Source organism: Paenibacillus sp. FSL M7-0420 (assembly GCF_038002345.1).
In the GTDB taxonomy this organism is placed as follows: domain Bacteria; phylum Bacillota; class Bacilli; order Paenibacillales; family Paenibacillaceae; genus Paenibacillus_AQ.
Window position 1 is genome coordinate 1,672,088 of record NZ_JBBOCJ010000001.1, and the last position, 57,671, is coordinate 1,729,758.

At 54.8% G+C, this 57,671-nt stretch carries 40 protein-coding genes and 1 other annotated feature (1 of these 41 cut by a window edge); of the genes, 31 read left to right on the top strand and 9 right to left on the bottom strand.

Annotated elements, in window-relative coordinates; all coding sequences use genetic code 11:
* Positions 1-36 precede the first annotated feature (36 nt).
* The 7 genes from MKX51_RS07135 (at position 37) to MKX51_RS07165 (ending at position 9,649) form a co-directional block, all read left to right on the top strand.
* Complete coding sequence (locus MKX51_RS07135) at positions 37-801, top strand: response regulator (RefSeq protein WP_340991791.1); 765 nt, start codon at positions 37-39, stop codon at positions 799-801.
* A gap of 308 nt (positions 802-1,109) precedes the next feature.
* Positions 1,110-2,486 carry an ABC transporter substrate-binding protein gene (locus MKX51_RS07140; RefSeq protein WP_340995544.1) on the top strand — a complete coding sequence of 459 codons (1,377 nt, stop codon included), beginning with the start codon at positions 1,110-1,112 and terminating at the stop codon, positions 2,484-2,486.
* A gap of 107 nt (positions 2,487-2,593) precedes the next feature.
* Positions 2,594-3,475, top strand: coding sequence for a carbohydrate ABC transporter permease (locus MKX51_RS07145; protein ID WP_340942723.1), 882 nt, complete (start codon positions 2,594-2,596; stop codon positions 3,473-3,475).
* A gap of 4 nt (positions 3,476-3,479) precedes the next feature.
* Positions 3,480-4,313 carry a carbohydrate ABC transporter permease gene (locus MKX51_RS07150; RefSeq protein ID WP_340991793.1) on the top strand — a complete coding sequence of 278 codons (834 nt, stop codon included), beginning with the start codon at positions 3,480-3,482 and terminating at the stop codon, positions 4,311-4,313.
* Between the two features lie 67 nt (positions 4,314-4,380).
* Positions 4,381-5,406: a glycoside hydrolase family 130 protein gene (locus tag MKX51_RS07155; RefSeq protein ID WP_340991795.1), complete on the top strand. Its 1,026-nt coding sequence runs from the start codon at positions 4,381-4,383 to the stop codon at positions 5,404-5,406.
* Positions 5,407-5,527: 121 nt separating this feature from the next.
* Entirely contained in the window at positions 5,528-7,597 is a 2,070-nt protein-coding gene (locus MKX51_RS07160; protein ID WP_340991797.1) for a methyl-accepting chemotaxis protein, read from the top strand.
* Positions 7,598-7,831: 234 nt separating this feature from the next.
* On the top strand, positions 7,832-9,649 hold the full coding sequence (locus MKX51_RS07165; protein ID WP_340991799.1) for a peptidoglycan D,D-transpeptidase FtsI family protein: 1,818 nt from the start codon (positions 7,832-7,834) through the stop codon (positions 9,647-9,649).
* Here MKX51_RS07165 and MKX51_RS07170 read toward each other — a convergent pair.
* Complete coding sequence (locus MKX51_RS07170; RefSeq protein ID WP_340991801.1) at positions 9,598-10,839, bottom strand: AI-2E family transporter; 1,242 nt, start codon at positions 10,837-10,839, stop codon at positions 9,598-9,600. The genes MKX51_RS07165 and MKX51_RS07170 overlap by 52 nt on opposite strands.
* 223 nt (positions 10,840-11,062) lie before the next feature.
* Here MKX51_RS07170 and MKX51_RS07175 point away from each other — a divergent pair, with 223 nt between their 5' ends.
* Positions 11,063-12,433, top strand: coding sequence for a polysaccharide deacetylase family protein (locus MKX51_RS07175; RefSeq protein WP_340991803.1), 1,371 nt, complete (start codon positions 11,063-11,065; stop codon positions 12,431-12,433).
* Positions 12,434-12,618: 185 nt separating this feature from the next.
* Here the strand turns inward: MKX51_RS07175 and ilvD are convergent, their stop codons facing one another.
* Positions 12,619-14,304, bottom strand: a complete 1,686-nt coding sequence (gene ilvD, locus MKX51_RS07180) for a dihydroxy-acid dehydratase (RefSeq protein WP_340991805.1) — start codon at positions 14,302-14,304, stop codon at positions 12,619-12,621.
* 259 nt (positions 14,305-14,563) lie between these two features.
* On the bottom strand, positions 14,564-15,604 hold the full coding sequence (locus tag MKX51_RS07185; RefSeq protein ID WP_340991807.1) for an acyltransferase family protein: 1,041 nt from the start codon (positions 15,602-15,604) through the stop codon (positions 14,564-14,566).
* A gap of 213 nt (positions 15,605-15,817) precedes the next feature.
* Here MKX51_RS07185 and MKX51_RS07190 point away from each other — a divergent pair, with 213 nt between their 5' ends.
* The 4 genes from MKX51_RS07190 (at position 15,818) to mgrA (ending at position 19,262) form a co-directional block, all read left to right on the top strand.
* Positions 15,818-16,567 carry an alpha/beta hydrolase gene (locus MKX51_RS07190; RefSeq protein WP_340991809.1) on the top strand — a complete coding sequence of 250 codons (750 nt, stop codon included), beginning with the start codon at positions 15,818-15,820 and terminating at the stop codon, positions 16,565-16,567.
* 46 nt (positions 16,568-16,613) lie between these two features.
* Positions 16,614-17,384 carry an HAD family hydrolase gene (locus tag MKX51_RS07195; protein ID WP_340991811.1) on the top strand — a complete coding sequence of 257 codons (771 nt, stop codon included), beginning with the start codon at positions 16,614-16,616 and terminating at the stop codon, positions 17,382-17,384.
* 40 nt (positions 17,385-17,424) lie between these two features.
* Positions 17,425-18,165, top strand: coding sequence for an NAD-dependent protein deacylase (locus tag MKX51_RS07200; RefSeq protein WP_340991813.1), 741 nt, complete (start codon positions 17,425-17,427; stop codon positions 18,163-18,165).
* 98 nt (positions 18,166-18,263) lie between these two features.
* Entirely contained in the window at positions 18,264-19,262 is a 999-nt protein-coding gene (gene mgrA, locus MKX51_RS07205) for an L-glyceraldehyde 3-phosphate reductase (protein ID WP_340995546.1), read from the top strand.
* A gap of 96 nt (positions 19,263-19,358) precedes the next feature.
* Here the strand turns inward: mgrA and MKX51_RS07210 are convergent, their stop codons facing one another.
* Positions 19,359-20,216, bottom strand: coding sequence for an AraC family transcriptional regulator (locus MKX51_RS07210; protein ID WP_340991815.1), 858 nt, complete (start codon positions 20,214-20,216; stop codon positions 19,359-19,361).
* Between the two features lie 235 nt (positions 20,217-20,451).
* On the opposite strand from MKX51_RS07210, the gene MKX51_RS07215 reads away from it, so the two are divergent.
* The 14 genes from MKX51_RS07215 (at position 20,452) to pulA (ending at position 40,070) form a co-directional block, all read left to right on the top strand.
* Positions 20,452-21,630 (top strand): galactokinase, encoded by a 1,179-nt coding sequence (locus MKX51_RS07215; protein ID WP_340991817.1) that lies wholly within the window; start codon positions 20,452-20,454, stop codon positions 21,628-21,630.
* Between the two features lies 1 nt (position 21,631).
* Positions 21,632-22,618 carry a UDP-glucose 4-epimerase GalE gene (gene galE, locus MKX51_RS07220; protein ID WP_340942699.1) on the top strand — a complete coding sequence of 329 codons (987 nt, stop codon included), beginning with the start codon at positions 21,632-21,634 and terminating at the stop codon, positions 22,616-22,618.
* An 81-nt stretch (positions 22,619-22,699) separates the two neighbouring features.
* Entirely contained in the window at positions 22,700-24,283 is a 1,584-nt protein-coding gene (locus MKX51_RS07225; RefSeq protein ID WP_340991818.1) for a UDP-glucose--hexose-1-phosphate uridylyltransferase, read from the top strand.
* Positions 24,284-24,710: 427 nt separating this feature from the next.
* On the top strand, positions 24,711-25,874 hold the full coding sequence (locus MKX51_RS07230; protein WP_340991819.1) for an iron-containing alcohol dehydrogenase: 1,164 nt from the start codon (positions 24,711-24,713) through the stop codon (positions 25,872-25,874).
* Positions 25,875-26,052: 178 nt separating this feature from the next.
* Positions 26,053-26,589 carry a protease gene (locus MKX51_RS07235; RefSeq protein ID WP_340991820.1) on the top strand — a complete coding sequence of 179 codons (537 nt, stop codon included), beginning with the start codon at positions 26,053-26,055 and terminating at the stop codon, positions 26,587-26,589.
* Positions 26,589-28,175: a flotillin family protein gene (locus tag MKX51_RS07240; RefSeq protein WP_340995548.1), complete on the top strand. Its 1,587-nt coding sequence runs from the start codon at positions 26,589-26,591 to the stop codon at positions 28,173-28,175. Before MKX51_RS07235 ends, MKX51_RS07240 begins: the two co-directional genes overlap by 1 nt.
* Before the next feature lie 117 nt (positions 28,176-28,292).
* On the top strand, positions 28,293-29,000 hold the full coding sequence (locus MKX51_RS07245) for an ABC transporter ATP-binding protein (protein WP_340991821.1): 708 nt from the start codon (positions 28,293-28,295) through the stop codon (positions 28,998-29,000).
* On the top strand, positions 28,993-30,612 hold the full coding sequence (locus tag MKX51_RS07250; RefSeq protein WP_340991823.1) for a hypothetical protein: 1,620 nt from the start codon (positions 28,993-28,995) through the stop codon (positions 30,610-30,612). The genes MKX51_RS07245 and MKX51_RS07250 overlap by 8 nt, the downstream gene beginning before the upstream one ends.
* 147 nt (positions 30,613-30,759) lie before the next feature.
* Positions 30,760-31,623 carry a glucose PTS transporter transcription antiterminator GlcT gene (glcT, locus tag MKX51_RS07255; RefSeq protein ID WP_340991825.1) on the top strand — a complete coding sequence of 288 codons (864 nt, stop codon included), beginning with the start codon at positions 30,760-30,762 and terminating at the stop codon, positions 31,621-31,623.
* Positions 31,624-31,862: 239 nt separating this feature from the next.
* The gene (ptsG, locus tag MKX51_RS07260; RefSeq protein WP_340942689.1) at positions 31,863-33,920 is read left to right on the top strand and encodes a glucose-specific PTS transporter subunit IIBC; all 2,058 of its coding nucleotides are present in this window, start codon (positions 31,863-31,865) and stop codon (positions 33,918-33,920) included.
* Between the two features lie 100 nt (positions 33,921-34,020).
* Positions 34,021-34,296, top strand: a complete 276-nt coding sequence (locus MKX51_RS07265) for an HPr family phosphocarrier protein (protein ID WP_036696683.1) — start codon at positions 34,021-34,023, stop codon at positions 34,294-34,296.
* Positions 34,289-36,001, top strand: coding sequence for a phosphoenolpyruvate--protein phosphotransferase (gene ptsP / locus MKX51_RS07270; protein ID WP_340991827.1), 1,713 nt, complete (start codon positions 34,289-34,291; stop codon positions 35,999-36,001). The genes MKX51_RS07265 and ptsP overlap by 8 nt, the downstream gene beginning before the upstream one ends.
* A gap of 157 nt (positions 36,002-36,158) precedes the next feature.
* Positions 36,159-37,403 carry an MFS transporter gene (locus MKX51_RS07275; protein ID WP_340991828.1) on the top strand — a complete coding sequence of 415 codons (1,245 nt, stop codon included), beginning with the start codon at positions 36,159-36,161 and terminating at the stop codon, positions 37,401-37,403.
* Between the two features lie 267 nt (positions 37,404-37,670).
* Positions 37,671-40,070, top strand: coding sequence for a type I pullulanase (gene pulA / locus MKX51_RS07280; protein ID WP_340991829.1), 2,400 nt, complete (start codon positions 37,671-37,673; stop codon positions 40,068-40,070).
* 100 nt (positions 40,071-40,170) lie between these two features.
* Here pulA and MKX51_RS07285 read toward each other — a convergent pair whose 3' ends face one another.
* From MKX51_RS07285 to MKX51_RS07305, 5 genes are all read right to left on the bottom strand, one after another.
* Positions 40,171-41,775 (bottom strand): sensor domain-containing diguanylate cyclase, encoded by a 1,605-nt coding sequence (locus MKX51_RS07285; RefSeq protein WP_340991831.1) that lies wholly within the window; start codon positions 41,773-41,775, stop codon positions 40,171-40,173.
* A gap of 531 nt (positions 41,776-42,306) precedes the next feature.
* On the bottom strand, positions 42,307-43,479 hold the full coding sequence (locus MKX51_RS07290; protein WP_340991833.1) for an ABC transporter permease: 1,173 nt from the start codon (positions 43,477-43,479) through the stop codon (positions 42,307-42,309).
* A complete protein-coding gene (locus MKX51_RS07295; RefSeq protein ID WP_340942677.1) occupies positions 43,476-44,177 on the bottom strand; it encodes an ABC transporter ATP-binding protein in 702 nt (233 codons plus the stop codon). The genes MKX51_RS07290 and MKX51_RS07295 overlap by 4 nt, the downstream gene beginning before the upstream one ends.
* On the bottom strand, positions 44,174-45,490 hold the full coding sequence (locus tag MKX51_RS07300) for an efflux RND transporter periplasmic adaptor subunit (RefSeq protein ID WP_340991835.1): 1,317 nt from the start codon (positions 45,488-45,490) through the stop codon (positions 44,174-44,176). Before MKX51_RS07300 ends, MKX51_RS07295 begins: the two co-directional genes overlap by 4 nt.
* On the bottom strand, positions 45,487-48,033 hold the full coding sequence (locus MKX51_RS07305) for a hypothetical protein (RefSeq protein ID WP_340991837.1): 2,547 nt from the start codon (positions 48,031-48,033) through the stop codon (positions 45,487-45,489). The genes MKX51_RS07300 and MKX51_RS07305 overlap by 4 nt, the downstream gene beginning before the upstream one ends.
* 220 nt (positions 48,034-48,253) lie before the next feature.
* Positions 48,254-48,530, top strand: a binding site (T-box leader).
* Positions 48,531-48,589: 59 nt separating this feature from the next.
* Between MKX51_RS07305 and pheS the strand changes: the two genes are divergently transcribed.
* The 5 genes from pheS to MKX51_RS07330 all read left to right on the top strand — a co-directional run.
* On the top strand, positions 48,590-49,624 hold the full coding sequence (gene pheS, locus MKX51_RS07310) for a phenylalanine--tRNA ligase subunit alpha (protein WP_340991839.1): 1,035 nt from the start codon (positions 48,590-48,592) through the stop codon (positions 49,622-49,624).
* A 341-nt stretch (positions 49,625-49,965) separates the two neighbouring features.
* Positions 49,966-52,410, top strand: coding sequence for a phenylalanine--tRNA ligase subunit beta (gene pheT / locus MKX51_RS07315; RefSeq protein ID WP_340991841.1), 2,445 nt, complete (start codon positions 49,966-49,968; stop codon positions 52,408-52,410).
* Between the two features lie 204 nt (positions 52,411-52,614).
* Positions 52,615-54,933, top strand: coding sequence for a hypothetical protein (locus MKX51_RS07320; protein ID WP_340991843.1), 2,319 nt, complete (start codon positions 52,615-52,617; stop codon positions 54,931-54,933).
* Positions 54,934-55,361: 428 nt separating this feature from the next.
* The gene (locus MKX51_RS07325) at positions 55,362-56,351 is read left to right on the top strand and encodes a sugar-binding protein (RefSeq protein ID WP_340991845.1); all 990 of its coding nucleotides are present in this window, start codon (positions 55,362-55,364) and stop codon (positions 56,349-56,351) included.
* Positions 56,348-57,671 carry the 5' portion of a sensor histidine kinase gene (locus MKX51_RS07330; RefSeq protein ID WP_340991847.1) on the top strand. Its footprint extends 110 nt past the window's final position, so only the first 1,324 of its 1,434 coding nucleotides appear in the window; it begins with the start codon at positions 56,348-56,350; its stop codon lies off the right edge, out of view. Before MKX51_RS07325 ends, MKX51_RS07330 begins: the two co-directional genes overlap by 4 nt.

Consider the following 57,671-nt stretch of genomic DNA (forward strand, 5'->3'; position numbering starts at 1 on the left):
CGCTATCATTGCGGATAAAATGACGGGGGCGATAGGGTGGTAATCCGGATCATGATTGCGGATGATGAGGAAGTGATCCGCCGCGGGCTTGAGAAGATTGCTTCCAGAATGGATGTGGAAGTCAGGGTAATCGGCTCATACGGCAACGGGCTTGAGGCCTGGAACCATCTGCAGGAGCTAAGCCTGGAAGAGATCGATCTTCTTATTACAGATATCAAGATGCCAAGAATGGATGGATTCAAGCTGATTGAAGAGGCGAGAGCGCATCTCAAGCAGCTGCCAATAGCTGTACTGAGCGGCTTCAGTGAATTCGACTACGCCCGTAAGGCGATGCGCTTCGGGGTACTTGATTATCTGCTGAAGCCCATTGATAAGATACAATTATATGATCTGCTCAAAAGTGTAGAGGCCACCCGGCAGACGCCTGCGGCTGCTCTCCCGGATGAAGTGCTGCATCAGCCTTCTGAAGGCGGGGAGCATTATGTGGTAGAGCAGATGAAGAGTATTCTTCAGCTGGAATACGGTCTTAATTTCGAGCTTGAGCGGCTGGCTGAGGCTGTGGGAATGAATGCGAGTTATATCAGCAGGCTGTTCAGGCATAAGACAGGACAGACCATTACCGACTACTTGATCGGCATCCGTATTGCGGAGGCCAAGAAGATGCTGCTCCATCATCCGGACCTGAAGAATTATGAGATTGCTGACAAAGTCGGCTACAACGATCCGGTCTACTTCAATAAGCTGTTCAAGAAGATGTGCGGCATGACGCCCAAGGAGTATAAAGGCCGGTACAGATCATGATATGCGTCTCTTAGAATGATACGAACACACTTGCACTGCCCTTCACCTCCTCAGAGGTGATTGAGCAGTGTTTTTCTTTACTGTATTTTTTATATAACAAAAATAACAAATTGAAGACCAGAAAAAGCAATTTAAACCATCGTTTTAAGCATTATAACGGTCTATAATGGAAATGTAAGCGATAACAACATGCAATTTAAGTGTATTTTGGAATGGTTAGGGTTCTATTTGTTGGGTGGATCATTATGTTGTTATTTTTTTGTTATTGTTCTATGACGTTCCAAATGAAGAGAGGGGTCAGAAATATGATGAAAAAAACCAAAGCAGTTACCGGGTTGGCAGCGCTGACACTGATGGCCGGGCTGTTCTCCGGCTGTGCATCTGACAACAATAATGCCACTAATGCGGCAGCAACCAATGCAGGCGGCAACACGGGTACCACTGCGGAGGCAACAGCCGCTCCAGAGGGAGATGCCGCGAAGGAGCTCAAGGGTGATATTACAGTGATTACGCAGCGGACGGATATCGTGGATACCGTGTTCAAAGACTACGCCGCCAAGTTCAATGAGAAATATCCAAATATTAAAGTGAATTTCGAAGCCTTATCCAACTATGAGGATCAGATCAAAATCCGCATGAGCACCAGTGATTACGGGGATGTTCTGCTGCTGCCTACCAGCGTAGCGATCAAGGATCTGCCGGACTTCTTCGAGCCGCTGGGTAAAAAGTCTGATCTGGAGCAGCAATATACAGGCCTGGAAGAGCGGACAGTAGACGGGATTTCCTACGGCATTCCGATTACGGTTAATTTCTCCGGCGTGATCTACAACAAGCAGGTCTTCAAGGATGCCGGAGTGACCGAGGTTCCAAGAACCTTTGACCAGTTCTCTGCCGCACTGAAGAGCATCAAGGAGAAGACGGATGCGGTCCCTCTCTACACGAACTATGCTGCGGGCTGGACGCTGACCCAGTGGGAAGCTGATCTGGCTAGCGTTGCCGGAGACCGTGAATATGTCAACATCGGCCAGGTGGCCTCCGACGATAACTTCGTTCCAGGCCAGCCGCACTACGAGCTGTACAAGGTAATGTACGATGCAGCCAAAGACGGTCTGATCGAAGAGGACCCGACGACTACAGACTGGGAATCCTCCAAGGCAGATCTGGCGAACGGTAAAATCGGTACGATGATGCTTGGCTCCTGGGCCATCGGTCAGATTAAAGGGCTGGCTGCCAGCCCGGATGATATAGGCTTCATGCCATTCCCTACCAACGCCGACAAGATCCTGGTGCCTCTATCTGACGACTATAATCTGGGGGTTAGCCTTCACAGTAAAAACAAAGAGGCCGCCAGAGCCTGGGTAGACTGGTTCATCAATGAATCCGGTTACCCGACTACTGAAGGCGGGGGCATGAGCCCTGTAAAAGGAGCGGAATTGCCGGAAATTCTCAAGCAATTTGCAGGCACAGACATTACCTTTGACACGCTTGCTCCAGCCAAAGCCGGTGAAGAGGGCTGGGTGGATGCCATTGATAAAGAAGCTGAAATCGGTCTCTGGCAGCCTGACTTCAAGAAAGTAATCATCGAGGCGGCGATTGGCAACCGGAAAGAATCCTATGATGACATTATGAAAGAACTGAATGATAAATGGAAAGCAGCCAGAGCCAAAATTGTGACTGCCAAGTAAATTAAAGAACAAAGGAAAGGGGAGATGCCGGTAACGGCATAATCCCCTTCACTTTTGCAGGGATGGAAGCCGACTTAAGAGCAGTAAGTTTTCTGGAGGTGTGGAGAGTGCCCAAATTGTCTAACATGAGCTATAAAAATCAACGGATTTTGATCATCTTTTTATTTTCGCTAGTACCTGTAGTACTGCTGCTGACGTTCTCCTATTTACCTGTGCTCAAAATGTTTCAGTACAGCTTCACCAGCTGGAACGGGCTAAGCAAAAATATGGAGTATATCGGCTTCGACAACTACAAGACGATCTTTACCAAGCCGGAGTACTTCGCCGTATTCAAGGTCAGCTTGTATTACTTTTTTGCCACCTTTGTCCAGATGGGGCTGGCGCTTTATTTTGCCACGATTCTGAGCTTCAATGTCCGGATGAAGAACTGGTTCAAGGGGATTCTGTTCTTTCCGACCTTGCTGAACGGTGTGGCGATCGGGTTCATCTTCCTGTTCTTCTTCAAGCCGGAAGGCACTCTTAATACCATTCTTGATCTGCTTGGCCTCGGGGCGCTGCAACAGAAATGGCTGCTGAATCCGCAGCTCATTAACATCTCTCTCGCTTTTGCCTCGGTATGGAGGTATATGGGGATGAACTTTATTATCTTCCTGGGCGCAATCTCCTCGATCGGCAGCGATATCTATGAAGCCTCGGAGATAGACGGCGCTAACCGCTGGCATCAGTTCCGGCATATTATCATCCCAAGCATCAAGCGTATCCTCCAGCTCAATCTGATCCTCGCGGTCAGCGGGGCGATCGGGGTGTTTGAAATTCCGTACGTTATGACCGGCGGCTCCAACGGCAGCGGCACTTTTGTCATCCAGACCGTCGATGTGGCCTTCAAATACAGTAAGCTGGGGCTGGCTTCGGCAATGGCTGTGGTCCTGCTGGGCATCGTTGTTCTGGTTACCATTCTGCAGCGCATTCTGATCAAGGAGGAGAAATAGAGCGATGCATACCTTGAAATACAACGTGGCGGCCTTCTTCAAATATCTCTCCCTGGTGCTGGGTGCGCTGATGGCGCTGATCCCGATTGTCGTTGTCTTCTTCGCCTCCTTGAAGACCAATGCTGAGTACGCTTCAACCGGTCCGCTGACCCTGCCGGAGAACTGGCTGAATTTCGCCAACTACACCAAAGCCTTCGTAGACGGGAACATGCTGCTCGGCTTCATGAACACGATTATTATTGTGTTGATCTCCATCGCCGGCGCCACACTTACCGGTTCGATGATGGCTTATATTCTGGCCCGGTTCAAATTCAGAGGCAGCAAGGCGCTGATGGGGGCTTTTCTGCTGGCTACGCTGATTCCCGGAGTAACTACCCAAGTAGCAACTTTTCAGATTATCAATGCTCTGGATTTGTTCAATACCCGCTGGGCGCCGATTCTGATGTATCTGGGGACCGATATTATCGCTGTCTATATCTTCATGCAGTTCCTGGACTCGATCTCTGAATCGCTGGATGAATCCGCAATGCTGGATGGTGCCTCCTACTGGACGATCTACTGGAGAATCATTCTTCCGCTGCTGAGTCCGGCCATTGTGACGGTGATCATCGTGAAGGGTGTTAATATCTACAATGACTTCTACACCCCGTTTCTGTATATGCCCAAAAGCAGCCTGCAGGTCGTATCTACCGCACTGTTCAAATTCAAAGGACCCTACGGCTCCCAGTGGGAGGTTATCTGCGCCGCGATTATGATCGCCATCATTCCGACGCTGATTGCGTTCGTCGCGCTACAAAAATACATTTATAACGGCTTCGCCCAAGGGTCGGTCAAATAAAACGGCAAGCCGGGGAGCAACACACCACCGCAGCGGCTGCTGCAACTATCATTGGAGGGATTCTATTATGAGAGAAGTAAAGCTGACTGGCAGCCACAGCCTGCCGAATATACCATGGCAGGACAGACCTGCCGGGAATGATAATCCGGTCTGGAGACATAGCGATAACCCGGTGATCAAGCGCAATCCGGCGAAGGGGGTCGCCCGTATCTTCAACAGCGCCGTGATTGCTTATGAAGGCAGCTTCCTGGGAGTCTTCCGCGTGGAAGATCACACGACCCGCCCCCATCTGCGGATGGGCCGCAGCGTGAACGGCCTGGATTGGGTCATTGATGAGCAGCCGATCCAATTCACAGACGAGATAGGTAACCCTTACATGCCTCGTTACGCGTACGATCCCCGTCTGGTGAAGGTGGAGGATACGTATTACATCATCTGGTGCACAGACTTCTATGGAGCAGCCATCGGTGTAGCGAAGACACAGGATTTCAAGCATTTCATCAGCCTGGAGAATCCGTTCCTGCCGTTCAACCGCAACGGCGTGCTGTTCCCGAAGAAAATAGGCGGCAATTTCGTCATGCTCTCCCGTCCAAGCGATAGCGGACATACGCCGTTCGGTGATGTCTTCCTGAGCGAGAGCCCTGACTTCGTATACTGGGGCAAACACCGTCATGTCATGACCAAGGGCGGACAAGGCTGGTGGCAGAGCACCAAGATCGGCGGCGGACCTGCGCCCATTGAGACCTCGGAAGGCTGGCTGATGTTCTATCACGGGGTTACAGGGACCTGCAATGGTCTCGTCTACAGCATGGGCGCTGTGATTCTGGATGCGGATGAGCCTTCGAGAGTGAAATACCGCTCCCGGAACTTCGTGCTGACCCCTGAAGAGTGGTATGAAGAAAGAGGGTTTGTCAACAACGTGCTCTTCCCTTGTGCTGCGCTGAACGATGCGGATACCGGCCGGATTGCCATCTATTACGGGGCTGCGGATACCTATGTTGGTGTTGCCTACACTACTGTCCAAGAGATTGTTAACTACGTAATCGATACTCATGAAGAGGTTGGCGATGATGCCGGTCCTGGTAAGATCTAGACCTGTCCGCCATCCGACGCAATTTGCTGCATCCAACAAAATCACAGCCACCAAGGAGCTGATGGTATATCATGAATAGGATCATGAATATCAAGAATACATAGAATCTGGCGGTGGTTTTTTGAGCAGTTCAACAGTTCGCAGTAGCTCTATTCTTTCTCGGCTGCATCCCTCCAAGTCGCTGGGGATGCGGCTCTTTCTGGTTTTTTTCATCGCGACCATGGGTATTGTGCTGTCTCTGGGGTATATTTCCTACGCTGTGGCGAGACACACGATTGAGAACAATGCATTGTCCGCTAATCAGCAGACCGTGGAGCAGACGGCAGAGAAGCTGGATGTGAGCCTGCTGCGCTATGAAGATAATCTGGGTCAGCTGTTCTACAATGAGGATATTCAGCAGGCTATTGCCTTGGAAGGTCTTGCTGCCGCAGATTCAGCGAAGCGCACGGAGCTGTCCGAGACGATTAACGGGGAGCTCGATCAATGGCTCTCGGCTGTGCCTGGGGTGCAGGCAGTGTATCTGGTTCCGCTGGATGAAGCGTTGCCCGCTGCCGGAGCCGGTGAAGTGGACAATGATTTCCTGGCGGCTATCCGTGATGCAGCATGGTACAAGCAGCTGCGGGAGAAGCCGCAGAGCCAGTGGATTACTGAAGCGTTGAAGCAGGGAGAGGCCGCAGGAGTAGTGCGTTTCGCTAAGTCTGTGGCGGCGGAAGCGGGTCAAACCGGTTATCTGGCGGTCTGCGATATTAAGACTACAGAGCTTGACAGCCAGCTGAAAATGGTTGATCTGGGCCAGGGTTCCTATATCCAGCTGCTGACGTCCGCAGATGAGCTGATCGCCTCTTCCCAGCAAGAGGAGACGGACACCTATCTGCGTCTGGGCGGCACTCTGTTCAACGGCTTAAGCGACACCTCCGGCTCTCTGCCAACCAAAGATGAGCAGGGCAAATCCATTCTTGCGGTCTACGGCACGCTGCATACCTCCGGCTGGAGGCTGCTCGGTGTGGTGCCTTCCGGCAATCTGACCAAGGACGCGGGACGGATTCTTAACACGACCTACCTGGCGGTGGCCGCCGCTGCCGCGGTTGCCGTGCTGATTGGACTCTGGATGGTACGGATGGTCTCGCGTCCGCTCTCACGGCTGCGGGATCTGATGGTTAAGGGGGCAGACGGGGATCTGCGCGTACGCACTGATGTCGTCACCCGTGATGAGATAGGCCAGCTGTCCGGCTCCTTCAACCTGATGATGGAGCAGATTACAGAGCTGGTCGTCCACACCAATGAGACCGCGCGTGAGGTTACGGAAGCAGCGGAAGCCCTTGGCAATGCCTCGCGGGACACAGCGGTGGCAGCGAAGGATATTGCCGCAGCCACGGAAGAGATTGCCGGCGGTGCCGGCAGCCTCTCACTGGAGGCGGACCGGGGGAATGAGATGACGGCTCAGATCTCGGAGAAGATGGAAGCTGTCATTGCAGTAGCCCATGAGATTGGCGGAACTGCGCATAGTGTGGAGCAAGCGAGTGCAGAGGGGGTAGTCAAGCTGCAGGAGCTGCTGGGCAGAACGCAAGAGACTGGCGACAGGACAGGCAAGCTGGTCCTTAAGGTGAATGAGCTTAAGGATACTGCCTCATCGGTCATTCAGGTGCTGGAGGTCATGCAGAGCATCACCCAGCAGACCAATATCCTGTCGCTGAACGCCACTATTGAAGCGGCGCGGGCAGGCGAAGCGGGCAAGGGCTTCACGGTTGTCGCTGATGAAATCCGCCAGCTGGCGGAGCAGTCCAAGCGTTCCATTGCCGTGGTGGGCGAGATTACGGACCGGATCATGCGGGATATGCATGAGACGGTAGACGCCTTGTCCGAGGTTGCGCCGCTGTTCGGGGAGCAGATGGACTATGTTCAGAACACCAGTGAGATCTTCATTAGTGTGCAGGGGCAGATGCATCAGCTGATCACCAGGCTGGATTCGGTATCTTCTTCGATTGACGGCCTGAACCACTCGCAGCAGGTCTTGTCAGAGACGATAGGCAATGTCAGCTCCTTCGCCGAAGAATCCTCGGCCGCCTCTGAAGAGGTAGCCTCCCTGACCGGAGAACAGGAGAATGTCAGCGAATACCTGGTTACGCTCTCCGGTAAGCTGGAGAATGCTTCCTCCAGACTGCGGGAGCGATTATCCAAGTTCAACGTGTGATCCGTTCATCAGCGCCGCCTTTCCCTAGAGGGAAGGCGGTTTTTTGGCATGTAAGCTAAAAACCGAATACAGTGTGCTGGGCTCCTCCCAAAAGTGCAACATTACCATTACTGCTCCTTAAAAGCGGCCGTAGAGAGAGGCATTAGCATCGTTCACCCGCAGGGTTATTTTGCTTCATGAGGTGGGCATAATATTAGCCATGGTTCTGCAGCCCACTGGATGGAGGAATAGCAATTGCACAAGCTGATTCATAGACGTATCTTTTGGGGATGCCTGATCCTGTGTATGCTGCTGGCGGGCCTGATGATCAGGCTGGCCTGGGTACAGCTGCTGCTGAAGGATAGTGTAGTAAGCGGCACCCGTTACACAGTAGCTCAGATGGCAGAGCTGCAAAGTGAGCGGGAGACGGTGCTGGACAGCGGAAGAGGACGGCTGTATGACAAACACGGAAGGGCGCTGGCTGGAGAGACGGTCTGGACCGCTGCGCTGTTCCCGCCGGAGGAAGAGCTTCACCGGCATCATGGTGCCGGTGAATATAACGATGACCAGCAGCTTCACCGTCTGGCGGAGATTCTTGGCGTCAGCTACAGCCAGCTGCAGGCAAGACGGCTGGGGCTGAAGGAGCCGCTGCTCTGGCCTTCCGGCCAAGGCACGGGGCCGCTGGCCCTGACCCTGCCGCAAGCCAGAGAAGTGGAGACGCTTGCGATCGAAGGTGTCCGGGCGCTCCCTTTTGCCCGCAGATATAACGGGTCTGAATCCGGCCGACAGTGGCTCGGTTATCTGTCTGAAGCTTCAGGCGAAGCTGTCACTCAATCCCCTACAGGGCTGAGAATTCCAAGAACCGGTACAGACGGGCTGGAGAAGACGCTGGAGCCGCTGCTGCAGGGCGTGGGGCACACGGAGGCTGTTGCCCAGGTAGACGCGCGCGGCAAACGGGTTCCGGGAAGCCCGATCACAGTCAAGGCGCCGGGCAACCCCTATTATCCGTTGTCTCTATATACCACAATTGATCTGAAGCTTCAGGAGAGCATTGAGCAGCTGGCGGCGGAAGCCGGGGTGAAGGAAGGGGCGATTGTGGTAATGGACAGCCGGAGCGGTGATATCGCAGCGATGGTCTCCTTGCCGTTCTACAATCCGCAGCAGGTCTCACCGCAAGGTGGAGAATGGAACAACCGTGCTCTTCAAGCGGCCGCCCCGGGCTCCATCTTCAAAATTGTGACGGCCGCTGCCGCACTTGAAGCCGGGCTGACCACACCGGAGGAGCCCTTCTTCTGTGCTGGAGCATATGGGAAATACGGATTGTCCTGTCCCCACGGCAAAGGACACGGCGCCCTTACGCTTAAGCAAGGGTTCGCCGTGTCCTGTAATACTGTATTTGCTACGCTGGCCGAGCGGCTGAGCGGTGTGAAGCTTCAAGCTACCGCCCTTGCCCTTGGACTGGGCCGGAGCATCGGGTGGCAGGCGGAGAATACGCTCGGTTTGCCGTTGCTCCGGCCGCTGGCCGGAGAGCAGCCGGGTACTATCTTCACCACGCTCCTGCCGGATGACGGCGGGGCGAGAGTCCAGACGGCGATCGGCCAGCGCGATGTGCGGATCACTCCGCTGCAGGCGGCGAATCTGGTCGTCACACTGCTGCATGGCGGTGAGGTGAGAGCGCCGCGGATTCTGGAGCGGGTTGCTTTTGCCAATGGACAGACGCTTAAGGAGCTCCCGGGACATCTGGCGCCAGCGCCGGAGGGCCGGATCGCTCCGGCCACTGCCCGTGTGCTGCTGGGCATGATGCGCAGCGTAGTCACAGAGGGCACAGGCCGGATGCTGAAGCCTTCCGCTTGGCCGCTCGCCGGCAAATCAGGCACGGCCCAGACGCTGGTGCATGGCACGCCGCGCAACAATCAATGGTTCATCGGCTATGGTCCGGTTGACCATCCGAAATATGCGGTGTCTGTGGCGATAGAGAATGTGGCTCCAGACAGTCCGCAGGCAGCCACCCGCCTGTTCGGTCAGGTGTTCGAGCTGTTGTCGGGGCTGGAAGGCGGATCAACCGGGGCCTGAGGGCCTGGACCGGCAGGCTGCGCATTAGACTCGGCATTCCCGGCTGGACTGCCGCTTACGGGACCGCCTGCCGTAGAGGTCCCCGAGGCCGCGAAGGGCGAGACGACGAACTCCTCCTGCGGCAGATAGATCCACTGCTGGAGATATCCCTGCTGGAGCAGCTCCTTGAGCAGAATCAGCAGAATCGGCGACAGAATGAGTCCTGCTATCCCGAACAGGGAGGAGGACAGAATCACGAAGGAGAGCATCAGGAAGGCGGAGGAGACACCGATCGAATTCCCTGTGATTTTGGGCTCCAGCAGCTGTCTAACCACCATTACCACCGCCAGCAGAACGATGAGCCCGATAGCCAGTGACGTATTGCCGACAATGAACAGATAGATGATCCAAGGGATCAGCACCGCAGGTACCCCGAGCAGCGGAAGCAGATCGACCACGGCGCAGACCAGCGCGATGGTGAGTACATTGCCCGTCCGAAGAATCAGCAGGCCAGCAAGAATAATGACGAAGGTGATGCTGATCAGGATCATCTGTGCTTTGATATAAGAACCGATAGCCTTGAACACATTTCCCTGCAGGAAGGCATAGGCGGTCTTGAACGTCTTCGGCAGCTTCTCATGGGCAATTCGGCGCCAGTCCTTAATCTCCATGCTGAGGAAAAAGGCGAGAATGATCGCAATCCCGAAATTAGCCATAAAGGAAGAGAAAGAGCCAAGCACTCCGACCATATATTTGAAGAAGGCGACCATCCACTTCGAGAGAATATTGGTGGCATCTGTGAAATAACCGTTCAGCTTATCCGTCACATCGGATGGAAGCGAATCGATTTTGAGCTGAAGATAGGTCGTAGTCTGTGCGAAATGCTGCTGGACCACGTATGTATATTTGGGCAGATTATTCTGGAGGTGAATCGCCTGGGTCGTAATCAGCAGTCCGGCACCGAAGAGGACGCCCAGCAGGATGACCAGGAAGAGCACCACGGAGATCGCGGAGGCGAAGGGCTTGGCCATTCCCTTGCGGTTCAGGAAGCGGGCGAGCGGCTCAATCAGCAGAAATACAAAGAAGGACAGGAACACCGGCGCAGCCAGCTGGTACAATTTACTGAAGCCGAGCATCACTAAATATACGGTCAGAACAAGCAGCCCAATGTCGAAAAAGGTGCGCCAATATTTTTTGTACAGCGGCAGCATAGATTTAAACGACCCCTTTGTGAAGATGAATTTGTAACCTGCACTTCAACTCATTGTACACGATTTTAATAAAAAACGTCTATTTCTTTGGCAGCTGTGTTAAACTAGGAGGTGATGTTTTTTAAAGCTGTCGCTTCTACTTACTCTACTTGGCCGTATCACATCTATCTCTTAACAGACGTAAGGCGAGCCAAAGTCAACTCTGGAAAAGCGGTGATTGTACATGCAGACTTTGCTGCTCTGGCTATTTTATATCTCTACCTTTTATGCTTTTATTCCCGGTATGATCAGCCGTTTATTTGGTTATCGTGTCTTCCGCAAAGGAATCGGGCGTACGGATTACGGCCTGACCTTTGATGACGGGCCAGACCCGCATTATACACCGCTGCTGCTGGATCTGCTTAAACGCTACGATGCGAAGGCGACCTTTTTTGTCGTTGGCTCGCACGCGGAGCAGCACCCCGAGATCATCAAGCGAATGCATGACGAAGGGCATTTGATCGGAATTCATAATTATGTGCACAAGACGAACTGGCTGATGCGTCCCGCCACGGTGAGGAAGCAGATCGACCGGACAGACGAGATCATCTTCTCCATTACCGGCGAGCGCAGCACTTATTACCGTCCTCCTTGGGGAATCGTGAACCTGTTCGACTTCTCCAAACGCCGTCAGGTGCAGATTGTGCTGTGGTCGGCGATGTTCGGCGACTGGAAGGAGAAGCTTGGAGCGGAGAAGCTGACCGAGAAGCTCATTGCGAAGCTCGGCCCGGGTGAGGTGCTGCTGCTGCATGACTGCGGGAAGACGATCGGCGCTGATCCGAATGCACCGGAGCATATGCTGATTGCGCTGGAGCGGATGCTGGCCGAGGCCGAGCGGCGCGGACTGCACAGCGTCCGGATTGACGAGATGATCAAGGCGGTGCAGCGCTCCCCGATCACGCATCTGTCCTTCGGCAAGCGGCTGCTTGTCGGATTGTGGCTGGCGTGGGAGAAGCTGTTCCAGCTAATGTTCCAGCTCAAGACGATAACGCCAGCAGATCCGTTCCTTCATTACCGTCTGCGCAAGTATCAGGGGAATACAGTGCTGATGGACAACGGCGAGACCTTGAGCAAAGGCGACAAGGTCATTGAGCTGCATATCGACAACAGGCAGCTGTTCGAGCTGGGGATTCATTCCCGTTCTCCGGCCCAGCTGGCGATCCGCATGATCCGCCGGATGGAGAAGGATCTGCCGCTGCTCGCAGTGCAGATTGCCGGTGAACTCGAGCTGGCCGAAGCGAAGGCGCTCTACGGCGTGAGTATGATCAACCGCGGGCCGGAGAAATTCGGCTTCATGGTGGTGGATCTGCCCAGCGGCATGTTCGCCCGCTCGACCAAATTCTACCTTAGTGTTCTGCTGAGCGTCATCCACCCCTCGGGCGGGGCAAGGCTCAAGGTACGCAGCGAGGTACTGGTGCCCAAGATGATGCTGATGCCGGTGTCTCAGCTGCTGAACCAGATGAACCAGCGGCGTCCGCATAAGCATGTGGAGCGGGTACACGAAGAGGAACTGACGCTTGAAGCTGAGCTGCCCGGAGCAACGGTAGTTCATTGAAGAGGAAGCCTAAGCAGTTTAATGCACTTATATTGATTATAATCTCCGCTGGCCTATCTGGGCTGGCGGTTTTTTTGTGCGCCTCAAAGCTGCAATTCCATGCAACAAAAAGAGCAGCTCCGGCCGCATTCGCGGTTGGAACTGCTCTTCATCATTACATTTGCTTAAGGCTGCGGCTCTGACGATTAGATCTTCAGCACGCCGCCCTTGCTTGCATTGGTAACCAGCTTGGAGTAACGGGCCAGATAACCGGTCTTCACCTTCGGCTCGAATTCTTTCCAGCCCTGGCGGCGGACAGCCAGTACTTCTTCTTCCACCAGCAGCTCAATCTTGCGGTTAATCAGATCCAGTTCGATGATGTCGCCATCCTCTACAAAAGCAATCGGTCCGCCCTCGGCCGCTTCCGGCGAGATATGGCCGATGCTGATGCCGCGGGACGCTCCGGAGAAGCGGCCATCGGTGATCAGGCCGACCTTGGCGCCAAGACCCATACCGACGATCTGTGAAGTCGGTGCCAGCATTTCCGGCATCCCCGGTCCGCCCTTCGGACCTTCATACCGGATAACTACGACATGGCCTTCTTTGACCTTGCCGTTCGCAATCCCTTCCAGCGCCTGTTCCTGGGAGTCGAAGCAGATGGCAGGCCCTTTGTGGTAGCCGCCAACGGAAGCATCTACGGCACCCACCTTGATGATGGAGCCTTCGGGAGCCAGGTTGCCGTAGAGTACAGCCAATCCGCCAACTTGGGAATAGGGGTTGTCGATGGTATGGATAACAGATGTATCCTGGATCTCATGGCCGGTTACATTCTCGGCCAGTGTCTTGCCGGTAACCGTCATGCAATCGCCGAAGATTGCGCCCGGCTTCTTCAGTAATTCGTTCAGCACGGCGCTTACGCCGCCCGCCCGGTCCACATCTTCGATGAAGATATCGGAGGCCGGAGCCAGCTTGGCCAGATAAGGAACGCGGTTGGCTACTTCATTAATCCGTTCCAGCGGATAATCGATTTCGGCTTCCTGAGCCAGTGCCAGGGTATGCAGTACGGTGTTGGTCGAGCCGCCCATCGCCATATCCAGTGCGAAGGCATTGTCCAGCGATTCCTGGGTTACGATATCACGCGGCTTCAGGTCCAGCTTAATCAGCTCCATAAGCTGGGTTGCTGATTTGCGGACGAAGTCTCTGCGTTCTTCGGCTACGGCCAGGATGGTGCCGTTGCCCGGAAGCGCAAGGCCCATAGCTTCGGCCAGACAGTTCATGGAGTTGGCAGTGAACATGCCGGAGCATGAACCGCAGGTAGGACAGCCGAATTGTTCGAGTTCAAGCAGCTCAGCGTCATTGATTTTACCGACCTGATGCGCACCAACGCCTTCGAAGACGGAGGTCAGGGAGAGCTTCTTGCCTTTGCTGTCTACGCCGGCCTTCATCGGCCCGCCGCTGACGAAGATCGTCGGGATGTTGACGCGCAGTGCGCCCATCATCATGCCCGGGGTGATTTTATCACAGTTGGGAATGCACACCATGCCGTCGAACCAGTGCGCGGATACTACCGTTTCCAGAGAGTCGGCAATGATCTCGCGGCTTGGCAGCGAATAACGCATACCGATATGACCCATGGCAATTCCGTCATCTACGCCGATCGTATTGAATTCAAACGGAACCCCGCCGGCTTCACGGATGGCTTCCTTCACGATCTTGCCGAATTCCTGCAGATGCACATGACCCGGTACAATATCGATATAGGAATTGCAGACCGCGATGAACGGTTTGCCGAAATCCTCTTCTTTAACGCCTGCTGCCCGCAGAAGGCTGCGGTGAGGAGCGCGGTCGAAGCCTTTTTTGATCATATCTGATCGCATTTTCTTGTTTGCCATGATGACTTTTCCCCCTAACAGTATTGGTGAAGCGAATATAGTGCCGCATTAACGCAATGCAATCCCGAAATATACGTACTCTGCGGTGATTGGTTACGAACGTTAATAGAGAGTCTATCACAAAAAAGCTCTTTTTTCTACCGGACAATGTGAAGTTTGTCGGCGGGTTACGCATGTAAAGTCTGGGCTAATATACAGAAAGAAGCCTATTCCGTAAAGGATAGACTTCAGTAAATTGATATAGCGTGGCAGCTTCATTCTATAGAGAGCGCCGGATGGCGGCACGCTGCAGGGAGATCATCCACTCTACGGACGGCTCCACAAGCGGATTCAGCAGACGTCTGACCGCAGGCTGGGCGAGCAGCACCGTGCATCCTACTGCACCGGCGAGCAGCAATGCTGCTCCGGCAGAATTACTGATATAGGTATACAATCCGGAAATCACCGCCGTGCGGACCACAAAGCCATGCAGCAGAAAAACATAGAGAGTCCGGCGTCCCAGGCCGGTCATGCGGCTTAACCCGTAAGGCACCAGACCCAAAAATGCCAGGGAAGCGATGAATTGCAGGCCATAGACTGCGAGCCGGAACAGACCCGCGTACCATTCATGGGCGCCAAGCTGCATATAAGTCATACTGCCGTATAGCCAGCCTATGGGGAGATTACCGTCAAGCAGGCTGAGAGCAAGGAGCAGCAGGAGCGAAGCGGCGGCGGCAATGCTTTTGACATACCGCTGATACAGCTTCACGAATGCCCCGAAGGAGAAATGGTATCCGATCACAAAAAAGGGCAGATACACAAAGGTGCGGCTGATGCTGAACCAGATCCCGTCCAGTTGCAGATAACCTACGGCCACCCCTGCGGTAACAGCGAAGGCCAGCTGGGCGCTGACGGTCCAGCGGCTCATGCCCAGCATCAGCAGGCGCCAGCAGATGTGGCTGGCCAGGAACCAGAGCAGCAGATAGGGAGCGAAGAACGAATGCTGTATATTATTGACATGAAACAGGGAGGCGTCAAGTAGGGAGTAGAGGCTCTGAAAAATAACATATTGAAGGGCAATCTGCAGCAGGACTTTGCGTCCTGGCGCTCCATGTAAGCTTGAACGGGCGAAGTATCCGGTCACCAGCACAAACAGCGGCATATGAAAACTGAAGATCCACTGGTAAAGAGTGTGAAGTCCGCTCATTTCTTGAATCAGGGGTTCGATCGCATTGGCCACAAAGACAGTTACAATTAGCATGAAGCGCAGATTAAGAAAAAATGTCTCTCCGCGCGTGTTAAGCGGGCTTTCCCGGGTCATGACGTAACCTCCAATGAAATTAGGGTTTGCGCAGGGTACGATACTTTAATTTTAAAATACATGATTTCCGGACAATAAATTGTGAAATACATCACAATAGTAAGCGCTATCATTGGAAATGGATAGGGCCAGATGTGGCGAAGTCTTGAAGGTTGTTTGAATTCACCGATTCCCTTATAATTTTCAGTATGCAGGAATCGGGAGTGAACACTAATGAAAAAGAATATAATCAGACGCCGTGTGCTTATTGGAGTGGTATTGGTTCTGTTGACGGCGGGGGTGTTTATATGGAGATATCTGACTCCGTATACACCGGAGGCACGGGCGGAAACGGCTCTGATCTCTGCCGGGGGAGTCTCTGTCGAGCAGAATGACAACTGGATCTCGTTCGACCCTTCAGTGGTGCTCGGCACCTCCATAATTTTTTATCCGGGAGCACTGGTCAAGGCAGAAGCATATGCGCCACTGGCCCGTAAAGTTGCCGCTGCCGGTCACCCCTTCTACATTGCCAGAATGCCGCTTAATCTGGCTGTAATCAAAGGGGATGCCGCCGAAGAGATTATCCGCGTGCATCCGAAGCAGTCCTTCGTCCTGGGCGGACATTCGCTCGGCGGCGTAATGGCTTCACGCTTCGCTGCAGATCATGCCGGCCAGCTGGAAGGCGTTTTTTTTCTGGCCTCGTATCCCGATGAGAAAGGCAGCCTGAAGGACACCACGCTATCCGTCTTGTCTGTGCTGGGGACGCAGGATGAAGTCGTAGACCAGAAGAGCTATAACAAAGGGCGTTCCTATTTACCGGGCAATACCGTATATGTGTCGGTTGACGGCGGTAACCATGCCCAATTTGGCAGTTATGGAGCGCAAAAGGGGGACGGTACCGCTACGATTACCGAAGAAGAACAGCAGACACGGACCGCCCGGGCGATGCTGGACTGGCTGGGGAATCTGCGCCAGAGCAAATAGATACGAATACCTGAAGTAATATAACTTATGCGGAAGGAGCGCTGGAATGCCTGTATTGCACATCAATGAACTCTCTGTTCCCGTAAGCGGCCTCCTGTTCGATAAGGACGGCACGCTGCTTGATCTCCTGGCCACCTGGGGCAGCTGGGCTGAGCTGGTGCTTGAGGGGCTGGGCAGCCAGCTGACTTTAATGGGCAGCAGACCTGTAACGGGAGCAGATTTGGCCCCGGTGCTGGGGACGACGCATGATGCTTCCGGACGAATTACCGGTTATGATCCTGCCGGTCCGCTCTCCATGGCAACGGCTGAGGAATCCACCGGGATTCTGGCCTGGCAGCTCTATACAGCGGGTGTCCCCTGGAATGAAGCGGTGACGCGAGTGAATGCCATCTCCAAGGAGGCCATGAATGAGCTTCGCCGCCGCCGTACGGCTGTGCCCATGCCGGGATTATTGCCGTTCCTGGAGCAGTGTGCTGCCGCCTCCCTGAAGCTTGGCGTTGTGACCTCCGACAATCTGTCCACCACCCGCGAGCATCTGGAATGGCTGGGCATCTCCGGGTACTTCGGGGCGGTGGTTACCCGCGACCGGGTAAAGTACGGCAAGCCTGCACCGGAGATGGCCGAGAAGGCCTGCCGGGAGCTGGAGCTGCGGCCTGAAGAGACGGTTATCATAGGTGACAGCAATGCGGATATGCAGCTGGGCCGGGGGGCGGGGCTGCGTCTTGCGGTCGGGATCTCCCCGGACGGAAATACAGACCATCTGCTGGATGCGGATATTGTGGTAACCGGCTATCCGGCGCTCCGCTTAACGATCTGAATTCATTACGATTTACGTACAGAGAGGACAGGTGTAGATTATGGAACAATTACAGCTACTGGCTTCCTGGATACAAGACAGCAACAATATTGTGTTTTTCGGCGGTGCCGGAACATCGACAGAGAGCGGCATCCCGGACTTCCGTTCGGCAGCCGGTCTGTACCAGACCCAGCACAACTCTCCCTATCCGCCTGAGGTGATGCTCAGCCGCAGCTTTTTTATGTCCTCGCCGGACATTTTTTTTGATTTCTACCGCAGCAAGATGATTCATCCCGGAGCGAAGCCGAACGGGGCCCACCGGCTGCTTGCGGAGCTGGAGGATAGCGGCAGGCTGAAGGCGGTCATAACGCAAAATATCGACGGACTTCATCAGATTGCCGGAAGCCGCCGGGTTCTGGAGCTGCACGGCTCTATCCACCGCAATCACTGCATGGGCTGTCAGCGCTATTACGGCCTGGAGGAATGGCTGGAGCAGGAAGGCTCTGTGCCGCGCTGTGAGGACTGCGGGGGGATCATCAAGCCGGATGTGGTGCTCTATGAGGAAGCACTCGATCATGAGGTGCTTGTTGAGGCCGTGGATGCCATTGCAGCGGCGGATCTGCTGATCATCGGCGGTACCTCGCTTACCGTTCATCCTGCCGCAAGCCTGGTCACTTACTTCAGGGGGCGGCATACTGTACTGATTAACGGCGAGCCTACCCCGTATGATGATCAGGCAGACCTGATTATTACAGAACGGATCGGAGATGTGCTGGGCAGAGTGCAGGGACTGCTGGGCTAACGCCCAGTCAGTCTTTTTTTGTAGAACAAGATTACTTATGAAGCCGTGAGTTTATAGAAGGGTATTCACACATGAGATACGAGAGGCAGGGATATAACATGGTATATGTGGCTAGTGATGAACGGTATGAAGGAATGCGTTACAACCGCACCGGCAGGTCAGGTCTCAAGCTTCCGGCCATCTCACTGGGCCTGTGGCATAATTTTGGCGGCATTGATGCCTTTGAGAACGGACGTGAGATGATTACCCGCGCCTTTGATCTCGGAATTACCCACTTCGACCTGGCGAATAACTACGGGCCTCCGGCCGGATCGGCGGAGGAGCTGTTCGGCAAGGTACTGGCCCGGGATCTCGCGCCGTACCGTGACGAGCTGATAATCTCCACCAAGGCGGGATATACGATGTGGCCCGGCCCTTACGGGGACTGGGGTTCACGTAAATATATCCTGTCGAGTCTGGACCAGAGCCTGAAGCGGCTGGGGCTGGACTATGTGGATATCTTCTACTCCCACCGCCCGGACCCGGACACGCCCATGGAAGAAACGATGGGAGCGCTGGATCATGCTGTACGCTCAGGCAAGGCACTGTACATCGGCTTGTCCAACTATACGGCAGAGCAGACGCAGCAGGCTATTGCGATCTTGAAGGAGCTGGGCACCCCGCTGCTGATTCATCAGCCGAGGTATTCCATGCTGGACCGCTGGATTGAAGGCGGGCTTCAGGATGTACTGGAGGAGCATGGGGTGGGCAGCATCGCCTTCACTCCGCTGGCGCAGGGTCTGCTGACGAATAAATATCTGAACGGCATCCCCGAAGATTCCCGGGCAGCCGGACCTTCGGCTGCGCTGAATGAGAGCCGGATTACGCCGGAGGTGCTGCGCAGAATCCACGCGCTGAACCAGATGGCCGTAGCGCGCGGCCAGAGTCTGGCCCAGTTCGCCCTGCTCTGGACGCTGCGCGGCGGCCGGATCACCTCGGCGCTGATCGGCGCCAGCCGGGTCAGCCAGATCGAGGAAAATATCGCCGCGCTGTCCCACAGTGACTTCACGCAGGAGGAGCTGGACCGGATCGAAACGATCCTTAAGACAGAGGAGTGAAGCCTAAGAGTTGCCATAAGGTCCGGCTTCCATAGATAACCATGCAAGCAGCCCGCTTCCTGTTCAGGAGACGGGCTGTTGCTCTAGGCGATAGGGCTATTTCTCTCCAGGGTTCACCGTGGCCTGGCGGTAAGCGGAGGGGGATTGGCGGTAGAAGCGCTTGAACTGCCGGGAGAAATACAGGGCATCAGTCAGTCCGACCGATGCCGCTACCTGCTCCACGGACAGCTCGGGACGTTCACGCAGCAGCTGGCGGGATTTCTCTACCCGCAGCTTGAGCAGGTAAGTGACCGGAGAGAGCCCCGTCTCCTGCTTGAAGATACGGGAGAGATAAGCGCGGTTATATCCCAGAGAGCCGCACATCTGTTCAATCGAGACCGGATGGGCATACTGGGAAGCCATGTAGTGAATCATCTGCTTCACTGTCCGCTTGATCTGTGATTCCGCACCCGGCAGCCGGGAGGATGAGACCAGCAGCTCCGCTGCCTCCCCTGCAATGAGGTACAGATATCCCAGAGAGGTCAGGGCGGCGCTCTCCTTATTGGCATAGAAGGCGGACATCATCCCGGCAAGCGCTCCGGGAATGACACTGCCGCCTGCGGTAGACAGCACCGGGGCTAGCGGAGCGAAGCCCGCCTGCTGCGCAAGCTGCCCGGCATCAGCGCCGGTGAAGGCCGCCCAGCGGTAACGCCAGGGCTGCTGCTGATCCGAGATATAGCTGACCAGCTGGCCCGGATGGATCAGGAAGCAGTCTCCTGCTCCCAGCTCATACGTGTGCTCCTCTGTCCGGAAGACCCCGGCGCCTGATTCAATATAATGGAGCAGATAGTAATCGTAGATCTTGGGACCCGCCTGATGCAGCGGGAGGGTCTGGCTCTCTCCCGCAAAGAGTACATGCAGCAGCTGCTTATCGTAATATACAGGATTTGATCCTACTGAATAGGTATGTTGCACTGCAAGCCGCCCTTCTTGAAGAGAACGCTCCTATCGCTAAGTGTATAAGGAGCGCCCGTTCACTTTTCTTCTTACTGAGTATAGTCTCTTCAGAGACGAAAGTCACATTTGTCCATATATTGCACACATGATTGCATTATCAGGGCAAGTCTGATTTTATTATAATGTAAGCATGAAGGACGCAAGCTATAATCCACAGTCCCAGCACAAGCAGCGAAAGGATGGAGTGTCAATAATGAGCATACAGGAACTTAACAGTACATTTATCAAGAAGTACGGGGAGAGCGGGGAAGCCGCGCGGGTATTCTACGCACCGGGCCGCGTGAATCTGATCGGAGAGCATCTGGACTACAACGGAGGTTATGTTTTCCCGGCCGCCCTGGACTTCGGAACCACCCTGATCGTGCGCCCGCGTACAGACGGCAAGGTTCAATTCGCATCCACGAATTTCCCTTATGAAGCTTCCATCGACTTCCGCGACACCGGCGCAGCCAAGACCGGCGAATGGGTGGACTATCCGGTCGGCGTAATGGTGGAGCTGGCTAAGAAGGGGCACCCGGTATCCGGGGGCTACGATCTTTTGTTCCATGGTGAGATTCCTAACGGTTCCGGCTTGTCCTCTTCCGCTTCGATTGAGGTTGTGACCGGCTATGCCTTCCTGACGCTGCTTGGCGGTGACACAGATACGGTGGAGATCGCTCTGTTGTCCCAGCGTGCGGAGAACCAGTATGTCGGCGTGAATTCCGGGATCATGGACCAGTTCGCAGTAGCCAACGGCAAGCGCGACCACGCGATTCTGCTAATGTGTGACACGCTGGAGTACAGCCTGGTCCCATTCGTGACGGGCAGCTATAAGCTGGTCATCGGCAACACGAACAAGAAGCGCGGTCTGGTGGACTCGAAGTATAATGAGCGCCGCAGCCAATGTGAAGAGGCACTCGCTATTCTGAAGCAGGAGGTTCCATCCCTGTCCTATCTGGCTGAGATGAAGCCTGAGCAGTTCGAGCTTCACCAGGATAAAATCGCTGACGAGACCGTCAGACGCCGGGCCCGCCATGTGGTGGAGGAGAATCAGCGTGTGCTTGACTCGGTGGAGGTGCTGAAGAACAATGATCTGAAGCAATTCGGACTCTATATGAATGACTCGCACGTATCCCTGCGCGATCTGTATGAAGTCAGCTGTGAAGAGCTGGACGTTATGGTAGAAGAAGCGCAGCGCATTCCTGGCACACTGGGCTCACGGATGACCGGCGCAGGATTCGGGGGATGTACGGTATCTCTGGTGCACGAGGATGATGTGCAACGTTTCATAACAGAAGTTGGAGAAGCCTACAAGAACAGAACCGGCCTGACCGGCGAATTCTATGTATGCGGCATCGGCAACGGCGTGGAAGAATTGAAAGGAGTGAAATAAGATGGCGATTCTGGTAACGGGCGGCGCAGGATACATCGGTTCACACACAGTAGCAGAGCTGCTGGACCGCGGTGAAGAGGTTGTGGTGATTGACAATCTGCTGACAGGGCACCGGGAGGCGCTGCTGGGCGGCAAGCTGTACGAGGGCGACCTGCGCGACAAGGCGCTGCTGGCGAAGCTGTTCTCCGAGAATGAGATCGAAGCGGTGATTCACTTCGCAGCCAGCTCCCTGGTGGGCGAGAGCATGAAGGACCCGGTTAAATACTACGACAACAATGTGTACGGAACGCAGTGTCTTCTAGAAGCCATGCAGCATGCCGGTGTGGATAAAATCGTCTTCTCATCCACAGCCGCCACCTACGGCGAACCGGAAAAGGTACCTATCGAAGAGACCGACCGCACCGAGCCTGCGAATGTCTACGGTGAGACCAAGCTGACCATGGAACGCATGATGGCCTGGTTCGACAAAGTGCTCGGCATCAAATACGTAGCGCTTCGCTACTTCAATGCCGCAGGCGCACATGCCAGCGGCAAGATCGGCGAAGACCACCGTCCGGAGAGCCATCTGATTCCGCTGGTGCTCCAGGCTGCGCTGAAGCAGCGCGAGAATATCGCAGTGTTCGGGGAAGACTATCCGACAGAGGACGGAACCTGCGTACGCGACTACATTCATGTCAGCGATCTGGCGGATGCGCATGTCCGTGCAGTCACTTATCTGCGCAGCGGCAGTGCAAGCAATATCTTCAACCTTGGCAACGGCCTGGGCTTCTCAGTGAAGCAGGTCATTGAGACGGCGAAGAAGGTTACCGGCCTGGACATTCCGGTTGTGGTTCAGGAACGCCGCGCCGGAGATCCGGCAGTGCTCGTCGCTTCCTCTGACAAAGCCCGCAAGGTTCTGGGCTGGGACCCGCAGCATGCCGACCTGGAAGGCATTATTCAGAGCGCCTGGAGCTGGCACTCTGCCAATCCGCAAGGGTACGGGGAGTAAGCAGCAATTCTGCTTGTTGCCCGAAGGTGAAATAGACAGAATGCAAAGCGCCGCATAAGGCACCATAGAAGGAGAAATGAAATGCAGAACGATAATAGTACGGCTTCTGCCGCTGAGAAGGCGCTGTATGCGATTGAACAGCTGGTTCTGTTTGCCGGACATACGGGACTTATCCAGCCAGCAGATGTGGATTACAGCCGCAATGAACTCCTGGACCAGTTCGGCTTCAGCGAGCCGTATCCCGGCGAGTTCACTGAAGGTCCGCTGGACAGTCCGCAGGCCCCGCTGGACCAGCTGATTGATTACGGGTTCAGTCTCGGGCTGATCCCGGAGAATACCGATACGTACCGCGACCTGCTGGATGCGAAGATTATGGGCCTTCTGATGGCCCGCCCGTCTGAGGTCAATGCGGAGTTCGCCGCGATCCAGGCGGCACAGGGCATTCAGGCGGCAACGGACCGCTTTTATAAGCTGAGCATTGATTCCAACTATATCCGTATGGACCGTGTAGCGAAGAATGTGTATTGGCTTCAGGAGTCGCCGTACGGGGATATTGAGATGACAATCAACCTCTCCAAGCCGGAGAAAAGTCCGAAGGAAATCGCTATGGCCCGGCTGCTTCCGCCTCCGGTCTATCCGAAGTGCCAGCTCTGCCGCGAGAATGTCGGCTATGCCGGCCGGGTCAATCACCCGCCGCGTCAGAACCTGCGCGTGATCCCGCTCCCGATGAACAACGAGAAATGGTTCTTCCAGTACTCGCCGTATGTCTACTATAACGAGCATTGCATTGTGTTCCACCACGATCATGTGCCGATGAAGCTGACGAAGGATACGCTGAAGCGTCTGCTTAGCTTCGTGGAAGCCTTCCCGCATTATTTCATCGGCTCGAATGCCGATCTGCCGATTGTCGGCGGCTCGATTCTGACGCATGACCACTTCCAGGGCGGACGGCATACGTTCCCGATCCAGAAGGCACCCAAAGAGGATACCTTCACGCATGCCTCGTATCCCGGTGTCAGCTTAAGCACTGTGAAGTGGCCGATGTCCGTGCTGCGGATGCATGCGGAAGATCCGGCGGTGCTGCTGGAGGCAGGCAACCATATCTACGAGTCCTGGAAAAGGTATAGCGATCCGGCCGCCGAAGTGCTGGCGTTCAGTGAAGAGGACGGAGAGAGCGTTCCGCACAACACTGTTACCCCTATCGTGCGCCGGGCAGAGGACGGCGGCTACGAGATGGATCTGGTGCTGCGCAACAACCGGACCAGCGAAGAATATCCCGAAGGGATCTTCCACCCGCACCGGGAGATGCACCATATCAAGAAGGAGAACATCGGCCTGATTGAGGTGATGGGCCTGGCTATTCTGCCGGGACGGCTTAAGGAAGAGCTTGACGCCATCGCCGGCATACTGGCGGGCGATACTGCGCTTCTCGGAGCTGTCCAGAGCGAGGGCAAGGATCATCCGCTGGCGCTGCATGCTTCCTGGATTGTAGAGCTGGTAAGCCGCTTCAGTACCTCCCTGAACCGCGAAGAAGCAGTGAAGGCCGTGCAGAATGAGGTGGGTACGAAGTTCACCCACATTCTGGAGCATGCCGGAGTCTACAAACGCACGCCGGAAGGGCAGGCGGCCTTCCGCCGGTTCCTGAACAGCAGTGGTTTTAACTGAGAGCATACTTACTTAATTTAATGATCGCAAAATTTACTGTCCCTGCCGGATTCGGCGGGGGCATTTTTTATCATTGGGAAATGATGATATTCGCCTCTATTGTGGATTAATTACTGCTGCCTGCGGATGAAACGGACTGAGAAGACGTTATATCCCTCAGAAACTAATAAATGAGGATGTAACGGACTGAGAAGCGCTTATCTTGTTCATTTGAGCGTAATATGACGGATATCAGGACGCTTAACGGAATCTCAGTCCGTTTATCCTGTCATCTGATCAGATTTGCCAACATAACGGAATCTCAGTCCAACTTACGGGTAGAGGAGTAAAGTATGCCTGTCTCTTTCCGGGCCATTTGAATGCGCCAAGCCGGAGGACTATAATAGACAGGTGCTTCACATTCACATACTCATGGAGGTTTACTCATATGCGCAAGTTTGAATTTTATAACCCGACCAAGCTTATTTTCGGACAGGGAACATTGCAGGCACTCCGTACCGAGGTGCCGAAATACGGTAAGAACGTACTGCTGATGTACGGCGGCGGCAGCATCAAGCGCAGCGGCTTGTACGACAACGTCATCGCTGAGCTGGCAGCGGTTGGTGCCGTAGTTACCGAGCTTGCCGGAGTGGAGCCGAATCCGCGTCTCTCGACGGTACATAAGGGTGTAGCGTTATGCCGCGAGCATAATATCGACCTGATTCTTGCCGTCGGCGGCGGCAGTGTGCTTGATTGTGCCAAGGCGGTGGCCGTCGGAGCGAAATATGAAGGGGATATGTGGGACTTCGTAGAACGCAAGGCCGCACCTCAAGGTGCGCTTCCGTTTGGAACGGTGCTGACAATGGCAGCCACCGGCTCCGAAATGAACAACGGCTCGGTGATCACCAACGAAGTGACCAAGGAGAAAATGGGCTGGGGCAGCATCCATGCCTATCCGGCATTCTCGGTTCTTGACCCGGAGAACACCTTCTCCCTGCCGCGTGACCAGACAGTCTACGGTATGGTGGACATCATGTCCCATACGCTGGAGCATTATTTCCATACAGACAGCAATACGCCCTTACAGGACGGCTTCTTGGAGGCTCTGCTTCGTACGGTCATTGAGACGGCGCCGAAGCTGATTGAGGATCTGAACAACTACGAGCTGCGCGAGACCATTATGTACTGCGGGACGATGGCGCTGAACGGAATGGTCAGCATGGGCTTTGCCGGTGACTGGGCTACGCACAACATTGAGCATGCCGTATCCGCTGTGTATGATATTCCCCACGGCGGCGGCCTGGCGATTCTCTTCCCGCAGTGGATGAGATATAACCTCAGCACGAATCCTGCCCGCTTCCGCCTGCTGGCTGTGAACGTGTTCGGCATTGACCCTGCCGGCAAAACCGATGAACAGACCGGCCTCGAAGGCATTGAAGCGCTCCGCCGCTTCTGGGATTCCATTGGCGCTCCGAAGACGCTCGGCGATTACGACATCGACGACAGCGAAATCGGCAGCATGGCCGACAAGGCGGTCCGCTTCGGTCCGTTCGGCAACTTCCGCAAGCTGGAGCGTCAGGACGTAGTTGAAATTTATAAGCTGGCTTTGTAAGTCAGCCATCGGCAGTACAGCCGCTTCCCGTCTACGGGGGCGGCTTCTTTGGTCTGTTAATTTTCCCGCTTCCGGCATACATTAATGAGAGCAATACCCAACTTTGTGAAACCAAGGGCATGACAGTTGCGTTTATACTAGTATGACAGTCCGGAAGTAATGACGGGAGGAGACTAACATGCAAACGCTGTATTTGGGCTGTTTGGCGCTGGGTATTCTTTTTGCTGTAGTCAGTGTAGTGGTAGGCGACCTGATTGGGAGCGCTCTGGACGGGATTTTTGACATCGTATCCTTTGATTTCCTGAATCCTACCCTATTGGCAGGAGGGATCACTGTATTCGGTGGAGCAGGCATGCTGCTGGGCCGCTACAGCGGACTGGAAGATGGCGTGATTCTCGCCTTGTCCCTGCTGGTTGCGGCATTCGTGGGCGTATTGATGCATTTGGTGGTAGTGAAGCCAATGAGGAACAGCGAGATGTCGAACGGCTTCTCCATGAATGAACTGCCGGGTAAGATCGGTGAGGTTACCGTCCCGGTCCCCGGCACAGGCTACGGTGAGATTATGGTGAAGTTCGGTGCAGGCAACAGCCTGCATACGGCGGCCAGCTTCGAGCAGCATGCACTGCCGGCCGGAATCAAGGTTGTAGTAGTTGAGGTACGTGAGGGTGTAGCACTTGTGTCTGAATTCGAAGAGAGAAAAGGAGTGGACTTATGATGCTAGAGAATATTCCAGAATCCCTATTTATACCTGCGATAGTAATCGCTGTACTGCTTGTCCTCGGACTCGCCTTCTGGGCGCGTTACAAGACGGTTGGCCCGGATGAAGGCATGATCGTCACCGGTTCCTTCCTGGGCAACAATCATATATCAGATGATGGCTCCGGCCGCAAAATCAAAATCGTCCGCGGCGGCGGTGCATTCATTCTGCCCGTCTTCCAGAAGGCGGAGTTCATGTCGCTGCTCTCCCATAAGCTCGATGTGACGACCCCGGAGGTCTATACGGAGCAAGGCGTGCCGGTCATTGCCGACGGGGTCGCCATCATCAAGGTAGGCAGCTCCACGGAAGATGTGGCAACGGCAGCCGAGCAGTTCATGGGCAAGCCGATTGAATCCCTGAAGAGCGAAGCGCAGGAAGTGCTGGAAGGACATCTGCGGGCGATTCTTGGTACGATGACCGTAGAAGAGGTCTACCGCAACCGGGACCGCTTCGCCCAGGAGGTTCAGGGGGTTGCCGCCCGTGACCTGAAGAAGATGGGACTTCAGATTGTCTCATTTACCATCAAGGACGTACGCGATAAGCACGGATACCTGGAAGCGCTGGGTAAACCGCGGATTGCCGCAGTGAAGCGGGATGCGGAGATTGCGGAAGCGGAAGCTGTCCGTGACGCGCGGATTCAGAAGGCCAATGCCGAGGAGCAGGGGCAGAAGGCGGAGCTGCTGCGGGATACCAACATTGCCGAAGCATCGAAGGAGAACCAGCTCAAGGTCGCAGCGTTCAAGCGCGATCAGGATACTGCCAAGGCGGAAGCCGATCAGGCGTACCACATTCAGGAGGCGCGTGCCAAGCAGACCGTGGTGGAAGAGCAGATGAAGGTTGAGCTGGTCCGCAAGGAACGCGAAATCGATATTCAGGCGAAGGAAATCCAGGTACGCGAGAAGCAGTATGATGCTGAAGTGAAGAAGAAAGCGGAAGCAGACCGTTATGCGGTAGAGCAGGCGGCGGAAGCCGACAAGGCCAAGCGCATGCGTGAAGCCGATGCTGTGCAGTACAGCATTGAGACTCAGGCTAAGGCAACCTCCGAGCAGAAGCGGCTGGAAGGTCAGGCGATTGCGGATGCAGAGCTGGCCAAAGGTAAAGCAGAGTCTGAAGTTATCCGTCTGCGCGGTCTGGCCGAAGCGGAAGCCAAGGAGAAGCTGGCAGAAGCCTTCCAGAAATTCGGCGAAGCGGCGGTTCTCGATATTATCGTCAAAATGCTGCCTGAGCTGGCCGGGAAGATTGCCGAGCCGCTGGCGTCTATCGACAAGCTGACTGTGGTGGATACCGGCAACGGTGAAGGAGCTGCGCGTGTCAGTAATTATGTGACCCAACTGATGTCGACAGCCCCCGAGATGCTCAAAAGTGTGTCCGGTATTGACGTCGAGGCGCTGATCAAAGGGCTGACGAAGGGCAATTCTGAACAGAAGGATGTTGTCAGACACACAGCAGCACCCATAACCTCTGTGGTCTCAAGACCGGCCCCGGCTGCTGCTCCGGTCACTCCGGCACAACCGGTGGAACCTTCAGAACACCCTGAAGGATAAGAGCAGAGCAAGCCACCAAGGTATGGCAGGCAGCAGTAACGCCAGCCATACCTTTTTTGTAAGTGATCCGCGCAACAGAGATTCCTTATCGTTCAACGCTGAAACGGAGGCAGAGGCATGGAGCTTATACTGGATAATATACGCAAGAGCTTTGACAGCAGAGAGGTGCTGAAGGGAATTGACTTCACCTTCGAGCAAGGCAAGATATACGGCTTGCTCGGCCGTAACGGCGCGGGGAAGACCTCGTTGTTCAACTGCCTGAGCGGGGAGATCCAAATGGACAGCGGCGGGGCTTTTCTGCGGAGAGATGAAGTGAGTCTTCCGCTGCTTGAGGAGGAGATCGGCTACGTCTTTTCCTTGCCGATTCTGCCTGACTTCCTGACCGGTTATGAGTTTGTGAAGTTCTACATGGACATCAATAAAGGGAAGATCCAAGCGGACCGGACCATCGAGGAATATTTCGATATCATCCGTTTCGAGGAGGCGGACAGGCACCGTCTGATCAAGGGCTATTCCCACGGGATGAAGAACAAAATTCAGATGCTGTGCTTTATCATCTCCCGTCCGCCGCTGATCCTGCTGGATGAGCCGTTAACCTCGTTCGATGTGGTAGTTGCGCTGGAGATCAAGAAGCTGCTGCGGGAGATGAAGCAGGATCATATCATTATTTTCTCCACTCATATTCTGCAGCTGGCCGCCGATCTCTGCGATGAGCTGGTGATTCTGAATAACGGCACACTGCGGGAGATTCCGGCGGAGACCCTGCACAGTCCGGAATTTGAAGAGCAGATTATTGCCCTGCTGAAGGATGAGGATCATGATTAGGACGCTGAAGGCGATTCTGGAAGTGCGGGGGATGTCCGGCGCTAATCGGCTGATGTTCTATGCCCGTAAGCTCCCTGTGCTGGGCAAGCTGATCCCGGCCTCGGTCTATTCGGAAACCACGCTGAAGCGGACCTTATCTGTTATCGTGCATATCCTCAAGGTACTTATGGCCTTTGTGACGAAGTTCGCTTATCTTGGGATCATGATCTATCTGCCGGTGAAGTTCATCGGTAATGATATCGCCTTATCCCTTTCTGTTCAGTACCAGCTTTATTTGCAGATGCTGCTATGTATAAGCTTCCTTACGGCCGGGGTTTCCAGCGCGGTTATTCTGGAGCCGAAGCGGGATAAATACATATTCGTGAAGCTGATGAGGCTGCCGGCAGAGCGGTATATGCGGACCACACTGACCCTGCGCGGGATCAGCTTCCTGGTTACTTTTATGCCGGCGATGCTGGTCTTCGGGAATCTTCTCGGTGCTCCGCTGTGGCATGGGGCGGTTCTTACGCTGCTGCTGACGTTCTGGCGTACGGCTTGCGAGGCGCTGCATCTGCGGGTGTTTGACCGCTACGGCATCGTTATTGTCAAAAAAACAAGCTGGATCTGGACCGTCATCGGCGCTGGCTACCTGCTGGCCTATCTTCCGCTGCTCCCCGGATTTGCGGTAGTAGAGAGCGGAATGCTGTTCAATCTGCCTGTGGTGCTTGGCGTGCTGGTGCTGGGAGCCTTAAGTGCGGTCTATATCGCCCGTTATAAGGACTATACGAATGCCGTCGATGCCGTCACCAAAATCGATGATCCGCTGCTCGACATGAGCCGGATGATGAAAGAAGCACGGGTGAAGGATGTGGCCACCCAAGATCAGCACTACTCGGCGGAACAACAGAATCAAGGCCAGTTCGAGGGGAAAAGCGGGTACGCTTACCTGAATGCAATCTTTTTCTCACGTCACCGGCGGCTGATCACCAGTCCGATAGAGCGCAGGCTGGTCATCATTGGCTCGCTTTTTGCCGCTGCTTTGCTGACGATGCTGTTGTCCCAATCCGCTTTTACAAAACTGACTCATTATCTGATTACCGCATTGCCGACCTTCCTGATCATTATGAACTATACGTCCATTGGCGAACGCCTCTGCAAGGCGATGTTCTATAACTGTGATCTCAGCCTGCTGCGCTACGGATTCTACCGTGAACAATCGGCCATTCTAAGCAACTTCCGCATCCGGCTGCTGCGTATCAGCGTGCTTAATCTGATCCCGGCTGCCGCGATCTGTCTGGCGGTGAACGTGCTGCTGCTGCTGTCAGCGGAGAACTGGGGGGCGGGGGATGCTGCACTCTTTTGCGTGACGATTGTGGCACTGTCCCTGTTCTTCTCGGTGCATCATCTGTTCATGTACTATATCTTCCAGCCCTATAGCACGGAGCTCAATGTGAAGAATCCGTTCTTTACGATTGTGAACAGTGTGGTGCTGGGGGTAGGATTCATCGCCATGCAGTTCAAGAGTGAGCTTGGTATGTTTGCCATGATCGTAGTGCTCTCTGCTGTGGTGTATATGCTGGCTGCCCTGATTATGGTATACAGGTTCTCGGGCCGGACGTTTCGGGTGAAATGAAGGGAGCCTGCGGGCGGGTTGCGGCACACTTCTAATTTGAGATTCTTGATGTTATGATAGGAGCTTAAGGGAACGAATCACACACGTTGAACCATGTATCGTGCTGCTGGAATAGATCAGGATTCAGAAGTAAAAGAGGTGTCGCAAGTGAGCAGCATTACCGTGGGCAAGGTGCTTAACAATAACGTGATCATTGCCGAGCATCCCCAGTATGCCGAGGTTGTGGTGATCGGCAAGGGGATCGGCTTCAACCGTAAGACGCGGGACCGGATTAATCTATCCTCTGTGGAGAAGATGTTCATCCTGCGCAGCCAGGAGGAGCAGGAGCAATACAAACAGCTGGTGCCGCAGGTAGACGAGAAGCTGATTGAGGTGGTCCAGGAGATTGTGCTGCATATTATGCAGAGCAGCCGCCAGACACTGAATGAGCATATCCATATTGCTCTTACCGACCATATTTCCTTTGCGATCCGCAGAAGCGAACAGCATATGGCTATTCATAATCCGTTTCTGTACGAGACCCGGGAGATTTATCCGGAGGAATACAGTCTGGCGGAATATGCGGTGGAGCGGATCAATGAGGCGATGAAGGTGACGCTGCCGCCGGATGAGATCGGCTTCGTGGCTCTGCATATTGTCAGTGCGCTTAGCAACCGCCATATCTCCGAGGTGAAGCAGCATTCCCAGCTTATCGGGGATATGGTGGGGCTGGTGGAGGATAATCTGGAATACCGTATTCCGCGGGATTCGCTGGATTATTCAAGGCTGGTGACCCATTTGCGGTTCGTTCTGGAACGTCTGCGCCGGGGAGAGACTGTGCGCGAGACCTCGTCCCTGGATGGACTAATGAAGCGGGAGTATCCCGAGATGTACATGCTTGCCTGGAAGCTGACGAAGGTGATTGAGCAGCGGGTGCGCATTCCGGTATATCCGGCCGAGGTCAGCTATCTGACGATTCATCTGCAGCGTATCGCCCAGAAGAAGGAAGATGAGCCGGAGCTGGACCTGTAGCCGATTTTAGGGGTTGCAACTTCAAATCAATGGTGCTACAATGATCCCTGTTATGAACTACAACAGAATACCTACGTGTAACTGATACGATCAGGCATGAGTGATTTACAGTATTATGGTTGTCCAGCCCCATCTCGGGGTACTCTAACGTTAGCGTTAGCCGGGCAATCTGCGTGCTGTATTGCTCATGCCTTTTTTGGCTTCTGTTGAAAGAAATTAAGGATTAGGAAGTGACCCGAATGTTTAAAAAATTATTTGGCGTTCTGCAGAGAGTCGGTAAGGCGCTTATGCTCCCTGTGGCCATTCTGCCTGCGGCGGGCCTGCTGCTTGGAATCGGGAACATGCTGGTTAACCCGGACTTCCTGCAATATGTGCCTGCATTGGAGAACCATACTGTTCAGGCGATAGCCACCGTGCTTATGAACTCCGGGCAAATCGTATTTGATAACCTCTCCCTGCTCTTTGCAGTCGGCGTTGCCATCGGGCTGGCCGGAGGAGAAGGCGTAGCCGGGCTTGCAGCGATTATCGGCTTCCTGGTGATGAACGTAACCATGGGTACGGTAGTGGGCGTCAATGCTTACGTGCTGACCTGGAAGGATTTCTCGTATTCCAGCGTGCTGGGGATTCCCACATTGCAGACAGGGGTGTTCGGTGGTATCCTGGTCGGGATCCTGGCTGCATCCATGTACAAAAGGTTCTTCCGTATAGAATTGCCGTCGTACTTAGGCTTCTTCGCGGGTAAACGGTTCGTACCGATTATGACGGCAGTGACCTCCCTGATGCTTGGTCTTGCGCTCACGATTGTGTGGCCGCCGATCCAGCACGGTCTGAACTATGTGTCACAGAGTATGATTAATACCAACCTGACGCTGTCGGCCTTTATCTTCGGGGTCATCGAGCGTTCCCTGATTCCGTTCGGCCTGCACCATATCTTCTATTCACCGTTCTGGTATGAATTCGGAAGCTATATTGACAAGGCGGGCGATCTGGTCCGCGGCGACCAGCGGATCTTCATGCAGCAGCTCCGTGACGGTGTGGAGTTCACAGCGGGTACATTTACAACCGGTAAATATCCGTTCATGATGTTCGGTCTTCCGGCTGCAGCCCTTGCGATCTACCACGAGTCGAAGCCTGAGAACAGACGGATTGTCGGAAGCTTGATGATCTCCGCAGCGCTGACCTCGTTCCTGACGGGGATTACCGAGCCGCTGGAATTCTCATTCCTGTTCGTGGCTCCGCTGCTGTTCGCCGTCCATGCTGTATTCGCAGGATTGTCCTTCATGACCATGCACATCCTTGATGTTAAAATCGGCATGACCTTCTCCGGCGGGTTCATCGACTATGTGCTGTTCGGCGTCATTCCTAACCGTACCGCCTGGTGGCTGGTTATCCCGGTAGGTCTGGTATTGGCCGTGATCTATTACTTCGGGTTCCGCTTCGTCATCCGTAAGTTTAACCTGAAGACTCCGGGCCGTGAGGATGATTCCGGGGATGAGGATGAAGTAAGCACGGAGAGCGTGTCCAAGACGGGCGACGATCTGCCGCGCAACATTCTGTCCGCCCTGGGCGGCAAAGAGAACATCACCCATCTGGATGCCTGCATCACGCGTCTGCGGGTCGAAGTGAAGGACAAAGCAGGCGTAGACAAGAACCGTCTGAAGAAACTGGGTGCTTCTGGTGTTCTCGAAGTGGGTAACAACGTACAAGCGATCTTCGGCACACGTTCGGACACGATCAAGTCACAGATTCAGGATGTGATGAACGGCAGAACACCGGCTGCAGCCCCTGCTGCTCCGAAGCCGGAGCTTGAACAACAGGCCGGCGAGCAGGGCGATGCTATTATCCCTGAGGATATCGTATCTCCGGTAAACGGCCAGCTGATGGATATTACAGAGGTTCCTGATGCGGTCTTCTCGCAGAAAATGACCGGTGACGGCTTCGCCTTCCTGTCCGAAGACGGCAAGATTGCTTCGCCGGTATACGGCAAGGTATTCAACGTGTTCCCTAGTAAGCATGCCATTGGCATCATGTCAGACGGCGGCAAGGAAGTCCTTGTGCATATCGGGGTCAACACCGTGAAGCTTAAGGGCCAGGGCTTCACGGTTCTGGTGGAGGAAGGCGATCTGGTAGCTGCCGGACAGCCGATTATGGAAGTGGATCTGGAGTATGTGAAGGCGAATGCACCTTCTGTCATCTCTCCGGTCATCTTCTCCAACCTGCCTGAAGGCTCCTCTGTTACGCTGAAGAAGCCCGGCAAAGTAGTTATCGGCGACAAGGATATCATCACCATTCAGTAAAATGTGCAATGGCGAAGCGCTTCCATTATAATGAAAGGGAGCGCAAGCCTTCACTATAATTCACCATCCCAAATTAACAGAAAGCGAGTTGGATTATATTATGCAAACAACTTTCAGAATTATTGACGAAGACGGAATTCACGCACGCCCGGCAACAGCGCTGGTAAATACAGCTACAAAATTTAAAGGCACTGAAGCTTTTGCAGAAGCTAAAGGCAAAAAAGTTACCCTTAAATCCATCCTGGGCGTTCTTTCCCTGGGCCTTGAAGCAGGAGATACCCTGACTCTTATTACTGAAGGCAGTGAAGAAGCAGAAGCATTGAACGCGCTACAGGAGGTTATGGTTAAAGAAGGGCTGGGAGAAGTTCATGAATAAAATTTCAGGAATCGCGGCTTCCGCAGGTATTGCAGTAGCCCGTGCCTTTATCCTGGAACACCCGGACTATACCATTACCAAAACAGCGGTCACGGATGTGGACGCTGAGCTTGCGAAGCTGAAGGATGCCCTGGACAAATCCAGAGGCGAACTTCAGACCATCAAAGAGCGTACCCTGGCTGAGCTTGGCGAGAAGAAGGCGGAGATTTTCGAATCACATCTGCTGATCCTTGATGACCCTGAGCTCATTACCCCTGTAATGGACAAAATCCGTGAGGAATCGGTAAATGCGGACTACGCACTGAATGAAGTAGCTGCTCAATTCGTGGAAATGTTCCAGAACATGAAGAGCGCATACCTGCAGGAACGTGCAGCGGATATGCGTGACGTAACCAAACGTGTGCTGAATCACCTGCTTGGCATTCACTATGTGAGCCCGGCTGAGATCAGTGAAGAGGTTATTGTTATTGCACTGGATCTGACCCCATCGGATACAGCACAGCTTAACCGCAACTTCGTCAAAGGCTTCACCACCAATATCGGCGGACGGACTTCCCATTCGGCCATTATGGCCCGTTCCCTGGAGATTCCGGCGGTTGTGGGCACGAAGAACGTGATGTCCCTGGTCAAAGCAGGCGATCTGGTTATCGTGGATGGTCTGAGCGGCGATGTGCTGATCAACCCTTCGGAAGCTGAAGTGGCCGAGTATACAGCGAAGCAGGAAGCTTACAATCTTCAGATTGCTGAATGGAAAAAGCTCCGCGACGAGCCAACGGTATCTGCCGACGGCAAGCATGTAGAGCTGGCAGCCAACATCGGAACTCCGAATGATGTGACTGGCGTTATTGAGAACGGCGGCGAAGGTGTAGGTCTGTACCGCACCGAGTTCCTCTATATGGGCCGCGACAAGCTGCCTTCCGAAGAGATCCAGTATAATGCCTACAAGACGGTGCTTGAGAATATGCAAGGCAAGCCGGTAGTAGTGCGTACGCTGGATATCGGCGGAGACAAGGAGCTGCCTTATCTGGAGCTGCCGAAGGAAATGAACCCGTTCCTCGGCTACCGTGCGATCCGTCTCTGTCTGGACCGTCAGGATATCTTCCGCACCCAGCTGCGTGCCTTGCTCAGAGCAAGTGCCCACGGCGACCTGCGCATTATGTTCCCGATGATCGCTACCCTTGGTGAATTCCGTGCAGCCCGTGATCTGCTGCTGGAAGAGAAGGCCAAGCTGCGTGAAGAAGGCAAAGAAGTGTCCGACAGCATCCAGCTGGGCATCATGGTAGAGATTCCTTCGACGGCTGTACTGGCGGATCAGTTCGCCAAGGAAGTGGATTTCTTCAGTATCGGAACCAACGACCTTATCCAATATACAATGGCTGCGGACCGTATGAATGAACAGGTAGCCTACCTGTATCAGCCATACAACCCGGCAATTCTGCGACTGGTCAAAATCGTCATTGATGCTGCACACGCCGAAGGCAAGTGGACCGGGATGTGCGGAGAAATGGCGGGGGATGCCACGGCTATTCCTCTGCTGCTCGGTCTTGGTCTCGATGAATTTAGCATGAGCGCTACCTCTATCCTGCCAGCACGCAGCCAGATCTCGAAGCTGTCTGCGGCCGACATGAAGGAAATGGCTGCCCAGGCCCTGCAGCTCGGCACGGCCGAGGAAGTAGCCGCACTGGTGCAATCCCGCGTGAATTAATTCTTTACTCAAGCATTGGTTATAACTCCAACTACTTTGCGGCCTCCTTTACAGGGGGCTTTTTTTTGCGGTTATTTGAATTTCAGCAAATCTGGAACCGCCCGCCCGGGCCTTATTTTATATAATGAGTCCATTACTTTCGGAGGGTGGAACCTTTGTGCAGAGATTCAGTGCTTCACAGATTTATTTGTTTATCGTATTTATGATGTCTTTGGCGGCCAGTACTATATTTACAACCTACAGTATTTACTATGTAACGGAGCTTGGGCTGAATCCGCTCCAGCTTGTGCTGGTGGGAACCGTTGTGGAGCTCACCGTGCTTGTGTTCGAGGGAATTACCGGAGTGGTCGCTGATACCTATAGCCGCAGACTGTCCGTCATTATTGCCGTGTTCGTACTGGGGAGTGCCTTTGTCCTCGAAGGGAGTATTGTCTGGATCATGCATCCGGCTTCCCTGTTGCCTGCCTTCGGCTGGCTGCTGATCTCCCAGATACTGTACGGGATCGGCTGGACCTTCCTGAGCGGAGCGGATACCGCATGGATCGTGGACGAGCTTGGAGAAGAACATACGGGAAGCCTCTTCATGCGCTCCAAAATATTCGGCTTAAGCGCTTCCCTGTTAGGCATTGCGGTCAGCGTAGGTTTATCCCAGGTTGCGTCCAATCTCCCTTTTCTGGCGGGCGGAGTCATCTATTTCGTCCTGGGGTTCATACTGATCCGGTACATGAAGGAGACGGGGTTCATACGCCGGGAGCGTGCGCCGCATTCCTCTGCTATCCGTGAGCTGGGCAAGACCTGGGTCAGCGGTGCGGCTATTCTGAGGCATCATCCGCTGCTCCTGCTGCTGACGGTTGTAACTTTATTCAGCGGTGCTGCGTCTGAGGGATATGATCGTCTGTGGCCAGTCTTTCTTATGAATGAAATCGGATTCCCGGAGATTGGAGTCTCGATGGCGGCTGGCTTCGGGCTGATCAGTGCGGCGACTACTCTGCTGGGTGTGCTGGCTGTCTATATGGCCGGGAAAATCATTGATTTGCAAAAGGAACGTCAAGTAGCGGCCGCCTTGTTCCTCCTGACATCCGTCCGTGCTGGCTGCATTATACTGGTGGCGCTTGCGCCTGATTTCTACTGGGCGATCGGGGCCGTACTGCTCCTGGGGGTGGTCGCTTCGGTCAGCGACCCGATCTATACCACCTGGCTGAACACGAAGCTGCCATCCCAGAACCGGGCTACGCTCTTGTCGATGATCAGCCAGTCCGATGCCCTGGGCCAGAGCGCAGGCGGTCCGGTTGTAGGTTATATCGGCAGCCGGATCTCTATCAGAGCTTCGCTGCTGTCGGCGGGCTTCCTGCTGGTACCTGTGATTGCGTTATACGGCAGGGTGCTGCGGAGGCGGTCATGATGTTCTGGAACTTCATTAGCTTCAATCCCCGGCGATCCCTGCCGATATAGGATATATCCGGTGACATAATTCAACCCTTAACCCAGACCTGTGAACATAGTGTTACATATTATATAATGAACCCTATGTAGCAAATCCGGCGTCATCCGCTTGCAGAGCTGTGCAAGTACAAAGTATTAGTTAAGGAGAATGTGGACATAGCTTGATAGTAATAGAATGATAGTTCTCCGGGAGTATTACGGATGAGCGTAGGGATGGTGAATAGCAATGAGCAGCAATTATATACAAGCAGAACAAGAAATCGATACCTATCAAGGCAATGACCTCGGGTTAACCTACACGGCGGAATACAGTGTATTCAAGGTCTGGGCGCCAACAGCCTTCACAGTGTCGCTCGTATTATATGCAACAGGCGGAAACGGGTTGACCCCGCAGACCGCAGATTACAAGGACAGCGGCAAAATTCTTAGTATGGAGCGCGCTGAGGGCGGAGTATGGACGATCCAGGTTCCCGGTAACCTGAAGGGGAAGTATTATATGTACCGCGCCGTATTTGCTGACGGTTCGATTAATGAAGCGGCCGATCCTTATGCAGTAGCTGTATCGGCCAATGGAACACGGACGGCCATCGTTGATTTGTCCGAGACAGACCCGGACGGCTGGGAGAGCGATGCCTCTCCGGTGCTGCCGCATCCGGCAGATGCTGTAATCTATGAGCTGCATGTCCGTGATTTCTCGGCGGACCAGAGCTCCGGTATGACGTATAAGGGGAAATTCAAGGCCTTCACCGAGACTGGCCTGCGGGATGAGGCGGGTCATCTGCTGGGCATTGATCATCTGGCCGAGCTGGGCATCACGCATGTTCATCTGCTGCCGGTGTTCGATTATCAGACGGTGGATGAGCTGGGCAAGCCAGGGGAAGAACCGGCATCCTCCATCTTCACAGACTATAACTGGGGCTACGACCCCCAGCACTATAATGTGCCGGAAGGCTCTTACAGCTCAGACCCGGCTAACCCGCTAACCCGTATCCGGGAATTCAAGGAGCTGGTTCAGGCGCTGCACAGCCGCGGCATCTCGGTGATTATGGATGTGGTCTACAATCATACCTATGGCTTCCAGAAGGGACCCTTCCAGCCGCTGGTGCCGGACTATTACTACCGGCATGATCAGAGCGGCCGGCTCTCTAACGGCTCGGGCGTCGGCAATGAGCTGGCTACAGAACGGCCGATGGTCCGCAAGTATATCAAGGATTCCCTGTCCTACTGGGCTAAGGAGTACCATATTGACGGGTTCCGCTTCGATCTGATGGGGCTGATGGACAGCGTGACCATGCGCGAGATTACCGAGGAGCTGCGGCTGGAGATTAATCCGGGGCTGCTGCTCTACGGTGAGCCGTGGACAGGCGGCGACTCCCCGCTTGCCTCCAAGACGCTGAAGGGCGTACAGCGCGGCAAAGGCTACGCCGTCTTCAACGACAACTTCCGTGCGGCCATCAAGGGAGACAGCGACGGCTGGGGCAAAGGCTTCGTGACCGGGGAATACGGCAAGGAAGGTGCGATCGCGTCCGGGGTGAGCGGGGCGATTCATGAATTCACCGATGCGCCTACAGAGACTGTGAACTATGTAACCGCACATGATAATCTCAACCTGTGGGACAAAATTCTGGCGACCCAAGGACTTCGCGGGGAAGCCGGGCTGCCGGAGCTTGAGGGCGGCAAGCTGCGGAGCGGCGGGGATCTAAAGGCCGCACTAGAGCAGGCGAATCCGTATGTGGGAGTAGATCCCGAGAATGTGCTGGACCATGAGACGGTACGCCGTTCGTTGCTGGCTAACGGAATCATTCTGACCTCGCAGGGGATTCCGTTCCTCCATGCCGGGGATGAGCTCCTGCGCAGCAAATACGGAGATCATAACAGCTACCGCAGCCCGGACTGTATCAATGCGATCCGCTGGGAGAACAAAAGCAAATTCATTGCAGTATTTCAATATTACAAAGGGCTGATTGAGCTGCGCCGGACACATCCGGCCTTCCGCCTGCACGGGCGCCAGGAGATTGAGCGCAGTCTGGAGTTCCTGCGCTGTGATGGCGGAGTCGTTGCCTATAGACTGAAGGATCACGCCGGCGGAGATACATGGAATAATATCGTGGTGATCTACAATGCCAATATGGAGCCGGTCACCCAGTGTCTCCCGGAGACCTCCGGCTGCTGGAACATCGTAGTCGATCATACCCATGCCGGACCTGAGGCCTTCCGGCAGACGGAGAACGGCAGTGTAGAGGTGGCCGGACTGTCGATGATGGTACTCTATGATAAATACGGGGAGCCTGAGCCGAGATCGAAGATTGTAGAAGTTCATTATGACCGTCCGGACGGCGATTACCGGGGCTGGAATCTCTGGGTGTGGGGTACAGGCATTCAGGATGGACAACGGGACTTCCAGTATATGGAGGAAGATCATGCCGTAGCACGGATTGAAGTGCTGCCGGGGACCTCCACGATAGGCTACATCCTCCGGCTGAACGACTGGGAGGAGAAGGACGGCACTGCTGACCGCTTCATCGACTGCTCGGGCAGCGGGGAGCAGGTTATCAAGGTGACGGTTCGGGAGCGTAGTCCGGAGCATAGCACCGAACTGGCTGATCCGCTGCAGCGGACCAGCTAGAACATTAGAAGAGCTGATTAGTTCCATCTCCTGGGAGGAGGGGAGCTAATCAGCTCTTTTTGGCTAGGAGTTATATGTAGGAAGTCAGCTTCTGCCGGTGCTAGTTCCGCTGATCGCTGTACTTCTTATCCACATGCTCGCTGTACAGATTAGCCTCATTGCCACCATGGTTCTTGGAGCGGTACATCGCAAGATCGGCGGCACGAAGTAGCTCGTTGATGCTGCTGCCGTGCTGCGGGTACAGAGCCACGCCAATGCTGGCAGAGGTGTGGAAGCTGGAGCCCTGATTGACGGACCAGGATTTGTTGAACAGCTGGAGCAGACGGTTCAGCAGCTCGTCCAGCATTTGCGGGCTGGTGAACCGGTGCAGCACCACCGCGAATTCATCTCCGCCGATCCGGAAGGCCTGGCCGGAGCCCTTCACGGTCTGCTGCAGCTCCCGGGAGAGCAGCTGCAGGAACTCATCTCCGGCCAGATGGCCGAGTGTGTCATTGAGCTGCTTGAACCGGTCGCAGTCCAGCAGCGCCACGGCGATCTCCTGCCGGCGCTCCTCAGGCTGGTTGATCAGGTTCTCCATGTACATTTTGAAATGGGCACGGTTGGGAATCGCGGTCAGATGATCATAGAAGGCCAGCTTGTGCAGGCGCTCCTCATATTGCTTGCGCTGGGTAATCTCACGCGAGACCAGCATGAACTGTGCCGGGAAATTGCGGCTGCCCGCAATAGGGGTAACCTTGGTCTCCAGCCACACCCAGTGCCCTTCGGCCGAACGCATGCGCAGCTCGGATATTCTCGGTGAAGACTGCACCACGCTCTTGAGCTTGGCCCAGGAGATTTCGGCTTCACGGATATAGTTGGAGAGCGGCGCCCCTTTGCTTGGCACATAGCCCAGTGCAGCTGCATGGGAAGGCGAGGCATACAGGATCAGACCGTTCGGATCTGTCAGCACAATGAAGTCGGACATCGTCTCACCGATCAGCTGGTAGAGCGATTGCTCGTCCTGCATTTCGTTCTGCAGGGAGATGAGTCTGCGGCTGAGATAGATGATGACCATAACCAGCAGGAACAGAAATACAGAGTAGACGGCGAACAGGGAGCTTTTGAGATTATTGAACTCTGTCATCACTTGGCTTGCATAGGTGTCAATCTTGTCCTCTGCCTGATTCAAGCTTTCCCGTACTTCATTCAGCTCGGTATGTATGGTAAGGGCAGAATAAGAGGCGGGATTCCAGCTCTTCTGAACCCGCTGCGAGATCAGCTCCCGGCCGTTATCCCTCCACGCGGTAAGCGTGGTTCCGAAGTGATCCAGCTCGTTCCTCAGCTTGTCCAGCAGCAGCTCGCTCTGCTTCATTCCATTGAACGGGCTCTTCACAGCATCCAGATTGTAGCGGGCGGTATTGACCCGCTGCAGCGCCTGGGCATTATTGTCCTCGAATTCCTGCGACAGCGTACTGCGCTGCGCGCTGGTCAGCGCCCCGCCGACTGTGGTCTGAAGCGCAAGGGCTGCCTGATAGAGATCGCGGTCGGCATTCAGAATGAGCTCGGAATTCTGGTAGACGTCACTGTATAGGGAGTCGGATAATTTGTTCATCGTATGATTCAGAATCAGCAGGGAGGCCACACTGATCCCAACCAGAAGAACGGTGATGGACGTGAATAATATAATCAGTCTGCGTGTACTTGTGTTTTCCGAAAAAACTGCCACTGTCATCCTCTCCCCGCGCAGAACTTTTGCAAATCTCATGGGTGTAGCTTTGGTGCATGCGAAACTTATCCTTATGCGGAATATGGCTTCATGCAGGCATGTAAGAGAGTATACATTAGCGAGTCCTAGAGAGCAGGGGAAGAAAGAGGCAATAGAAAGAATAACTTCCGGTTAGATCGCGGTTTCTTTTCACCAGTATATAGGACATCCCTTAAGCAGAGCAATTGCTGAAAAAATAATAAGCCCCGTCAGCTTCCGCTGCGGATGCACAGGCCGTGAAGTACACCCTGGAGCCGGAGTGGAAACAGTGGAGACATATCCGTTACAGCCGATACAAAGAACTATTATGTATACCCTACTACTATGTAAAAGGTATTCTGACCTTTGAGTCCTATTACCCACTTTTGCTGCAAACGATACCCCTTTGGTATCAATTGTGCATTAAAAATAAAACAGAAAAATCCGCCAGCCCGGGAATCTGAGACTGGCGGATGGAACAGCAGATTACAAACTGCAGCGTCTAGGAGGATGCTACTCGTTGCGCAGCGCATGAATAGGGCGCATTCTTGCAGCCTTGCTTGCAGGAATCATTCCGAATATGACACCGATGATCAAGGAGAAGGAAAAGGAGATCAGGACCATATTCCAGGAGGGCGCCACATTCAAGGCTGTATAATGACCGACGGCCCAGCTGGCGCCAAGTCCCAGTGCGACTCCGATCAGGCCCCCGGTGCCGCTTAAGACCACGGACTCGATCATGAACTGCAGCATAATATTCTTTTTTTTGGCCCCGATGGCCTTGCGGATGCCTATCTCTCTGGTTCGCTCATTGACCGAGACAATCATAATGTTCATAATCCCTATCCCGCCTACAAATAACGAGATACCGGCGATACCGCCAAGGGCCAAGGACAGAGTGGCGCTGGTCTCATTTACCGTTTCCAGCATCTCCCGGGAATCAAAAACAGAGTAGGCATTCTCGGCTGCACTGAATTTGGCAGTAAGGCTGGCCTCCAGCTTGGTTTTGACATCATCCACATTGTCATTTGAAGTAGTTGTGAGAGTAATGGAGCGGACTCCCTTGCTCTGCAGGAACCGTTCGGCTGTAGAGATGGGGATCAGCAGCTTCTCGTCGCTTGAGCCGACGCTGGTGGAGCCTTTACTCTCCAGCAGCCCGACGATCTTGAAGCTGCTTCCGTTGATCTGTACCTTTTGGCCTACAGGATTATCTGTACCGAATAGATCCTCCGCTGTATCTGATCCGATTAACGCAACCTTCTGCCGGTATTCTGTATCCATCTCAAGCAGGAATCTTCCGGATTGCACGTGGAAATCCTGAACCTCTTCGTAGGCAGGTGTAATGCCTTCTACGGATACGGAAACGTTCTCGGTACCGTGCTTGGCGGTAACGTTCCCGGAGATTACCGGGGATACATTGTCCACCCCTTCAATCTCACCCAGGGCCAGGGCCTCCTCGTAGGTTAGCGAAGTGGTGGCTCCGCGGCCCATAATGTTGACGGTCAGCTGGTTGGTTCCCAGGGAGCTTAGGGACTCTGTAATCTGTGAGGTGGTGCCCTGGCCCACAGCGACAAGTGCAATAACGGAGGATACCCCGATAATGATGCCCAGCATGGTAAGAAAGGCTCTTATTTTACTGCTGAGGATACTTTTGAAGGCCATTTTCATACTCTGGTACAGCATCATGAATGCGCCACCTTCCGATCCTCTACAAGATCCCCGTCCTGAATCCGGATCACCCGTTTGGCCTGCTCGGCAATCTCCAGGTCATGCGTGATCAGAATAATGGTATGCCCCTGTGCGTTAAGCTCCTTAATCATCTCCAGAACTTCCTTGCCTGTCTTGGAGTCCAGCGCTCCGGTTGGCTCATCGGCAAGAAGAATAGGGGGGGTTCCGGCAAGGGCGCGGGCAATAGCCACACGCTGCTGCTGGCCTCCGGACAGCTCGGAGGGACGATGATTCATTCTGCTCTCCAGGCCTACCCGGACCAGGGCACTGCGGGCAATCTCTCTGCGCTCCCTATGGGACATTCCACGATAGATCAAGGGCAGCTCTACATTCTCTACCGCTGATAATTTCGGCAATAGATTAAAGTTTTGAAATATAAAGCCAATCTTTTCGTTGCGGATCTGGGCCAGCCTGTTGTCAGACAGCCTGCGGATCTCCTGGCCGTCCAGGAAATAATCGCCTTCATTCGCCACATCCAGGCAGCCCAGCATGTTCATCAGGGTGGACTTGCCTGAACCTGACGGGCCGATGATCGCAACGAATTCACCGTGATGAATGTTGAAGCTCAGGCTTCTCAGAACCGTCATCGATTCTCCGGCCATCGTGTAGCTGTGCTGCATCTTCTCAACCCGGATCAGCGGCTCTGGTGAGGTCATCGTCCGCCACCGCCTCCACTGAAGCCACCGCCGCTGCCACCGCCGCCGAAACCGCCCGTCCCGCCGCCAGCACCTCCACCGGTACCACCTCCGCCACCGAAGCCGCCCATACCGCCCATGCCGCCTTGCTGCGGAAGCTGCGGGGAGGTAGCATTGCCTGAGGAGATCACGGTCGGGAGGATCACTTCATCCCCTTCACTTAAGCCGCTGACGATTTCGATGCTGCTCTCATTGTGGATACCAGCCTCTACAGCTATCCGTTTCATGCCTGAGGCGAGACCGGCTGGACCTCTGCTTCCGGCTGCTCTGCCGGGGAACTCCGCGCCAGCAGAGGGCTTGGTTTCAGCAGCACCTCTGTCCGCCCTGCCGGATTCTTCATCCCCGGTCCCCGGCACATTGACGAAGGATTTCCCGTTTATCTTCGTTACAGCTTCGATGGGAACGGTCAGAATATCCTTCTTCTCTTCGATCGTAATCGCCACCTCCGCAGACATGCCGATAAGCACACCCTCTGAGTCATTTAATCCTACAGTGACGTTGAACAGGGAGACACCATTAGAGGAGGTCCCTTCTTTGGCGATATCTATGACCTTACCGGTAAAAGACTTGTCCTCAAGGGCATCCAGTGTAATGGCCGAGGCTTGATTCAGCTTGATTTGGGGGATATCCAGCTCATCTACCTGTACGGTTACGCTTAGATTCACGTAGTCGGTCATAGTGAACAGCTCTGTGCCATTCTGGGCCTGTTCGCCGTCCGTAATATTCACGGCAGTGATCGTTCCATCGATAGGAGCGGTCAGCGGATCAGGCGGAGCCATAGCTTCATGGATGGCAGCGATGGATTCCTGCCCGTCCACGATATCGCTATTGGCTTTATCAATGGCTTTTTTTGCCGATTCCAGCTCTTCCTCTGTCGCGTTATTCATAGCCAGCGTCTTGTAGCTCTCCTGTTTATTCTTAAGCTCTGTCTTGAGATTCTCCAGTGACTTTGTCGCTTCCTTCAGCTTATCGTCCAGATCGCCCGCAACAAACGTGATCAGCACAGCACCTTTTTCAACAACATCGCCTTTCTTAACCATGACCGTATCGACCTTCCCGGCTTCTTTGGTACGGATGCTCTCGCTGTTGATCGCCGATACTGCACCTGAACCCGAGACACCCACCAGGATATCCCCCTTACTGGCAACTGCCGTATTCAGCGGAGCGGCATTGATCTGCCGGTTCTGATCCGGCCAGAGCCTATAGCCCGCAATCCCTGCAATAGCAACGAGGACTATCGCTGAAGCGATAATGATGATCTTCTTCTTATTCATTGTGCAGCTCCTTCGGGGGAAGAGGTGGTTGCTTTGGCGGTAACCTCAAGGGAATAGGCCTGGCTGGCGAGCTCTGTCCGCACTCCCTGGAATTCATCGTAGAATTTAAGGGCATAGGTGCCGGAGCTCAGATTTTTGAACAGGACGCTGGTAAGGGTCGTAGAATAAGAATTGTTTGTTCCCAGGGTCAAGTCGGTGCCGAGCATCAGTGCTTTCTCATGAGACTGTCCATAAGGATCTATAACCTGAAGGATGAGCTTATGCTGGTAAGCGCCTGTCTGATAGGTAGTATCCTGATTGAGATTGTAATTGAACGTCACTGCAATGCTGCTTGCACCCTTGGTGAGTTCCCCTGTAGAGCTGGTAACTGCCAGTGTATAAGGGAAGAGGGGGACAGAAGCCAGATTGGTCAAAGGGGTAACCTCTGCCGGTGTCAGTGTCAGCGCTGCCGTATTCACGTATCCCGTCGCAGCCGTTCCTGCGGCAGTCAGCTTGCCATCCGCAATCGCCTGGCTGATATACAGCTGAAGACCTGCGGTGTCCAGTGTGGCCGGGACTTTCGCCCAGAAGGTAACCAGTGTTTTGCCTTCAGGGCTGGTCGACAGCTCGGACTGGTTGGCGGTTGCTTCAAAATATTGCCCGTCAGCAGTCCTGAACTGCCCGTACAGACGGGCCAGATCTGCCTGCCGGACTTCGTCGCTGTTCATTTCCACTTCGCTGTACACCAGGTTCGAGCCGGTTCCTGTATACAGGAGGGTGGAACGTTCCTTCACGGTGGCTTTTTTGCCGGTGGCTGTGATCTTGAAGGCTTCCCCTGCAGCCAGCGGCGCTACACTCTTAACGGTACTGTCGCTTGTACTGAGAGAGAGGAATTGCGACACTTCTGTACCCTTGGTCTCCTGGAGGATGAGCTTGACTAGCCTGAAATCCAGAGTGTATGGAATATGGCCTTGAACCGTTATTTGAGTGCTGGCACCAGGGGCAAGGACTGAAGAGCTGTTGTCCGTATAAGTCTGCGAAGAGGAGCTGAGATCCTTCTGATCCACCAGGAGTATTCCTGTAAAAGCAGGCAAAGTAATGGTCTTGGACGTTGCATTGCGTATCGTTAGTACAGCCTGTACCAGATCCTCGCTGCCCCAAGGCAGACGCAGCAGGGAGTCCAGAGAGACAGCGAAGATACCATAGGTATTGGTTACGCTGGTCTCGGCAGCGAGATGAATCTGGCTCTCCGGCGTATAAGGGATGCGGAAATAGGCCACAGGCAGCGTTACTTTATCCGCGCTGGCCGCAGGAGCAATCATTTGCAGCTCCAGCGAATTCTGAGCCAGCTCCAGCGGAACATTCGCGCTCAGCTCAATCAGCTTCTCTTCCAGCGGCTTCAGGGTCAGGCTGCTCAAGGCAGTGGCCGTCACCGGGAAGCTATAGCCTTCCGCCGACTTGACGTTAAGCTCATAAGCAGGCAAAGTGACCGCTGTGCTGCCGGTATTTTTCACCCGGAGCTGATAGCTCCAGACGCCATTCCCGTTATCCGCATGCACATTTGCCTTCAGCAGCTGCATATCCACATTATTGCTGCCGATGGAGACCTTCTTGGTGTAGCCTGCCGCTACGGTGAAATCTGCCGTTACCGCAGCCGGAAGAGCGTAGGAAGAGACAGGCAGGTACAGCTTGAGTCCTTCATCCAGCTTGGCGATCTGCAGCGTCATCCGGGTGACATTCATGTAGGAGGGAATCTCGGTCATATAATAGAGCGTCTTCTTCTCCTGAGGCTGAAGCTTGAATTCGGGGCTGCTGTCATCCAGCGTAAGCGTGAAGACAGAGCCGCCCGAGGATTTCAGGTACAAGGTATAGCCCGGATCTGTAAGCACTTTGTTACCTAGATTGGTTAGGCTAAGCCCGACCTTGGCATAGACTTTACTGTTATATTTGTAGATTTGCACGGATTCGGCTTTGGTGCCGGCTGTAATACCGCCGAGTTCGACCTTTCGGGTCTCCCCTATCAGGGAAGACAGTGAGTAATTGGAAGGAATCGTGAACGTGCCTATACGCTGTTCATAATTAGCGGCGCTGAAATTCCAGCCGTATATGTTGATATTGAGTCCTTTGACTGAGGCGGCAGTTCCAATATTCGCATAGTATGTAAGACTGGTGCTTTGTTTAGCAGGGATTTTCTTGACCGCACTGTCTGCGCTGACCGGAATTCCTTTAATGATGCTGCCGCCCACAGTTACAACTTTGGAGAAATAGTCCGCCAGATTGACGCTGCTGCCGGCAGTGTTGGTATAGGTAAGCGTGTAGGTGAGAATATTACCGCCGGTTTGGCTCTGAATCCCTACATGGCTCAGCTTCACCTGAAGCGCGGTGCCGAGCTTGAGCGCACTTAGACCGTTAAGTGTGGAGACTTCCGTGACCGCGCTTGCTGCTGTGGCAGCCGTTGAACCGGATGAAGCGGCATAGGCCGTGGTTCCCGTGCTGCCTGCGGTTTGACTTGCGGCAAATGTGCTGAGCAGCAGCAGAACAAATGCTTTTTTTCGTGTAAGCATGTAATTTCCTCCTTGTATGATCTCTTAAGGGAAAATATCAACATTGACTGAATGTCCGCTGAAAAAAAAGCCGTCAAACCGCGCTGAAGCTTAAAGGGAGCTTAAAAGAAGATAAAAAATAAGCGGAAGGTGCGCGGCTTGTCAAACGGGCAGTTTTTGCATATAATAGATGGGCATATCTTCCCAAGTGGAGGATCGAAGTGCAGAGGTTATAATCCGCATACATGCAATGATGGAGAAGAGTACGCAGTGCCTGGCTTACAGGGAGGAAGCGCCGTAGATTGAGAGCGTTTCTAAGAGAGCAGAGCTGCCGAAGTTCACTCCGGAGCAGTTCCCTGAATGTGCTTGAAGAGCGCTAGTAGGGGGGACCGGCCGCAGACCGTTATTTCTGTATAAAGTGAGACAGGTCTTTGCCGCACCGAAAGAGGGAATATTGCTCTTAAGGGAAGCGTACGGCCGTCTAACAAGGGTGGTACCACGGTCTTTTCGTCCCTTTACCGGGAGGAAAGGCCTTTTTTTGTTGAACAATATGAGATTTGAGGGGGCAGTACAAGCCATGAAAGACAAATTGGAAGCACTGAAGGCTGAGGCGCTGACGAAGCTGCAGGCGGTAAACGATCCGCAGATTCTGAATGACCTTCGTGTCAAATACCTTGGCAAAAAAGGCGAGCTGACAGAGGTTCTGCGCGGTATGGGCGGACTAAGCGCGGAGGAGCGTCCGGTGATCGGCCAGGTGGCCAATCTGGTGCGCAGCGCCATTGAAGAGGTGATCGGCGCCAAGCAGGAGCTGTTCCAGCAGCAGGAGACAGAGAGCCGTCTGAATGCGGAGAAGGTCGATGTAACCCTGCCGGGCCGCGGCCTGCCGCAGGGCGGCATTCATCCGCTGAGCCGGGTGATCCAGGAGATCGAGGATATTTTCATCGGCATGGGCTTCCAGGTTGCAGAAGGACCAGAAGTGGAGACGGATTATTATAACTTCGAGGCGCTGAACCTTCCGAAGAACCATCCGGCCCGCGACATGCAGGATTCCTTCTATATCACGGAAGATATTCTGATGCGTACCCAGACCTCGCCGGTACAGGTGCGTACCATGCAGGCCATGAACGGGGAGACTCCGGTCAAGGTCATCTGTCCGGGCAAGGTGTTCCGCCGTGACGACGACGATGCGACCCACTCCTTCCAGTTCCATCAGATTGAAGGCCTGGTGATCGGCCGCAATATCCGCATGAGTGACCTCAAGGGTACCCTGCAGCAGTTCACCAAGGAGATGTTCGGGCCTGCGGCGGGCATCCGCCTGCGCCCAAGCTTCTTCCCGTTCACCGAGCCTAGCGTTGAGGTGGATGTAAGCTGCTTCAAATGCGGCGGCGAAGGCTGCCGTCTCTGCAAGCAGAGCGGCTGGCTGGAGATTCTCGGTGCCGGTATGGTGCACCCGAATGTGCTGCGGATGGGCGGATATGATCCGGAAGAATACAGCGGCTTCGCGTTCGGCATGGGCGCTGAGCGGATCGCGATGCTGAAATATGGTATTGATGACATCCGTTATTTCTACACGAATGATATGGGCTTTGTGAAGCAATTCAAGGGTATTTAGGGATTTGGCGGGTGTGTGCGGGGGCGGGACGGATATTGTTAAGCCGGAGGGATGACGGCAGTGCTAATTAAATGACTGCGATTGAAGGACCGGAGGGGAATTTTGGAACTGTAGGAGCGGTAGCGTCCGCCTTTAGGATTGGATTTCTACTGCGGCCGGCAGTGTAATCAGGAAATTCAATCCTAACAGCGGCCGGAAGTCCAAAACTTCTCTGTAGGAACACTGCAATGCAGAATTTTGTTGCGCGAAGTTGACGTGGGCTTGTTTATATCCGCTTCCGCGCCCCGGCGCAGGCCGGCATGGAGATCAATACATCTGAAACAAAAAGGAAGTGTGCGATTATGAAAGTATCAACCGCCTGGCTGGCCGATTATATATCGCTGGAAGGGGTGACCGCAGATGAGTTGGCGGATAAAATCACCACCGCCGGCATTGAGATTGACGGAGTAGAACGCCGCAACAAAGGGATTTCCGGGATTGTGACCGGCTACGTGAAATCCAAGGAGAAGCACCCGGACGCCGATAAGCTGAACATCTGTATCGTCGATGCAGGGCAGGGTGAGGATCTGCAGATTGTCTGCGGAGCTAAGAATGTCGCAGCGGGCCAGAAGGTTCCGGTCGCGCTGGTAGGCGCCAAGCTGCCGGGCCTGGAGATCAAAAAAGCCAAGCTGCGCGGCGTGCTGTCGCAGGGGATGATCTGCTCGGCCAAGGAGCTGGGCCTGAACGACAAGCTGCTGCCCAAAGAGCTGCAGGAGGGCATTCTCGTGCTGCCGGAGCAGACCGAGGTGGGCCAGGATATTCTCAAGCTGCTGGGTCTGAATGACGAAATCCTTGATTTCGACCTGACGCCGAACCGTTCCGACTGCCTGAGCATGATCGGTGCCGCTTATGAAGTAAGCGCAGTGCTGGGCCGTGAGCTGAAGCTGGCTGATCCGGCGGCAGAGCTCGTGGAAACGGGCGGGAAGGCTGCGGACTCCATCACGGTTACCATTGAGGACGAGGCATTCTGCAGCCATTACGCCGTGCGTTATATTGCCGGAGTGAAGACCGCGCCGTCCCCGCTGTGGATTCAGAACCGCCTGATGGCGGCCGGGGTACGTCCGATTAACAATATCGTAGACATCACCAACTATGTGATGCTGGAATACGGACAGCCGCTGCATGCATTTGACGGCGGGCAGGTCCAGGGCGGAACCATCGGTGTACGGTTTGCCCATGAAGGGGAAGGACTGGTTACCCTTGACGGACAAGAGCGCAAGCTGGAGCCGCAGATGCTGGTGATTGCAGATGGCTCAGGTGCCATTGGCCTGGCCGGAGTGATGGGCGGACTGTCTACAGAGGTTACCGCAGACACCGTTAATATCGTACTGGAATCAGCCAGATTCGATGGCGGAACAGTACGCAAGACCTCGCGTCAGCTGGGTCTGCGCTCGGAAGCATCCCAGCGGTTCGAGAAGGAAGTCGACCCGAATGCAGTCATCCCTGCACTTAACCGTGCGGCTGCCCTGATTGCCCGGTATGCCGGAGGAATGGTGCATGAAGGAATTGTTCAGGCCGGCAGTATCGCTGGTCAGGAGAAGGTGCTGCACTTATCGCTGGAGAAGCTGAACCGCTATCTTGGCACGGAGCTGTCGCTGCTGGAAGTGAAAACCCTGTTCGGACGTCTGCACTTCAAGTGTGGTGATGCGGCCCAGGGAATCGTCGAGGTCGAGGTTCCGACACGGCGCGGAGACATTACCCAGGATGTGGATCTGATAGAAGAGATCGCCCGCTTGTACGGCTACGACAACATTCCGACCACCCTGATCGAAGGCACTACGACGCCGGGCGCGCTTACCAGACAGCAGTCTCTGCGCCGCGAGCTGCGACGCCTGCTCTCGCTCGGCGGGTATCAGGAGGTTATGGGCTATTCCTTCATCCAGCCGGAGCAGAGCAAGCTCTTCCCGATCCTGGCGGAAGGCAGGCAGTCTGTGAAGCTGGCGATGCCGATGAGCGAGGAGCGCAGCGTGCTGCGTACCAGCCTGCTGCCGCAGCTGCTGGAGATTGCCCTCTACAATACGAACCGCCGCCAAGGCGATCTGGCGTTATTCGAAATCGGCAACGTCTTCTTCACGGAGGAAGAAGTCCTTACCCGCCAGCCGAGTGAGCTGCCGGTACTGGGGCTGCTGCTGAGCGGAACACGTGCACCCAAGCAGTGGAACGTGACTGCTGAGCCGGTGGATTTCTTCGACCTTAAGGGTGCGCTGGAGACTGTATTTGCGCATCTGGGCCTTACAGATCGCGTAGTCTATGAAGGGGATGCGCCTGAAGGCTATCATCCGGGACGCTCCGCTTCCATCTATCTGCTTCAGGCAGAAGGCCGTGTGAAGATCGGTTCGATGGGGCAGCTTCATCCTGAGCTGCAGCGCCGGATGGATCTGGAGGATACGTACGTATCTGAAGTTCTGCTGCAGCCTCTCTATGATGCGGCACGCGCCCAGCTGCAGTACAGCGAGCTTCACCGCTTCCCGGGCATGGAGCGGGACATTGCGGTGGTAGTGGATGACGCGGTTCCGGCAGGCGACCTGATCGCGGCGATCCGTGAGCATGGCGGCACATTGCTGCAGAATGTGCAGGTATTCGATATCTACACAGGAGGCAAGATGGAGGCGGGCAAGAAGAGTGTTGCCCTGTCGCTCGTGTACCGTCATACCGAGCATACGCTGACAGACGAAGAGGTTGTGGAAGTGCATGACAAAGTGGTCTCTGCGCTTGAACAAACTTTTGGTGCAGAATTAAGAAAATAGCAGGAATTGTGCAAAGCCGCAGCGAATCCATTTAGAAACAGAGATTCGCTGCGGCTTTTCTGTACCCTTGTGAAGTGCGGAGGAACATGCAAATAAATGCAGTAGACGCGTGCTTTTGCCAAAGGTCAGGAAATCACGCTACAATAGGAGTAAGAGCAAAGAAACCAACTTAGAATCCGCACACATACAAAGGAGGGCACAACTGTGGCTATGGACCGGACCCGTGTCGCCGTGGAGATATACGGAACTTCCTACAAGCTTGTCGGAAGCAGCACAGAATATATGAAGCAGGTCGCCCGTCATGTCGATGAGCATATGCGTGCAATATCGAAATCACATTCCAGACTGGATACGCCGCGGATTGCGGTGCTTACAGCTGTACATATGGCAGAGCAGGCAATCCAGGTTCAGGATTTCAAGAATGAGCTGAATATGCTGACCGGTGAACGTACCGAGCTGCGAGTAGAGGTGTCACGCCTTCAGGAAGCGCAGCGTGAACAGCAGGAAGAATATGAGAAGCTGGAAGCGGCAGCGAAGGAAGAGGCGGCGCGGTTGATTGCCGCTGCCGAAGAAGAACGCTCAAGGCATCTGGAGCAGCAGGAGCAGGAGCGGCAGCTGCAAGCCCAGCTGCTGGAGGAAGAGAAGCAGGCTGCGGCCGCCGCCCGCGAGCAGCTGGTGCAGGAGCTGAAGACACGCGAGGAGGAGCTTAAGGCGCTGCGCCAAGGTCATGCAGCAGAGCAGGCTGCAAGCCGTGAGACGGCGCGGCAGGAGCTGGAAGCCGCAGAAGCCATGCGGCTACAGCAGCTGGAAGAGTTGAAGTCTGCCCATCAGCAGGAACTGGAGCAGCTGCGCGAGACGCTGATCCGCGAGAAGACAGAGACGTTGTCTGCCCTGGAGCAGGAGCTGCATGAGACGCGGGAGTCGATGGGCAGCGAGATCGTGGAGATCCGCTCCACGCTCAGCAAGGAGCTGGCTGATACCAAGGCCGCGCTCACGAGTGAGCTTACCGGGGAACGGGAAGCGCTTGAGAAGGAGCAGGCCAAGAACAAGGAGCTGCGGCAGTCCCAGGGGACGCAGGAGCACCGGCACAAGCAGCAGCTTCAGGAGCTGGAGAAGCAGCTTGGGGAGCTGCGCGGCGGAACCGGGCAGCTCCAGTCCCGGCTGCGGGCGGCGGAAGCCGGGCTGAAGGGCGAACGCGATGCGCGGCTGACGCTGCTGGCGCAGTACGAAGCTGTGCTGAAGCGGGAGGAGCAGCTCGGGGAGGAGCTGCGGCTCGCGGCAGAGGGGGCGGAGCAGCATAGCGCCGAGCTGGAGGAAGCTCGCCGGCGCTATGGGGCTGTAGAGAGCGAAGCGGCAGAGCTGCGCGGCGCGCTGCAGGAGAAGGCGGACAAGCTGAGCACGGCGCTTGAGGAGCTGCACACTGCTACGGAGCTTGGCAATCTGCTGAACGATGAACTGGAAGGGCTCCGCCAGCGTTATGAGCTGACGCAGGAAGAGGCGGCAGCTCTACGCACATCGCTGCGTGAGACCGCAGACAAGCTGAGCACGGCGCTTGAGGAGCTGCACACCGCTACGGAGCTTGGCAATCAGCTGAACGATGAGCTGGAAGGGCTCCGCCAGCGTTATGAGCTGACGCAGGAAGAAGCGGCAGCACTGCGCACATCTCTGCGGGAGACCGGGGACAAGCTGAGCCGGACGCAGGTCGAATTCGACCGCACGGCCGAGGAGGCTGCTTCCTGGCAGGAGCGCGCCAATAAGCATATGGAGGATATCGGCGAGCTGGAGATGAAGCTTCTGGAAGAAGGGGAGAAGTCGGCAGCACTGCAGCGTGAAGTGGAGACCCTGCGCGGACAGGCAGACGGCATGGTTCAGCAGCTTGATCAGGAAGCGCGGCTTCGTGCCGAAGCGGAGCAGGAGCTTACCGTTCAGCAGGAGGCGGCAGAGACAGCCCGCAAGGAACTGGCAGCGCTGCGCGGCCGTTACGAGGAGCTGATCGCCCAGTACGACGAGATTCTGCAGGACGGGGAGCAGCTGAAGGAACGCTGCGAGCTGCTGGAAGCTGAAGGCGAGGAAGCTGCGCGGCGAATGGAAGAGCTGTATGAGGCAGGCCGTGAAGCTGCCGCTGCGTCGGCGGAGCAGCAGGAAGCACTCCGCGAGACCCGGGAGTACGAAGCTACCTGGAAGCAGAAAGCTGAGGAGCTTCAGCAGCGCGAGCAGCAGTGGAACGAGCAGGAGGCACAGCTGCGCGAGGAGATAGAGATCTGGCAGCAGGAGGCCCGGGAAGCCGAGGCCCAGGCGGAAGCAGTCAGCCGCTCGCGCACTGAGGCAGCGCAGCAGCTGGATGAAATCGGCGAGAGCTATGAGATGGTCCAAGGCCAGCTGCGGCTGGTTCAGGCCCAGTTCGAGCTGCAGCAAGGGGAGCTGGAGAAGCTGTCCCAGGAGCATCGCAGCCTGCAGGCGGAATATGCCAAGCTGCAGAGTGAATATAATGAATGGATTCAACTGATCGAACAGGACAGTTGAATGGCGGATGCATCACAGGAAGAGCTGTTGTAAGCAGGAATGCTTAGAACGGCTTTTTCTGCTGTGCAGGGACGGGGGACGGATTCCTCCTTAGGGGGACTGCAAGGGAGGGTTGCTGCTCTAAAGTTGGCTGGAGTGATTTAGTGGACAAATCCTGCACTAAATACAACATTCGTACCTCTGAAGCAGCAAATTGCGGGAAATCCTGCCCAGAATGCAATATATCTCAGCCAATGCCCCGCTACACCGGTAACATTCCTGCAAAATATGCAACATTAGGCGTTCTCAAGCTGCAATCCGTTAGAAATCCTGCAAAATGTGCAACATTCAGCGAGCCCAGGCTGCTTTGAGGAGCACAGGTGCCCTCAACACAATAACTGTTGCAACCGGTTACAACCCGGGGTAGGATGTTGGTTGAGGTGAACGGGATGGATAAGAAATGGGTAAGCGGCGTTGGGGTTATTGTGCTTTTTATACTGTTGTCCTATTTGTTTATAGGCTTCGCGCGCCATTCTGCCCGGATGGGCAATATTGTCAAGGAATTAAGCGGCAAGCCCAGTCAGGAGAAGCCCGGATATCATATTGTGCTGATCGAGCAGGAGCGGTACCACCCGTACTGGGAAATGGTCGAGAAGGGGGCCGCAGAGGCCGCAGCGAAATACGGGATAGAGATCGAATTCACGGGACCGGTGCGCAATAACATGGAGGAGCAGATCAGCCTGCTGGAAAAAGCGATTGCCGCCCAGGTGGATGCCATCATCGTGCAGGGGCTCAACGACGAGAAGTTCACGCCGGTGATTGATAAGGCCGTGAACCGGGGGATTCCGGTGATCACGATTGACACGGATGCTCCGGCCAGCCGGAGACTGGCCTATGTGGGCACTGACAATGTAGCTGCCGGTGAGGCGCTGGGGCGCATGGTAGTGAAGACGACTGGCGGAAAAGGCAAAATAGGCGTAATCATCGGCAGCGAGCTGGCCAAGAACCAGCTTCAGCGTCTGGACGGGCTGAAGAACATCGTGAAGGACTACGGCGGCATGGAGATTGTCGATGTCCGCAGTTCCAACATCTCGCATATGGAGGCGATCCAGCAGGCGGCAGATATGCTGCGGTATCATCCGGAGATCGATGTCATGGTCGGGACCAGTTCAACGGACGCGCTGGGGGTCTTGCAGGCATCGAGAAGCCTGAAGCACGGGCCGCTGACCATTATCGGCTTCGATAATCAGGCGGAGACGCTGGATGCCATCAGCCGGGGAGCGATCACAGCGACTGTTGCGCAGCAGCCCTACCTGATGGGGAATATGGCGGTCCGGCTCCTCCATGAGCATTTTAATGGTGCCCAGTTACAGCCCAGGTACTATACCGGTGTGAAGGTGCTGGATAAGACCAATGTGCAGGAGGGAGAGAGCCTATGAGTATCCGCCTGAAGCTGCTGATCTGCATTCCGCTGCTGGTGCTGCTGATGAGCTCGGTCTCCTTCGTACTGTTCCAGAGCGGGAAGAATGTGCAGGAGAGCTACCACCTGATGATGAACCGGATCATGCTGTATAAGGAGGTATCCTATGAGGTCGGCGAGAATATGCGCTCCTTGAACCGCTTCATTATGCAGGTGGATACAGACAGCTTCCCGGAGGTGGAGAAGCATCTGGGCGCGGTACTCGAGCTGCGCAGCAGGCTGGACGGGATGAATACCATCGGGGGCAGCGGCCTTCCGCTGATGAACTACAGCCACCTTATTGATACTTTTGTCGAGCAGGCGGGCCAGATGATCACGGAGATTGACGGACAGGATGCGAATTCGCTGGCAGGGGCCTATATCGAGGCAGAGCAGACGCAGCGGTTCATCCGTGAGGAGGCCCAGGAGCTGGTCGATCTGGAGCTGGACCAATATAAGCCGATCTACGCTGAGATTATGTCCACGACAGCGAAGCTGAACCGGATGGGCAGTCTGCTGGTGATTACCGCGGCGCTGCTTAGCATCTGTATGGCAGTCTGGCTGTCCAGCAGCATTACCGGACCGATCCGCCGCCTGGTGGCAACGGCCAAGCAAATCTCGAAGGGACGGATGGATACCAAGGCGCCGGAGAGCGCGGGGAACGATGAGATCAGCATACTGTGCCGCGCTTTTAACGGGATGATCGATAATATCCAGGAGCTGATGAAGGAGAATATCAAGAGTGCGGAGAAGGACCGGCTGGTCAAGGAGCTGGAGCTGAAAATGCTGCAGAGCCAGATCAATCCGCATTTCCTGTTCAACACACTGAATTCCATCGCCAAGCTTGCGTACCTTGAAGGGGCGGCGAGAACCAGCGATCTGACCGTGTCCGTCTCGCGTCTGCTCCGCTATAATCTGCAAAAGCTGGACCAGGCCGTTCCGCTGCGCGAGGAGGTCGAGCATGTGAACGAGTATATCAACATCCAGCGGGCCCGCTTCCGGGACCGGATTGCTTTTGAGATGGAGATTGATGAGGAGGCGATGGACGGGATGGTGCCGTGTCTGACGCTGCAGCCGATCTTCGAGAATGCCTTCGTTCACGGTCTGGAGCAAATGGAGGAGGGGGCTAAGCTAACGCTGTCCATCCGTTACCGCAGCGGGCAGGTGGAGATTGTAATTAGCGATAACGGAGCGGGCATGAACCGCGAGACGGTAGCCCGTCTAATGGGCTCGATTCAGCAGGAGGCGCCGCATTCCAGCGGCAAGGGCCAGTCTACCGGACTTGGGACACATAATGTTT

What these genes read in the sequence shown, in the direction of transcription:
- MKX51_RS07140 (WP_340995544.1), top strand. Translation starts at nt 1,110, where the DNA reads ATGAAAAAAACCAAAGCAGTTACCGGGTTGGCAGCGCTGACACTGATG.
- MKX51_RS07150 (WP_340991793.1), top strand. Translation starts at nt 3,480, where the DNA reads ATGCATACCTTGAAATACAACGTGGCGGCCTTCTTCAAATATCTCTCC.
- MKX51_RS07155 (WP_340991795.1), top strand. Translation starts at nt 4,381, where the DNA reads ATGAGAGAAGTAAAGCTGACTGGCAGCCACAGCCTGCCGAATATACCA.
- MKX51_RS07170 (WP_340991801.1), bottom strand. Translation starts at nt 10,839, where the DNA reads ATGCTGCCGCTGTACAAAAAATATTGGCGCACCTTTTTCGACATTGGG.
- MKX51_RS07175 (WP_340991803.1), top strand. Translation starts at nt 11,063, where the DNA reads ATGCAGACTTTGCTGCTCTGGCTATTTTATATCTCTACCTTTTATGCT.
- ilvD (WP_340991805.1), bottom strand. Translation starts at nt 14,304, where the DNA reads ATGGCAAACAAGAAAATGCGATCAGATATGATCAAAAAAGGCTTCGAC.
- MKX51_RS07185 (WP_340991807.1), bottom strand. Translation starts at nt 15,604, where the DNA reads ATGACCCGGGAAAGCCCGCTTAACACGCGCGGAGAGACATTTTTTCTT.
- MKX51_RS07190 (WP_340991809.1), top strand. Translation starts at nt 15,818, where the DNA reads ATGAAAAAGAATATAATCAGACGCCGTGTGCTTATTGGAGTGGTATTG.
- MKX51_RS07195 (WP_340991811.1), top strand. Translation starts at nt 16,614, where the DNA reads ATGCCTGTATTGCACATCAATGAACTCTCTGTTCCCGTAAGCGGCCTC.
- MKX51_RS07200 (WP_340991813.1), top strand. Translation starts at nt 17,425, where the DNA reads ATGGAACAATTACAGCTACTGGCTTCCTGGATACAAGACAGCAACAAT.
- mgrA (WP_340995546.1), top strand. Translation starts at nt 18,264, where the DNA reads ATGGTATATGTGGCTAGTGATGAACGGTATGAAGGAATGCGTTACAAC.
- MKX51_RS07215 (WP_340991817.1), top strand. Translation starts at nt 20,452, where the DNA reads ATGAGCATACAGGAACTTAACAGTACATTTATCAAGAAGTACGGGGAG.
- galE (WP_340942699.1), top strand. Translation starts at nt 21,632, where the DNA reads ATGGCGATTCTGGTAACGGGCGGCGCAGGATACATCGGTTCACACACA.
- MKX51_RS07225 (WP_340991818.1), top strand. Translation starts at nt 22,700, where the DNA reads ATGCAGAACGATAATAGTACGGCTTCTGCCGCTGAGAAGGCGCTGTAT.
- MKX51_RS07230 (WP_340991819.1), top strand. Translation starts at nt 24,711, where the DNA reads ATGCGCAAGTTTGAATTTTATAACCCGACCAAGCTTATTTTCGGACAG.
- MKX51_RS07235 (WP_340991820.1), top strand. Translation starts at nt 26,053, where the DNA reads ATGCAAACGCTGTATTTGGGCTGTTTGGCGCTGGGTATTCTTTTTGCT.
- MKX51_RS07240 (WP_340995548.1), top strand. Translation starts at nt 26,589, where the DNA reads ATGCTAGAGAATATTCCAGAATCCCTATTTATACCTGCGATAGTAATC.
- MKX51_RS07245 (WP_340991821.1), top strand. Translation starts at nt 28,293, where the DNA reads ATGGAGCTTATACTGGATAATATACGCAAGAGCTTTGACAGCAGAGAG.
- MKX51_RS07250 (WP_340991823.1), top strand. Translation starts at nt 28,993, where the DNA reads ATGATTAGGACGCTGAAGGCGATTCTGGAAGTGCGGGGGATGTCCGGC.
- ptsG (WP_340942689.1), top strand. Translation starts at nt 31,863, where the DNA reads ATGTTTAAAAAATTATTTGGCGTTCTGCAGAGAGTCGGTAAGGCGCTT.
- MKX51_RS07265 (WP_036696683.1), top strand. Translation starts at nt 34,021, where the DNA reads ATGCAAACAACTTTCAGAATTATTGACGAAGACGGAATTCACGCACGC.
- ptsP (WP_340991827.1), top strand. Translation starts at nt 34,289, where the DNA reads ATGAATAAAATTTCAGGAATCGCGGCTTCCGCAGGTATTGCAGTAGCC.
- pulA (WP_340991829.1), top strand. Translation starts at nt 37,671, where the DNA reads ATGAGCAGCAATTATATACAAGCAGAACAAGAAATCGATACCTATCAA.
- MKX51_RS07290 (WP_340991833.1), bottom strand. Translation starts at nt 43,479, where the DNA reads ATGATGCTGTACCAGAGTATGAAAATGGCCTTCAAAAGTATCCTCAGC.
- MKX51_RS07295 (WP_340942677.1), bottom strand. Translation starts at nt 44,177, where the DNA reads ATGACCTCACCAGAGCCGCTGATCCGGGTTGAGAAGATGCAGCACAGC.
- MKX51_RS07300 (WP_340991835.1), bottom strand. Translation starts at nt 45,490, where the DNA reads ATGAATAAGAAGAAGATCATCATTATCGCTTCAGCGATAGTCCTCGTT.
- MKX51_RS07305 (WP_340991837.1), bottom strand. Translation starts at nt 48,033, where the DNA reads ATGCTTACACGAAAAAAAGCATTTGTTCTGCTGCTGCTCAGCACATTT.
- pheS (WP_340991839.1), top strand. Translation starts at nt 48,590, where the DNA reads ATGAAAGACAAATTGGAAGCACTGAAGGCTGAGGCGCTGACGAAGCTG.
- pheT (WP_340991841.1), top strand. Translation starts at nt 49,966, where the DNA reads ATGAAAGTATCAACCGCCTGGCTGGCCGATTATATATCGCTGGAAGGG.
- MKX51_RS07325 (WP_340991845.1), top strand. Translation starts at nt 55,362, where the DNA reads ATGGATAAGAAATGGGTAAGCGGCGTTGGGGTTATTGTGCTTTTTATA.